Origin of the sequence: Chryseobacterium carnipullorum, assembly GCF_900142785.1 — a bacterium.
GTDB classification, from domain to species: domain Bacteria; phylum Bacteroidota; class Bacteroidia; order Flavobacteriales; family Weeksellaceae; genus Chryseobacterium; species Chryseobacterium carnipullorum.
The window spans coordinates 57,672-115,342 of the sequence record NZ_FRCD01000019.1; the positions used below are offsets into that span (position 1 = coordinate 57,672).

35 protein-coding genes (2 of these 35 cut by a window edge) are annotated in these 57,671 nt (G+C 36.1%); 14 read left to right on the top strand and 21 right to left on the bottom strand.

Going from position 1 to position 57,671, the window contains the following annotated elements; translation table 11 throughout:
• The 6 genes from BUC06_RS19305 to BUC06_RS19335 all read right to left on the bottom strand — a co-directional run.
• A protein-coding gene (locus tag BUC06_RS19305) for a hypothetical protein (RefSeq protein WP_073335637.1) crosses the window boundary here: on the bottom strand, positions 1 to 102 show its beginning. 252 nt of this gene lie to the left of the window's left edge; 102 of the gene's 354 nt are visible here — the first part of the coding sequence; the start codon lies at positions 100 to 102; its stop codon lies off the left edge, out of view.
• A 1,133-nt stretch (positions 103 to 1,235) separates the two neighbouring features.
• Positions 1,236 to 2,030: a hypothetical protein gene (locus tag BUC06_RS19315; protein ID WP_073335639.1), complete on the bottom strand. Its 795-nt coding sequence runs from the start codon at positions 2,028 to 2,030 to the stop codon at positions 1,236 to 1,238.
• A 2-nt stretch (positions 2,031 to 2,032) separates the two neighbouring features.
• Positions 2,033 to 2,836, bottom strand: a complete 804-nt coding sequence (locus BUC06_RS19320) for a hypothetical protein (protein ID WP_073335640.1) — start codon at positions 2,834 to 2,836, stop codon at positions 2,033 to 2,035.
• A 622-nt stretch (positions 2,837 to 3,458) separates the two neighbouring features.
• Positions 3,459 to 6,521, bottom strand: a complete 3,063-nt coding sequence (locus BUC06_RS19325) for a non-ribosomal peptide synthetase (protein WP_073335641.1) — start codon at positions 6,519 to 6,521, stop codon at positions 3,459 to 3,461.
• A 938-nt stretch (positions 6,522 to 7,459) separates the two neighbouring features.
• Positions 7,460 to 8,764: a hypothetical protein gene (locus tag BUC06_RS19330; RefSeq protein ID WP_073335642.1), complete on the bottom strand. Its 1,305-nt coding sequence runs from the start codon at positions 8,762 to 8,764 to the stop codon at positions 7,460 to 7,462.
• 133 nt (positions 8,765 to 8,897) lie between these two features.
• Positions 8,898 to 10,448, bottom strand: a complete 1,551-nt coding sequence (locus BUC06_RS19335; protein ID WP_073335643.1) for a helix-turn-helix domain-containing protein — start codon at positions 10,446 to 10,448, stop codon at positions 8,898 to 8,900.
• 1,087 nt (positions 10,449 to 11,535) lie between these two features.
• Between BUC06_RS19335 and BUC06_RS19340 the strand changes: the two genes are divergently transcribed.
• Together BUC06_RS19340 and BUC06_RS19345 are read left to right on the top strand one after the other, a co-directional pair.
• The gene (locus BUC06_RS19340; RefSeq protein ID WP_073335644.1) at positions 11,536 to 12,435 is read left to right on the top strand and encodes a hypothetical protein; all 900 of its coding nucleotides are present in this window, start codon (positions 11,536 to 11,538) and stop codon (positions 12,433 to 12,435) included.
• Positions 12,436 to 12,483: 48 nt separating this feature from the next.
• On the top strand, positions 12,484 to 13,395 hold the full coding sequence (locus tag BUC06_RS19345; RefSeq protein WP_139263401.1) for a hypothetical protein: 912 nt from the start codon (positions 12,484 to 12,486) through the stop codon (positions 13,393 to 13,395).
• Positions 13,396 to 13,727: 332 nt separating this feature from the next.
• Here the strand turns inward: BUC06_RS19345 and BUC06_RS19350 are convergent, their stop codons facing one another.
• A complete protein-coding gene (locus tag BUC06_RS19350) occupies positions 13,728 to 14,102 on the bottom strand; it encodes a winged helix-turn-helix transcriptional regulator (RefSeq protein WP_073335646.1) in 375 nt (124 codons plus the stop codon).
• 158 nt (positions 14,103 to 14,260) lie between these two features.
• Between BUC06_RS19350 and BUC06_RS19355 the strand changes: the two genes are divergently transcribed.
• From BUC06_RS19355 to BUC06_RS19365, 3 genes are all read left to right on the top strand, one after another.
• Positions 14,261 to 14,671 (top strand): nuclear transport factor 2 family protein, encoded by a 411-nt coding sequence (locus BUC06_RS19355; RefSeq protein ID WP_083564136.1) that lies wholly within the window; start codon positions 14,261 to 14,263, stop codon positions 14,669 to 14,671.
• Positions 14,672 to 14,747: 76 nt separating this feature from the next.
• Complete coding sequence (locus BUC06_RS19360; protein ID WP_073335648.1) at positions 14,748 to 15,608, top strand: SDR family oxidoreductase; 861 nt, start codon at positions 14,748 to 14,750, stop codon at positions 15,606 to 15,608.
• A 10-nt stretch (positions 15,609 to 15,618) separates the two neighbouring features.
• Positions 15,619 to 15,963 carry a YciI family protein gene (locus tag BUC06_RS19365; protein WP_073335649.1) on the top strand — a complete coding sequence of 115 codons (345 nt, stop codon included), beginning with the start codon at positions 15,619 to 15,621 and terminating at the stop codon, positions 15,961 to 15,963.
• Between the two features lie 303 nt (positions 15,964 to 16,266).
• Here BUC06_RS19365 and BUC06_RS19370 read toward each other — a convergent pair whose 3' ends face one another.
• Together BUC06_RS19370 and BUC06_RS19375 are read right to left on the bottom strand one after the other, a co-directional pair.
• On the bottom strand, positions 16,267 to 16,596 hold the full coding sequence (locus BUC06_RS19370; protein WP_073335650.1) for an EthD family reductase: 330 nt from the start codon (positions 16,594 to 16,596) through the stop codon (positions 16,267 to 16,269).
• A gap of 17 nt (positions 16,597 to 16,613) precedes the next feature.
• Entirely contained in the window at positions 16,614 to 17,639 is a 1,026-nt protein-coding gene (locus BUC06_RS19375) for a methyltransferase (RefSeq protein WP_073335651.1), read from the bottom strand.
• A gap of 104 nt (positions 17,640 to 17,743) precedes the next feature.
• On the opposite strand from BUC06_RS19375, the gene BUC06_RS19380 reads away from it, so the two are divergent.
• Entirely contained in the window at positions 17,744 to 23,815 is a 6,072-nt protein-coding gene (locus tag BUC06_RS19380) for a non-ribosomal peptide synthetase (RefSeq protein ID WP_073335652.1), read from the top strand.
• Positions 23,816 to 24,404: 589 nt separating this feature from the next.
• Here BUC06_RS19380 and BUC06_RS19385 read toward each other — a convergent pair.
• The 3 genes from BUC06_RS19385 to BUC06_RS19395 form a co-directional block, all read right to left on the bottom strand.
• Positions 24,405 to 25,037, bottom strand: a complete 633-nt coding sequence (locus BUC06_RS19385) for a nitroreductase family protein (protein WP_073335653.1) — start codon at positions 25,035 to 25,037, stop codon at positions 24,405 to 24,407.
• Between the two features lie 14 nt (positions 25,038 to 25,051).
• Complete coding sequence (locus BUC06_RS19390; RefSeq protein WP_073335654.1) at positions 25,052 to 25,915, bottom strand: SDR family oxidoreductase; 864 nt, start codon at positions 25,913 to 25,915, stop codon at positions 25,052 to 25,054.
• Between the two features lie 76 nt (positions 25,916 to 25,991).
• The gene (locus BUC06_RS19395; protein WP_073335655.1) at positions 25,992 to 26,399 is read right to left on the bottom strand and encodes a nuclear transport factor 2 family protein; all 408 of its coding nucleotides are present in this window, start codon (positions 26,397 to 26,399) and stop codon (positions 25,992 to 25,994) included.
• A 275-nt stretch (positions 26,400 to 26,674) separates the two neighbouring features.
• On the opposite strand from BUC06_RS19395, the gene BUC06_RS24200 reads away from it, so the two are divergent.
• Positions 26,675 to 26,791 carry a winged helix-turn-helix transcriptional regulator gene (locus BUC06_RS24200; RefSeq protein WP_228423847.1) on the top strand — a complete coding sequence of 39 codons (117 nt, stop codon included), beginning with the start codon at positions 26,675 to 26,677 and terminating at the stop codon, positions 26,789 to 26,791.
• A 283-nt stretch (positions 26,792 to 27,074) separates the two neighbouring features.
• Here the strand turns inward: BUC06_RS24200 and BUC06_RS19400 are convergent, their stop codons facing one another.
• The 4 genes from BUC06_RS19400 to BUC06_RS19420 all read right to left on the bottom strand — a co-directional run bounded on the left by BUC06_RS19400 (position 27,075) and on the right by BUC06_RS19420 (position 33,134).
• Positions 27,075 to 27,593, bottom strand: coding sequence for a DUF2911 domain-containing protein (locus tag BUC06_RS19400; protein WP_073335656.1), 519 nt, complete (start codon positions 27,591 to 27,593; stop codon positions 27,075 to 27,077).
• Positions 27,594 to 27,629: 36 nt separating this feature from the next.
• On the bottom strand, positions 27,630 to 29,321 hold the full coding sequence (locus tag BUC06_RS19405) for a sodium:solute symporter family protein (protein WP_073335657.1): 1,692 nt from the start codon (positions 29,319 to 29,321) through the stop codon (positions 27,630 to 27,632).
• Between the two features lie 100 nt (positions 29,322 to 29,421).
• Complete coding sequence (locus tag BUC06_RS19410) at positions 29,422 to 31,926, bottom strand: PIG-L family deacetylase (protein ID WP_073335658.1); 2,505 nt, start codon at positions 31,924 to 31,926, stop codon at positions 29,422 to 29,424.
• A 662-nt stretch (positions 31,927 to 32,588) separates the two neighbouring features.
• Positions 32,589 to 33,134 carry a hypothetical protein gene (locus tag BUC06_RS19420; RefSeq protein ID WP_073335660.1) on the bottom strand — a complete coding sequence of 182 codons (546 nt, stop codon included), beginning with the start codon at positions 33,132 to 33,134 and terminating at the stop codon, positions 32,589 to 32,591.
• A gap of 265 nt (positions 33,135 to 33,399) precedes the next feature.
• Here BUC06_RS19420 and BUC06_RS19425 point away from each other — a divergent pair, with 265 nt between their 5' ends.
• The 6 genes from BUC06_RS19425 (at position 33,400) to BUC06_RS19455 (ending at position 39,114) form a co-directional block, all read left to right on the top strand.
• Positions 33,400 to 33,633 carry a helix-turn-helix domain-containing protein gene (locus tag BUC06_RS19425; protein WP_047486272.1) on the top strand — a complete coding sequence of 78 codons (234 nt, stop codon included), beginning with the start codon at positions 33,400 to 33,402 and terminating at the stop codon, positions 33,631 to 33,633.
• Positions 33,634 to 33,836: 203 nt separating this feature from the next.
• Positions 33,837 to 34,418: a hypothetical protein gene (locus BUC06_RS19430; RefSeq protein ID WP_073335661.1), complete on the top strand. Its 582-nt coding sequence runs from the start codon at positions 33,837 to 33,839 to the stop codon at positions 34,416 to 34,418.
• Positions 34,419 to 34,919: 501 nt separating this feature from the next.
• Entirely contained in the window at positions 34,920 to 35,711 is a 792-nt protein-coding gene (locus tag BUC06_RS19435; protein ID WP_228423845.1) for a DUF488 domain-containing protein, read from the top strand.
• Positions 35,712 to 35,713: 2 nt separating this feature from the next.
• The gene (locus tag BUC06_RS19440; protein WP_073335663.1) at positions 35,714 to 36,538 is read left to right on the top strand and encodes a hypothetical protein; all 825 of its coding nucleotides are present in this window, start codon (positions 35,714 to 35,716) and stop codon (positions 36,536 to 36,538) included.
• Between the two features lie 249 nt (positions 36,539 to 36,787).
• Positions 36,788 to 37,912, top strand: a complete 1,125-nt coding sequence (locus BUC06_RS19450; protein WP_073335665.1) for a helix-turn-helix domain-containing protein — start codon at positions 36,788 to 36,790, stop codon at positions 37,910 to 37,912.
• Positions 37,913 to 38,067: 155 nt separating this feature from the next.
• Entirely contained in the window at positions 38,068 to 39,114 is a 1,047-nt protein-coding gene (locus tag BUC06_RS19455) for a serine hydrolase domain-containing protein (protein ID WP_073335666.1), read from the top strand.
• A gap of 255 nt (positions 39,115 to 39,369) precedes the next feature.
• Here the strand turns inward: BUC06_RS19455 and ccsA are convergent, their stop codons facing one another.
• From ccsA to BUC06_RS23915, 4 genes are all read right to left on the bottom strand, one after another.
• The gene (ccsA, locus tag BUC06_RS19460; protein ID WP_073335667.1) at positions 39,370 to 42,687 is read right to left on the bottom strand and encodes a cytochrome c biogenesis protein CcsA; all 3,318 of its coding nucleotides are present in this window, start codon (positions 42,685 to 42,687) and stop codon (positions 39,370 to 39,372) included.
• Positions 42,688 to 43,294: 607 nt separating this feature from the next.
• Positions 43,295 to 44,059 carry a thioesterase II family protein gene (locus BUC06_RS19465; RefSeq protein WP_073335668.1) on the bottom strand — a complete coding sequence of 255 codons (765 nt, stop codon included), beginning with the start codon at positions 44,057 to 44,059 and terminating at the stop codon, positions 43,295 to 43,297.
• A gap of 463 nt (positions 44,060 to 44,522) precedes the next feature.
• Positions 44,523 to 45,482, bottom strand: coding sequence for a TauD/TfdA family dioxygenase (locus BUC06_RS19470; protein ID WP_073335669.1), 960 nt, complete (start codon positions 45,480 to 45,482; stop codon positions 44,523 to 44,525).
• Between the two features lie 512 nt (positions 45,483 to 45,994).
• Positions 45,995 to 46,135, bottom strand: coding sequence for a hypothetical protein (locus BUC06_RS23915; RefSeq protein WP_167367439.1), 141 nt, complete (start codon positions 46,133 to 46,135; stop codon positions 45,995 to 45,997).
• 112 nt (positions 46,136 to 46,247) lie between these two features.
• On the opposite strand from BUC06_RS23915, the gene BUC06_RS19475 reads away from it, so the two are divergent.
• Positions 46,248 to 47,201 (top strand): aminoglycoside 6-adenylyltransferase, encoded by a 954-nt coding sequence (locus BUC06_RS19475; RefSeq protein WP_073335670.1) that lies wholly within the window; start codon positions 46,248 to 46,250, stop codon positions 47,199 to 47,201.
• Positions 47,202 to 47,729: 528 nt separating this feature from the next.
• Here the strand turns inward: BUC06_RS19475 and BUC06_RS19480 are convergent.
• A protein-coding gene (locus tag BUC06_RS19480; RefSeq protein ID WP_073335671.1) for a non-ribosomal peptide synthetase crosses the window boundary here: on the bottom strand, positions 47,730 to 57,671 show its 3' portion. It continues 615 nt past the right edge of the window; 9,942 of the gene's 10,557 nt are visible here — the last part of the coding sequence; its start codon lies off the right edge, out of view — the gene reads right to left on this strand; it ends in the stop codon at positions 47,730 to 47,732.

Genomic DNA, 57,671 nt, shown 5'->3' on the forward strand with positions numbered 1-57,671 from the left:
AAGCACTTTGTTCGGGTTGTTTACATACTCATGTGCAAAATCAGGGTTTGCCTGTGCTTTTGCTGTCACTTCGCTGATGACTCTTACGGCTTGGTTTTCCATTGTTTTAATTTTTTAGTTAATAAATTTTGTGATTGTGAAATTCCACGTATTAAAGGTACTTCGAATAGGGAGACAGCGATTATGTAGAAATACTGGTTTTATGCAATGGGTATTTATACTGTAAATATCACTTATTTAGGATTTATTGTATTTATGCAAATGACTTTTCCTTACCAAATGATTAATCAGGAACTTCTATAAATCCGGAAAAGGGTAAAAGGAAGCGTTCATTATTCGCAGCTTTTCAGCAGTGATGCGAAGGTAAAATTGCCTGTTTTTCAGATCAATTAAAATTATTAAATTTAGTTTGCTAAAACTTCTAAAAAAGAGCAACTTTTCAGAAGATCAGATTAGTAATATTCTGAAAGAATATCAATCTGGAAAGCTACAAAAGACATCTGTCGAGAACATGGGATTCCTTCCACTGCCTTCTATCAATGGAAAATATATTATTGTTGAAAAGAATTTGGATTCTGGTTCGGAAAAAATATCTGTTACCAGGTTCTTCATCAAAAAAACAAGACACCTAAATAGCAATATGCTTAAATAGGAGAAAATTTACTAAACAGAGGGATTAAAATTCGAAACACCAAAATTTTTTTGATTAAAAATCAAGAGGGATCGTCATTCTTTCTCATGACTTAAATACAACCTGCATCTTCAGGTGAGCAGCGAAGAAGATATGCTTAGAAGATGTATAAGAAACTAAAGATGAGGAGCCGTTTTTATCATTGGAAAAGAAAATCTACCCAGAACAAGAGCCAATCTATTTTTAGAAATCACCTTTATTTATCATTGGTATCGTGGCAAATATGCAAGTCCCCGAACAGCCAGGTGATCAGGAAAAAAGTGGGTGAAGGTCTCGCATCTTTTTTGCTGTAAGACTGACCGGAGAATTGTTGATGTATTAATCTGAAGAATTCACATAGTTTCTGCTACAGCACTATTTTATCCCCGGAACTGCTTCTTATACTCCGAAACCATTATTGGAGAAAGGCTCCGGCTTAAAGTATGTTCTACAACTTTATTATATTTGTCTCTGTACAGAAAAATTGCAGTATCTGGGTTCTGATTAACCGGCAAGTTAAAAAAAAGCTGCAATAAAGATTACAGATGTAGCTGAATATTAACTTCTATCTTGTTCTAAAGCTTTTTATGATATTAAATGATTCATTTCTCCCGGTTCCGGTACTTGAGTCAACCTCTCTGTAAACAAGATTTCCTCCGGTAACTTCAAAAATAAGATCATCACCTGTCTGAACATCAAAAGTGAGTATATTGGTCCCTGATCCTGTAATGTTTAATGAATTAGAGTTATTGTTCCCAAAGTCATGGCCTTTAGAACTTATTATAAATCCTGATCCTCTAGACCATGTAACCGTTGCATATTTAACTACGCCTACCCCATTTTGTCCTTGAACAAAACCTGTATAGACGGTAAATCCCAGGATACTACCGGAGTTCACAGAACATAATATCTTATTGGTTGCTCCGCTATTTGTATAGCTTCCGTCGAAAGTTATGGCATTGGAACTGGCCGTTTTCAAATCAAACTGCTTGATTACTTGTCCACTTTCATCCGAAATTAAAGGCGAAAATATATTATAATTGATGCCTGTATTTTGCTTACCGTTTGTTGTACTTAATGTATTAATCTTTAAAACAGATTTTGTATTAGATCCTGCATTAACAACTAATTCAGCAATTGGCGAAACCGAATTAATTCCAAAGTTACCATTGTTTAAAAGTGTCACTTCTTCCTTTAAGCCGGAATTAGAAACTCTCAAAGCTTTTGTAGAAGCTGAATTATCTTTAGAGACAATATCAACTTTTGAGGCAGGCGTATATGTATTGATTCCAAAATTGCCCATCTGTGCATTAATAAAACTTCCGGAAAGAAAGCAGCCAATGATAAAGATATCTTTCATAACTATCTTGATTTAAAGCTGTAATATACATTAAAAGGAACTGAAGTTGCCCCGGAGCCGGTAATGCTATAATTTAAAGTCCCCATATTGGAACCTGCTCCAACACTTCCGGTTAAATTTACAGAAAAGATTAAGTCTGTACCATTTAAAAAGTCGAATGTCAGATTATTCGTTCCTACTCCCATTATTGTCATGGGATTGACTGTTGCAGAAGAATTATCATATCCATAATTACTTACTACAAACCCCGTATTACGAGTCCATGTAATATCAGCATATACTACATCACCTGTTCCTAATGTAAATTCAGGAGTTAATATTTGAAACCGGATAACATTTCCTCCGGAAAGGTTAGTAAGGGTAGCAGCAGCTGACGTGGCAGTATACGATCCGTCAAATATTGAAGCTGCAGCATTGGTAGTTCTTATATCAAACTGCTTAAATACATTTCCATTATTATCCACAACCAAATTGCTGAACTGGTTATAACTTACGCCTGAGGATATCGTTTTATCTTTCGTATTGCTGAGATTTTCTAGTTTTAATACAGATTTTGTAAGAGCTCCGGAATTTATATTTAGCTGCGCAGTATTAGAAGCTGCCAAGGGGCTATTGATACCTACATTACCATCATTCTGTATGGTAAAAATTTCTGTAGAAGTTGAGTTCGAAACTCTCAATGCCTTTGTTGCATTCGTGCTTCCAGATGATATAATATCCAATGTTGCTGAAGGTGTGACATTATTGATTCCGACGTTTTGGGAAAAGACCATCGATGAAATAAAGAGAAAAATAATTTTTTGCATTATATTATTAATATTATTTAAAGTACCTGTTTTGTGTAATACCCCAACTTGATTTGACCATTTTTGATTTCCGTATCTATACCAACTTGTGCTGTAATGTAAATTAAAAAAATATCCAGATCCACAAATTCTTTTCAAATGTTATTTTCGTTAAAGATAAGTTAAAAAAATCAACAATAAGTGAGTTTTAACTTTATTTTTCACAAACAAATTTACAAAAAAACAGCAATTTTGGATTGCTCTTAAAAGAACTAATCGCTGTAACTCATAAGCAAATATAAACTGGAAAAATTTATTTTACCTCATCAGGTAGAGATAAAAGAGGATTTTCAACAAGATTTGACTCAAACGAACCCAATCTTTGATAAAAGTATTTGTAGATACGCTCATCTTGGTCATACAAAGTCAAACGGCGACAATTGTCGTAAAGTGGCGCCGTTTTTATAATTACTAAATCCTACATTTAATTTTATACAAATTAGTAAATTATTTTTAGTGAAAATCATTTCTCAATTCACCATATTATAGATGTGTTGACCTATCAATGTGGTTACTGATCATCAATTTCAAATCTCAAAACAGACCGATACGGAAACATAACCAACTTTAAGGCTACAATACATTAAATCATCTTCATAAAACGAAGATAAGCTTCTATTACTTTCTTGTTAAAAACGGCAGGCCGGATATCGGTATCTTTTAAAAAACGCTCTGTATTATCGCTTTTAAAGTAATAGGTGTTTTCATAGGATTCTACGAGAGATTTACCCTCATGAACATCATCGGTAAATAAATAAAGCAGGGAATAAATTGGCAGTTCCTGATTTCGTCTCCAATGCTCAAACCATTTTTGAAAATCTATACCTTTCATTTCCAAACCGCAGTAGTCGCTTATGCGTACACAAAAATCTGTAAGCGACAGATCGTGTTCCGGCAAAGGATTAAGGTTAAAATTCAATCCTATGGCATCCGGTTTCTGACTAATATGGGCAATGGCTTTACAAACGTAATCAACAGTAACAACCTCATCTTTCAGCCCCATCACCAGGGGAAATGCTTTTAACTCTATACAGGAACGCATTAAAGAGCTCCACCACTGATTCAAAGGTGTTGCACCGGTATCTCCGTGGCATACTACAAAGCCTAAACGGAAATTAATCACAGGAAGTCCTTTATCACGAGCTTTGGAAGCCATACTTTCCATTACCCATTTACTTCGTATATATCCCATATCGCGGCATACAGCAGGAAGATTCTGCTCTATTGGCTCATCTTCGGTCATCCACGTTTTTCCTGTAAAACTTCTGCCCCAGCTGTAAACCCCCATTGAAGATGAAATGATAAGAAACTTAATTTTACCACTTACTGCCAGATGCAGTATATTGGCCATGCCATCTACATTAGGCTTTTTGATATGCTCATACGGTTGAACATAGCTTACATCGCTGCCCATATGATAAATGACTTCCATTTCCTTTTGCAGCTCCTGGTATAAATTTTCCTCAACTCCAAGATTGGGCTTCGTAAGATCTCCCAATACAATTTTTATTTTGTCTTCGTACGTTGCTTTCCATACCAACCTGAACTTTGAGAATGTACTTTTGATGCGTTCCATGCCAAGCTTTTCATTTTCGGCGCGCACAAGGCAGTATATGATGGCATCAGGATTTTTGGGGATAAGTTCTTCTAAAAGATGTGAGCCAACAAATCCGGTAACGCCTGTAAGAAAGATCCTAGAAGGATTGGCCAGGACCTGAGGATTGGGTTGTTCTGTAATTTCGAAATCAAAAGGCAATTCAGAATCTTTTAATAATTGCTCTTCTACCAAGCGGGCCTTTTGCTGTTGCGTGACTTCACTCTGGATCAAACGGTTTTGGGCTTCTGTTACAAAGAGATTAATTGTTGGGAAACGATACAGTTCTGGTAATGAAACTTTTTTCCGGACATTTAATGGCAGACGATCGTGCATTTGGGCTAACATTAAAGAATGCCCTCCCAATTCAAAGAAGTTGTCATTTTCGTCAATTTCATTCAGATTAAGCAGATCCATCCAGATTTCGGTCATCTCCTGCTTAAGATCTGAAGCTTCAACCTTTTCCTTGGCCTTTTTAGCTGCTTGCTGTAGCGGAATATGGAGTTTGCTTTTATCAATCTTCCCTGTTAAAGTGAGTGGAAGTTTATCATAAAGAACAATTTTTTCGGGAAGCATATAAGTAGGAAGACTTTGTTTTAATCTTCCGCGTATGTCTTCTAACGTTATGTGTTCCTTATCAGTATCGTAAAGCTCAAGAAAAGCAACAAGCATGGGCATTCCATGCTCCGGACGGTGGACTTTTACGGCTGCATTGGCAACCTGTGCGAGCTGTCCGATATGGTGTTCAATTTCTTTCAGTTCAATTCTAAAGCCTCTTAACTTAACCTGGTCATCGAGTCTTCCTACAAACTCAATATTGCCGTCTTTTCTCCAAAATGCCCGGTCACCTGATTTATATAACCGGTAATCTGTTCCATAGGCAGATTTCATCCATTCCGGTCCTTCAATATAGACTTCAGAAGTTTCAAGAGGCCTATTGATATACCCTTTTGCCAATTGTTTTCCACCGATATATATTTCTCCGGTGATCCCCTGATCTACTTGTTCAAGATTTTTATCCAGTATGTATATCTGGGCGCTGCTTAGAGGCTTTCCTATAAGGTGAGGGTTTGTATCTTCTTCTTGAAACTGATGGCTCACAACACTTACTGTGGTTTCTGTAGGACCATAGACATTAATGAGCCGAACACGACTGCACCAGTTCTTCACCGTTTGTTCCGAAGGAGCCTCCCCTGCAATGGATAAAGTATGAAGAGATCCGATAGGGATATCCGTAGGAAGTGTACTTAATACCGCAGGAGGAAGATACGGAACAGTATCAATTTTATGATCAATAATAAAATCTAACAAAGGCTTTCCAATAATTTTATTATCAGGATACAAAACTATAGTGGCGCCGGTTAATAAAGGTATCCAGATATCAATGATGGACACATCAAAGCCTATGGAGCTGAATTGAAGAGTTTTGTCCTTACTGGAAAAACCCCAGAGCTCCGTAAAAGATTGCACAAAAGTACAGAAAGCTTCATGATGAATTTCAACGCCTTTTGGTACTCCTGTACTACCAGATGTATAAATGATATACGCAGTCTGCATTGGATTGATATCATCAGGATTCATAATCTCAGTACTCACTTCCATTGGCTTAGCTTTCCATTGATCTATGTTTAACAATCTGATGGCCGTTTCTGAAAACTTCTCAATATAGGTGTTTTCAGTGATGATAAGTTCCGCTTGGGAATCTTCAATCATCATTTTTATCCTGCTTTCCGGTAACTGCGCATCGATAGGAATATAGGCAGCACCTATTTTGAGTACCGCTAAAAAAGAGATAATTCTTTCCACAGACTGAGGCATACAGACTGCTATCGATGTCCCCTTTCTCAGCGGCAAGGAAAGAAGGTGCCCCGCTAGCTCATCAGACCGACGGTCCAGCTCCTGATACGAAAGAGATCCATTCTCTGAAATTAAAGCTAACTTCTTTGGAATAGATTGACTTACTGTCTTAAAAATAGACATCACATTTTTGAATTGACTTTGCTGAATGCGAAAATCATCATTAACATTTTCATGAATGGTTTGGTTTTTCATTGTTTTAGTTTTTGGATTAATATTATTGAACCTGGTATTCTGCTTACTAATACTAAATTTGTTACTGCTTTATTTACTGTTTTTCAGCTGTATCTTTCGATGGACAAGACATTATAGCTGATAAAATATCAATGGGAATATCTCTAATCATGGGAGCTTAAAACATCCAACAGCTGAATCCAGTTACTTATTTTAATTAAGGTAAGCAACGGATGCCTTTTCATAAGCTTTAATAAATTTAGGATGCCTGCATCTTGCCATAGAACATATCATAACAAATCAAAAAGTCAATGGCAAAAGTATCTCTGGCTAAAAAACATACTTACTTTGGTATCCAAAGCAAGTATATTTAATCTATCTGCAGCAGAAAGCTCAAAACTAAAGACGTCCATTTTTTCAATCAAATGTCATTTCTTAACTGATTTTGGAATCACCACAAAATCACGTTAGGTTGACCAACGCAGTACAATCTGTACCAGAGATTTTTTGTATTTTGCACCGATAGAGAAATCATTTTTATCTTCAGGAAACGAAGTATAATTGATTCAATAGAGCTGAGCAGATTAAAATTTTCTACTATATCCTGACCATTTACTTATCATTACTATATCTAAATTTTTGGATGTGTTAATTCCAAGCTATTAGTATTAAAAAAAAGTATGGGAAAAAGAAAGTTTCATCTTATTTGATTTTTAGAATCATCTACAAAATTATATAAGCAAATATTTCAGTTCTCAGTAGAATATAAATTTTAATTTTAATAAATCTCACTAATTTATTTTGTGTAATTCATTCATATTGTTAAAAAGCAACATGGATGTGAATATTTGGATCAATTGCATTAATTCATTACTAGACATTCATTTACATATAATACAATCGATTCTGCAACTCATATTTCATCTCAGGGAATTTTTATTATTTTATCCGGACTAAGATCAGTTAGCATTCACCCTAATCCATTCTCCAGAACCTAAATGAATATATTCTGCAGATGTATTAATCTGTATGGAAGTATTATTATCAGACATTATAGAACCGCCCACCGGAGGATCTGTACTTATATCTTGTGTACTTTTATTGACTATAAGAAGCGATTTACCTGCCGGATAGGAAGAAGTAAAAGTATAGGTAACAGGAACAGCGGCATCGTTTACAACAATTTCATCAGTATCTAAAATGGTACGGTTTTGAGTAGTTCTGACAATAGCACGGCTTTGAGATGCAGAAGTACCGGGCGTTCTCCACACTGCTTTTACCTTAGTTATGTCGCTGGGGTTTTGGATTAATGTTAAAACCTGACCTGCTGCTTCAGTTGATGGAGTTACATTTTCTAAATTAGTTAAATACAGGTCGGTATTATTTATTGTCACCGTTGATCTATAAACACCGGCGCTGATTTCTGTACCCGTTCCATTGATAACCATTGGTGTAGTTGAATTATCAAAGGCATAATTATTTAAATTCAGATCTGCATCAACTACGAAAGAAATAGTCCCGGGATTTGCAACAATTTTACTGTCGGGTATCCCTCCTATAAAAAGATCATTTGTTTCAGTCCCATTCGCCGCTCTCCCCGTCATCATCTGCCAAAGCCTTGCTACATCGCTAAAATTACTTGAGAAGAGGTAACTGTATTTAGGATAAAAGCCTACTGTGCTATTAGAAAATAAAGCCCCTGTCGATTCAAATTTATAATCAGCAGTACTTAACGATGATCCATTTTGAAATACCATATTGTTTACTTCCCCACCTAGAAATGAAAAAGTTGGCATACGTGTTTTTTGACTAGTACTGGTACCACTAAAACTAGCATTAAAACCAATTTTAGAAGCAGTACTGGTATACATTCTAACCGTTCGAAATGGATTCGCAATAGTACCATCATTGGAGTAGATATTTTGATTTGCGACTTTCTGCCATAATGCTCCGTCAAAATAATAATATCCTATAGTGTTGACATTAATACGCTGACCTAAAGCATCTCCACCAGTAATATCAGTAATGTATACCAATGCGCCGTTTTGATTGGTCCCATAAGGTGCAGTGAGAGAAGCTAGTTCTGCCCTGGTTAATCTGGGGGCCTGCAATCCATAAGTTTGAGCTGTGTCAGTTAAAACATTAGCTGAATTTCGTTTTGCAGAGACATCAAGTGTTGTATTAGGTTCTGCAATATTGACACCCACTTGAGCCGTAGTTAATCCTGAAATTAACAACGACAATAAAATCGCTTTTCTGGTCATTAATATTTTGTTTTTATGGTTATTGTTTACCGTAATATTATGTCATAAAATGAAAATAAAAAATGTTTCAGGTGTGAAAAGCTTATATTTGATGAACGTGAAAAAGTATTAACAAATTGATTTTCAGCATAATTTATTTGTAAATCATTGATTTTTCGGTTTCAGCTTTCCTTTGTTCGATAAACGTAGAAGGCGATATACCTGTAATTTTTTTGAAAACTAAAGCAAAAGTATTATGTGAATTGAACCCGGAAATATCTGCCAGGTGACTGATTTTATAATTAAGGAGTTTTGAATCACTGCAAATCTCTTTTATGATATAATCAATTCTTAGTTCATTGATATATGTATTAAAATTTTTATTCTTTGATCTGTTAATTATATCTGACAGATACGAGGCATTGGTATTTAATTCCACAGCCAATACAGCTAAGGTAAGATCTTTCTTCAAAAACCTTTTTTTCGCTTCAAACTTATCTAATCTTTCAATAATATCTAATTCGGTTTTAGTAAATTCCAACTTACACGCCCCTTCATTTTTTATCTTCTTACAAACTTCTACTGGCAGTTTATTATGTATTTGAGACTCTAAATTGGTGATGATCTCCTGATATCTTTCTCCTTCTTTTCTCAGCCTAACATTATACTTTCTGAATAGAAGATAGGTGATGATTAAAGATGATAAAACCCCAGCTACGGTGATAATCTGTAAAAAAGTATGTTGTTGTTCCTTTCGGTTTAATTCATTGTCAACTTTAACAAGTATATCTTTCAATGCCTGAGACTGCTGTGTGGACATTAAGGACCTGACCGAGACTATTGCCAGTTTTTCTCTCTCTGATTTTATATCATCCCTTATTTCTTTATAGGCATGATATAAGCTTTCATGAATATCAAGTTGAAAAGGAGGTTCTATATTTTTATCATCTTTTAAAGGTTCCAGTATTTTGATAGCTTCCTGTGGTCTATTTGTTCTGGAATAGATGGTCCCTAATCTTATATTATTTATCAGGGAAATATAATAATTAGTACTGGTTGTCATTAATTGATCAGCCTTATTAGCATAGATTTCGGCTTTCTTGAAGTCGTTAAGAAGCATGTAAACATTACTGGTCTCTGAGTTGAGTTGGGTAATGTAATTCATTTTAGTCTCCAGTTGTTTTGGATCATTTACTTTATTGAAATATTGTAAAGCTTTAGAATACTGTAAAAGTGTTTCTTTGTATTTTTTCTGATCTAATAAAATATTGGCATACACCGCATAAATCATTCCTTTCAAACTATTATTTTCCGGCTCTTTTTCTTCGATGAGCGCAATTGTTTTTTTAATTTCAGATACACTTCTATCGATCAGCCCTATCCGATAATACGTTTCGATAAGGCACATATTATTATAAACGATCTGATCCGTTGATATTTTATGTTTAGAAAGTTCTTCCTGAGCTTTCAGACAATTTCTGAAAGAATTGAGGTAGTCACCAATACTGTAATATGAAAGTCCTAATGTAGAATAGCTGTGAGCCTTTATACTGTCATTATTACAATTTTTGATAATATTCAAACCTATTGTAATGGATTTTTCTGCCTCACTTACACTTATCTCTTTTTGTCTGGCAATTTCAGTTTTCCAATTCGGAATTTTATTATTACAATCGAAAAAAGCTGATATGAAAAGAGCTATCATAAAACATTTGTGATGGGAAAAGGGCATAAATTAATTTTTCAGTTAAAATACATACTTAAATTAATATATTCACTAAATAATGATATATTCAATAGCAAAACTAAAAAATATTAAACACAATTAACAAACAATTAAAACAAATAATTATTTTATGTTGTTTTTTTTCAATACAACATAGAAGAATTTGCGTTCCGATTAACTATAAATTTTTGAATAAGATTCATAGTATCGATATACTTGAATGTACCATTGTATAGAGCGTTTTGGGTGTTGGTTCATTATAAATAATCTATGCGAAATTACGATACCACCTATTGTATAGTGAACTTAAAATTTTTAGCACATTCAAATCTACAGTCACTGTTATTTAATGAAAATAAAACATCAAAAACACTCATAAACAGTATTTATTTACGAAATTTTAAAAATGAAATAAAAAAAATCCATTTTTAAAAATTATCTATATATTTGCAATAATAAAAAATCCAACAGTAGTGAATAATTCAGATTTTTTATGAAAAAACCAAACCACAAAAACAAATATCTTGAGAAAAAAAATTTAGTAATTTTTATCTTGTATGAAAATTAGACTCATAAAGATTACTCTGAGCTTTTAGAGTTAAACTTTACACAATCTTTATATCGGCAAAACAAGTTCAGGAATTTTTTAAAAGAACATCCGTAAAAATGCATACCTTAAGATCTGTGAAGTTGTCTATTGAAGATTTTAAGTACTCCTTTTCTAAATGCTTCTTACTGCTTTACCATGAAATGAAAAACATGATTCTAACCACATCAAATGATTTTAATGAACCGGACAAAAGTTCCCTGCGCATCGGCTATTAAAATGTAAGAAAACTTAATTTTTTCCGATTCTTACACCTTGTAAAAGTTATCAGTGCAGCAGGTAAAGGATTTTATTATAACATCCTCCAGAAATGTCGGGGTTAATACTCTTCTACTCAAAAATTACAGGATGAATATGCACTAAGAATCTGTAATATCGTAAGGCAGATAACTACGACACAGCTAGTACTATAACATCTTATTTTGACATTAAATAATATTATACTATAAATATAGAAACATGAAAAAAATTATTATTATTTATGGGTTCTTATCTGCGGGTTCTATTTTCGCACAAATAGGCATAAATACTAAAAATCCAAATTCTACATTATCTGTCAACGGTTCTTTGGAAGGTAAGTATAATCAAATTACAAATTCTTATACTTTAACTCAAATGGATTTTTTAGTTTCCTATACGGGTGATTCTGATGCCATAATCACTTTACCGTCGGTCGGAAGTGGAAGTAGTTCTTTTGCCGGAAGATTTTACCGAATAAAAAACATTTCAACAAGCAACATTACTTTACAACCATCCGATGGAAATTTCATAAGATCAACAGATTTAACGGGAGTACCAAACTTTTTAATTCCACCAGGTAATTATGTTGAAGTGGTAAATAATAATAATCCTTCAGCAGCAGGGGTTGCAACATGGGATCTTACTTTTATTGCCAGTACAACAGTTATTAACTCATCTACCGATGCAACTCGATTTCTGGGAGGAACAGTCTATGTTAAATATGCCCAAAATACAGGCGGAACACTAACTGGAAAAACCATCAATGAAAATTATAATGTAGGAGCAAATAATACTAATATACCACCAACTATTGGAGGTATTAATTCTCTCCTAGGCTCTGGCTACACCGTATCCAATCCTTCTGCCGGAATATTTGATATTAAATTTGATACCCTCTTTACAGATATTTATGGTATCTCTGTAAACATTACAGATGCTTATGGTAATTCTGTTACAGCTGGTCAAAATCCGGATCCCACAAGAACAGGATCAAGTCTTAAATCCAATGATAACTCTCAAGTTTCGTTTATAAGTAATTCCATCATACGTATTAAAACAGGAGACTCAAACGGAGGTCTTAGCAACAGACCTTTCACTTTTCTGGTGACCGGGAAATAAATGCAATTCATAATCCAAAATAGATTCACTCATAACAATTTAAACAATATGAAAAGATTTTTTATTACTTTTTGTTTTTCTTTTACAACCTTAGTATTTGCTCAAGTTGGTATTAATACTTCAAATCCAAACTCTACATTATCCGTCAACGGCTCACTGGAAGCAAAATATAATGAAATCACAAGTTCGTATCTACTTACCAAAAATGACCATTTCATTTCCTACACAGGAAGCTCTGGTGCAATAATTACCTTACCACCAGTGGGAAATGGGGATACCTCATTTTCCGGAAGAATCTATAAAATAAAAAACATATCTGCCAGCAATCTTACCTTACAGCCTTCTGATGGTAATTTTATAAGATCAACAGACTTAACCGGAATGGCAAATTATACAATTCCACCAGGTAATTATGCTGAAATTGTAAATAATACCAATACTTCTGCAGGTGGAAATCCTACGTGGGACCTGACTTTTATAGGAAATACCACTATTATTAATTCTTCTGCAGATGCGACAAGATTTCTTGGAGGGACTATCTATGCAAGATTTGCCCAGAATTCCGGAGGAACACTTCCTGCGGGCAGCATAATTACAGGCAATTATTCGGTTGGACTTAACAATACCAACCTAACTCCCATCGCAGGTGGAATTAACTCCCTGATAGGTTCCGGATACAGAATTTCAAACCCTTCAAATGGAATATACGACATAAAGTTTGATACGACATTTACACAAATTTATGGTATTTCTGTCAATATTATTGATGCGTATGGAAGTTCAGGAAGTGGAGTAAGCAGCGGGCAAAATCCTGATCCCACCAGAGCAGGAGCACTACTTAGGACAACAGATAATGCTCAGGTATCTTTCATCAGCAATTCCATAATCCGAATCAAAACAGGTGATCAAAATGGAGCCTTGGCTAACAGGCCATTTACATTTTTAGTAACGGGTAAATAAATTTATCCTTTATATATTTAAGAAATTTCGAATATCATAATCAGAAACCGGTTCCATATAGATAAAATAATATTGCAGTATATTATCAAGACAAGAATATCTTCGTGACCCTTATCCGCAAGTCTTGGAGTAAGAATATCCAAACCTAACAGATTTTAGAAATCTGTTAGGTTTAATAATAATGCAAATGATATACTTGAATATACCATTGTTCAAATCATTTTTGGAATAGGATTATTATCTGATCATCAAAACAGCATTGTGACATATCATTTTTTTGTAGTGAAATTAAAATTTTGGTACATAAAAGTATATCATTGCCGGATTCATTTCTATTCACTGGATTGGTTAGATTTCTTTCTAAATAAGGTTTCTCTATAATCGATTCCCCATTGTGCAATAGCATCAATTACAGGCTCTAATGTTTTGCCGAATTCTGTCAATTCATATTCTACGGTTATCGGTTTGGTATTTTTTACGGTTCTGGTAACCAAATGATTCATTTCCATATCTTGCAATTCCTTGGATAACATTTTGGAACCGATACCGGCTACTTCACGCTGTAAATCCATAAATCGCATTTTTCCACCATACAATAATGTGCCTAATATATGTATTTTCCATTTTCCTGTAAAGATATCCATACTGTCTTTCACAGCATTAATTCTAAATCTGCAAAAGCCTATAAACTGTTCTGAATCATTCATATTTTACTATTATTAATAACAAATATAGGTCAATATCTGTTTTTTTGTATACCCGCTTCCCTGTTGGAAAGCACTTTCCTGTAAGGAAGTGATATTCTTTGTTATAGATATCCTTTATACTTTTGTGATCTGCTATTTAATCAATTAAAAAAAATAAAATGATGTCAACACCAGCAAGACAAATAATAGATGAAATGTTTGCCGCATTTGCGACTAAAAATGTAGATGCCGTAATAGAAACATTTTCAAATGATGCCGAACTAATTTATCACGGTACACAGATAATGCCAGCGGCGAAATTCAAAGGAAAAGAGGAGGCAAGAATGTTTTTTGAGTTTAACATTAATGCTCTGGATGTTGTTTATTTTAATATCAATCAGTTTGTAGAACAAGGAAATACAATAATGGTTTTAGGGAACGAACATTTTATTTCCAAACAGGATGGTACCCATCTTAAAAACCAATGGGTACAGGTGTATACTATAACCAACGGCCTGATTTCCAGAATGGAGGAATTTGCGACATCTGCACAGCCGGATCAATACGGTGGTAACGCAGGAGGGCAATGATTTTAAGTCAAATAACCAATATTTTCTGGTTCTGATATATTCAATAGTAAGATCAGGGATTTAATAGAAAAATAATATGATACTAATAACAGGAGCCAGCGGTAACCTGGGCTCGGCTGTAGTTGCTCAGCTTTTAAAAACTTTGTCACCGGAAGACTTTGTTACAACATCCAGCAATGCTGCAGGTGTTGAAAAACTGAAAGCTAAGGGATTGCAATCACGATTAGCAAATTTCAGCGATCCTATTACATTGAATGAAGCATTTAAAGGAATAGATAAATTGCTCTTGATTTCCACGATGGATCAAAACCGTTACGAGCAACACAAAAACGTAGTGGATGCGGCTAAGAAACAAGGAGTGAAACAAATCATTTATACCGGTTTGGCTATAAAAGACATTCATACCTCCGCTGTTCAAGATTTGATGATAAGTCATTTCCAAACTGAAGATTACATCAAAGAAAGCGGCTTAACCTATACTATCCTGAGAAATACAATGTATGCGGATGCATTAACGCAAATTTTAGGCTCCAATGCTTTACACCAAGACATCAATCTTCCCGGTGGAACCGGAAAAGTCCCCTATGCCTTGAGAAGAGAAATAGGAGAAGCTACAGCGAATCTGTTATTGCAAGATGGTCACGAAAATAATACATATAATATTACGGGTTCAAATAGTTTGGGTTATACAGAGTTAGCTGCAGCACTGTCTCATCTTACACGAGATACAATTAAATACAATGATATTTCAGAAGATGATCTGAAAGCATTTTTGAAGCAAATCGGTTTCGCTGACTTTGCAATCTATCTGCATTCAGGCACTATTCACGATATCAAAATGGCACAATACGAAATAGAAAGCCATACGATGGAAACCTTATTGGGCCGTCCTACAGCATCTATTGAAGACATTATCAAGGAATTATTTAAAAATTAAATCATGTACAATGAAAAATTTTGTTTTATTATTAAGAGCAAACACAATTATGGATCCTGGATCTTTCACAGACCCTAAAGAAGTAGCAGACAGAGCGCAATGGTTGGAAGATGTAAAAGCGCAAGGAGTTATCAAAAACCTGGGAGGAACAATGCCTCCGATACCTGCTATGGCAAGTTCAATTTTTGCTGACGGAACGATTAAGGAAGGACCTTTCATGGAAGTAACGCACTTTTTAACAGGTTTTTTGATTATAGAATCCGAAGATTTAGAATCCGCTCAAAAAATTGCCCGATCAAACCCGATTTTGAAAGCAGGCGGAAGTGTGGAAATTAGAGAAATAATGCTTCGATAACAATAAATTTAGATAATGATATATCATTATCTAAATTTATATGAACGTAGTAGAAGATCCACTGGAAGTGTCTATTTTTAAGAGTTTTTTTTAATTAAAACAAGTAAAAAGATGAACCTAAATAAACAAAAAAATTAAATTCTTTGTTTTGGACACCATTAGGTCATTCAGAATCCAAATCATCTTCAGTTTCTTAATCATCTTTTGCCAATTCACCCCCCGCAAACGATCCAAATTCTTACCAGATCAAACCCTCCAATCAAATACAGAAAACGAATCAATAAAAGCAGCAGTAAAAAATAATCACTCATAATGATCGCAGACAATTACTCTGCATATCTGTAAAATAGGATCTACGTTAGTATAGTTTTCACTATCCTTTCTAAGGAGTTCTTCGTTGGGCAAAAAATTAAGGTAGAAGTCTTCAACTTTCTCAAAAAAAAGATGCCCGATAACTTTGTAAAGATACTGATAGGTTTCATTTTTTTCATCATTATAAGCTTCTTCTATAGCCAATCCCTTTAACGATTTTCCGAAAACAGATCTGGATAATGGAACGTGCTTTTGGAGATAATACTCCATATCAAACCAGTCATTTTCTTTAACAGGATAAAAAATAGTGACTTTAAACATCGCTTTATTGGTACTTATTATACTTTTTCACATTCAACAATGCTTGAGACTTCAGTATCAGTCTGAATGAGTCTTTTAAAAGTCAGTCCTGCTTTTTCAATCAGAACTTTGAATTCGTTCAATGTTCTTTCTTTTCCTGTGGTCATCGCCATAATATTGATATCCAATAATTTTCCGGCATGCGGAGTGTTTCGTGAATCATCAGGGATAACAGAATCAATAATCAACAGTCTCCCGCCTGTGGGCATTGCTTTATAAACATTGCTTAAAATTTTGATTGCCTCCTCGTCATTCCAGTCATGGATTACCCATTTCGTGGTATAAAGATCAGCTCCTGCAGGAATTTCTTCAAAAAAACTTCCTCCGAAAACCGTACATCTTTTTTTCAAATCTTCCGGAATGAGCAGAGCGGTCTGCTGTATTACATAAGGCTCATCGAAAATGATCCCGGTACTTTCTGAAGATGCGTTCAAAACAGCAAACATCAAAGCTCCGTTTCCTCCTCCAATATCAACCAGCGTTTTATATGATGAAAAATCGTAGGTATCTATAATCGTTTTCAGAACAGCTCCAGACATCCCAGCCATTGCTTTGGCAAGATTCATCCCAGCTTCAGGATTCTGTTTATAGTATTCCCAGACAGGGATTCCATGGGCATGTTCAAAAGGAACTTTTCCAGTTTTCACTCCATAGGTTAATTCTCCAAAAGCCGGATAGTGCTCTCCGAGATTAGCCAGAGCCCATGGTTTTACTGATCCGGGAACGTCGCTTAGTAAAACAGCTCCCAAATCATTTAGTTCAAACGCTCCGTCTTCTTTTTCGTTAAAAATGCCTACACTCGTTATTGCCCTTAATAATCGATACAAAGACTTTTCATCACATTCTGTTTCGATCGCCAGCTGTGACAAAGTTTTAGGGCCGCTAAGTAATTTATCCGCGATATCAAGCTGTACCGCTGAACGGATACAGGAAGCCACCCAATACCCGCTTATCAATTCATACATTTTAAAGGTGAGCTCCGGTTTTTGAGGTAATTTTTCCATATGGTATTGTATTTTTGTATTTTTAATTACAATAATGTGAATTTAGTATTTTATTTATAATTTTATTACTTTTAAAAAAAACTTTAACCATAAAACTCAACAAAATGTTAAAATGCAAATCAATCCTATCGCATCTTGAGGATACAGTACATTTGTGCCCATCTAAACCGGCACTTATTTACGAAAACTCAACGCTTACATTTGAAAAACTAGACATTTTTTCGAATCAATTAGCACATTATTTAAAACAAAGAGGAAATTTTTCAAATATTCCTCTTTGTTTCTGTTTAGACCAGTCTCTGGAAAAAGTAATTGCTATGCTCGCTATATGGAAAGCTGAAGGCGCTTATGTTTCCCTCGATCCACTCTATCCGGAAGCAAGACTTCAGCATGTTCTAGAAGACACAGAAAGTCCTCTCCTTATCACAACACGATCTTATGCCGAAAAATTTTCTTTTTTTAAAGGACAGATCATACTCATCGATGAACAGAAAGAGGAAATCAAACAGATGCCTGAAAGCACTCCAAAATACAACATTGCAGAAGGTATGGCTTATTTAGCTTATACCTCAGGCAGCACAGGGGTACCTAAAGCTGTAATGGCTGAACACAAGGGGCTCAATAATTTTGTAGAGCAATTTGGCATTTTTCTGGATCCTCAAAAAGAAGATACAGCCCTTACCATCTCATCATCCAATTTTGATGGTATCGTAGTGGATCTCTGGGTTCCGCTTTCAAAAGGAATGACCGTATTCCTTTATCCCGATAACAGAATGGTAGGAGAACCTCTCCTTCATTATATTCGCGAAAGTGGGATCACTATGCTACCTTATCTTCCTGTGTCTATTCTGGCAACATTACCCACTGATCAACCTATTGGAAAGCTTAGAAAAATATGTACCGGCGGAGAAGCTCCGATACCGTCGGTAATAGAATCCTGGAAGAAAAGGACAGAGCTGATAAACATCTATGGCCCCACAGAAACGACAGTAGTCGTAAGCGGATTTAAATTTGATGAAAACCATCCGATAACTACAATCGGGAAGCCTCTTCCTAATGTAGATTTTTATGTGCTGGATGATGAAATGAATCCTCTTCCCGCAAATGAAACCGGAGAGCTTTATATTGGAGGAATCCAAGTAGCAAGAGGTTATTACAACCGCCCGGATTTAACTGCTGAGAGATTTTTAGAGTATAAAACCCCTGAAAACAAAACAGTAAGAGTCTATAAAACAGGAGATTTGGTACGCCGTTTAAAAGATGATACCATAGAGTTTGTGGGAAGAGCAGACCAGCAGGTGAAAGTAAGGGGATTTCGCGTAGAACCAGCCGAAATTGAAGAAAATATCCGGCAGTCTGGTCTTGTAGAAAACTGTATCATTATCGTAAAGCAAAAAAAGGATCTAAAACAGCTCATTTGCTTTTACAAAAACAAAAAAAATAAAAATTCATATCCTGAAGATATCAGAACCTATTTATTTGAACGTCTTCCCTCTTATATGATTCCGTTTAAATTTCTGGAAGTAGAAAGCTTTCCGCTGACTGCTAATGGAAAAATTGATAAATCCGTTTTAAGTACCGATAAAGTTACAGAAGAGAAAAGAAAATTTTTTGTTGCGCCTCAAAGCCCATTACAGAATCTTTTGGCTGATGCATGGAGTGCGATTTTAGGAATAAGATCAATAGGTATTTATGATAACTTTTTCCACTTTGGTGGTAATTCAATTTTAGCATACCGTTTAGTTTCTCTTCTTCGCAGAGAATTTAATCTTTCTTTACAGGCAGCAGATTTATTTTTATACCCAAGCATTCACGAACTGGAGAATTATATTACAGAACAAGACAATCGTAATCAGACGGATGAAATAGATATTCTGGATCAGTATGATCCTGTACCGCTGTCATCGCAGCAGCAAAACTTATGGTTTATTGACAAGTTATATGGCAGTACCCCCTATAACATCGGTGTACTTTATCCTATGCATAAAGACGTTTCTTTTTCAATATTAGAAAATGCCCTGCACAGGCTTGTCAAAAAGCACAGTATACTAAGAACCACTATAGAGGAAAAGGATAATCACCCATACGTTTCGGTAACTAATGCAGACCACTGGTTATTGCATACACAGCACAGTTCAGACAATATAAAAAACCTTGTCACTATACCTTTTGACCTTCAGAGGGACTATATGCTCAGAGCCTATATTATTTATGATTCAAACACGGCCGTTTCTTTATTATTGGTAATGCATCATATGGTTACAGATGGCTGGTCTATGCCGCTAATTGCTCAGGAAATTAATACATTATATCAAGAGATCATAAACAATAAAGCAGGGGAAAATTTTAATCCGATCATAGAATATAAACACTATGCAGTCTGGCAGTCTAAGCAGAATATAGGGGACGGAATTACTTTTTGGAAAGAATATCTCGAGGATGTTCCTGTACTGCAGACAGCTCATGATTTCAAAAAATTACATAATCATGTTGATTCGGGAGAACAGTATCAATTTGAAATTGATGAAGAACTTACTGAAAACCTTAAAAAAATTTCAGAAGAGCAGTCTGCTACTTTATATATGACACTGCTTTCTGCATTCAGCCTATTGATGCAGTATTACAGCGGGCAGCAGGACATCTGTATTGGAAGCCCGTCTGCCAACCGGCCGCATCCTTTTGATAAAACAATCGGCTATTTTGCGAATATGCTTCCCATCCGCATTAAAATCGATGGAAACCCTGCATTTGTCGATTTTTTACAACAAATCCGAAATATGATTCCACAGATTTTCAGGCATCAGGGAGTTCCTATAGACATTATAATAAGCCAAGTAATTAAAGACCGTTTTGCAGGGCACAATCCATTATTCCAGAATATTTTTGTCCTGCAGGATCCTGTAGAAACGTCCGAAAATTCATTTCCTGTACAGACTGAAAAAGTACAATGGATTCATAACAAACGTATAAAATTTGATCTGCAGTTTGAGGTTCTTCAGACTGATGGAAAATTAAAAGTAAACATTGATTATTCTGATGCTTTATTTAAAAAGCAGACGATCATGGAAATGGCAGCAAGATTCCGGTATCTGCTGCAATCGATAACTTTAGATCCTAATCAAAAAATTGGGGATATTGACTTGTATTCTGCTGTATCTGAAAAAAAAATCGAAACTCAAAAACAGATTGAAATTCCCAAAACACTCGTACAGATGTTTGAAGAACAGGTGCAAAAAACACCGGATAAAACAGCCTTGATAATATCTGGAATAAGTATTTCTTACCGCAGTTTAGATGAGAAATCAAGTTGTGTTGCAAACCATCTCATTCATCTAGGAATTAAAAGAGGTGATTTTGCGGCCTGTTATCATGAACAATCTATTGAGCGGATCATCAGCTTATTAGGAGTTTTGAAAGCCGGTGCAGCCTATGTTCCTTTAGACACCACCTATCCGATGGAGAGAATTAAGCTCCTTCTGGAAGATACTCAACCCAAAGTTATCATCGGATCAGCAAAATTCAGTCAGATAAAAAGGGAGGTCAACCAGCCGGTATATTTCATTGAAGATCTCCTCAAAAACCGATCTGAAACTATACTGCAGAGTTATTGCAGTACCCACACCCATACTGATCTCGCCTATGTCATTCACACTTCCGGAACTACGGGAATGCCTAAGGGAGTTCTTATTGAGCATCAGTCATTGGGAAATTTTATCACAGAATACGGTAATCTTCTTGACATTAGTGAAGAAGACAGAACGCTCCAGTTCTCGCCTTATAATTTTGACGGATCAGTCATAGATCTTTGGATTCCGCTTACTAAAGGAGCTACCGTTCATCTCTATCCCAATAACAAACTGCTTGGAGAGCATTTATCTGAATTTCTTTTCCTTCATGCAATTACAGTCATTCCATTCATCTCTCCTTCAGTACTTTCTACCCTATCTCAAACTTTTGATCTTCCTTCCATAAGAGTAATTGGCACCGGAGCAGAAACATGTCCTTCACAGGTGAGCCAACATTGGAAGCCGCTTGTAAAACTGGTGAATATGTACGGTCCTACAGAAACGACAGTAGCTGTCAATGAATTTGTATTTGATGATATTCATCCTGATCATACGATTGGTACAGCAATTAACAATATGCGTCTTTATGTTTTGGATCAATATCTCCGAAAGGTTCCTGCCGGGGTCACTGGTGAACTTTATATTTCGGGAATCCAGCTTTCGAGAGGATACCTGAATCAGCCGGAACTTACCGCAGAGAAATTTATTAAAAATCACTTTATAAACGAAGAAAGTAACATTTACAGCAGAATGTATAAAACTGGAGATCAGGTGAAAACATTATCTGACGGTATGCTTGAATACATTGGAAGAAGCGATCATCAGGTGAAGGTGAGAGGATACCGGATCGAACTTGCTGAAATCGAAAATGCACTGTTGCAGATCAAAGGAATAAAAAATGCAAAAGTACAGGTTCATAAAGCGTCAGAAACCATAAAATCATTAAGAGCATTTGTAACCGGGGACTCTCATATTTCCAATATTAGAAGTGAATTGAGCAGAAAAATCCCTACCTACATGGTTCCGAATGAAATTTTCACCGTCGATATAATCCCCCTAAAATCAAACGGAAAAATAGATATGGAAGCCCTTGCCTCTCTGGCACAACATAAGACCGCGGCACCATTAGAAATGGAAGATGAACCTTGCAATGAATACGAAAAAGTCATCAAAGAGATATGGACTGAGGTACTGGAATGTAGAATTCCAGGTATGGAAGACGATTTTTTCCATCTTGGCGGGCATTCTTTGTTACTGACCAAAATGTATAATAAGCTTTTCAAAAAATTTCCAAATACCATTACTCTCAGTGAATTGTATACCAACAGTACGATCAGAAAACAGGCTTTATTAATTGAAGAAAGAGAGAAGAATCCGCATACTCTACATTATGGGCTGGGAAAAGATCCTTTAAGTGATGAAATACGAAAAGACGCTGATGTAAAGCATGAAAAATTCAAATTCAATATTTCAATAAAAGGAAATTTTGAAAATCCTGAAGAAATTTTACTGACAGGAGTAACAGGGTTTGTAGGAGTAAATATGCTTGTGGAATTATTGAAATCCACCGCTGCAGATATTTATCTTTTAATTCGTGCAGATGATGAACGTGCTGCTGAAAAAAGATTATTAAAAGCGATGGAGGATCAACTCATTCCTTTAGAAATGTATGATAAGAAAAGAGTTATATTACTGCCAGGAGATCTTACAAAGCCATTTCTGGGCCTTACTCCTCAGAAATACGAGGATCTTACTAAAACCATCGATGTCGTACATTATGCCGGAAGCGCGGTAAACTTTATCCAGCCTTATTCCTACATGAGAGCTGCCAATGTAGATGCTTTACATACTATGATTCAGTTTGTAACAACGTACAAGTTGAAACAATTATCTCTTTTATCTACTGTAGGGGTTTTTAGCTGGGAACATTATTTTACCAAACCTGCAATGATCATGGAAAATACAGACAGCACATCTGCTTTTAAATATTTAAGCAGGGATATGGGCTATATACAGAGTAAATGGGTCATGGAACAGGTTGCTCAGGCAGCTATACGACAGGGTGTCCCCATAGTTATTTTCCGGTTAGGATATGTATTCTGCCACAGCTTAACAGGTGCTACAGCACGGTATCAATGGTGGGGACTTTTAGTAAAAACCTGTATCCAATTAAAAGCTTACCCCATATTAATTGACCAGAAAGAAGAATTGGTGATGGTCGATTTTGTAAGCAAAGCAATTGCTCATATTGCTAAAAATTCAGACTCTATAGGAGAGATATTTCATTTAAGTCCTGAAGCCGAAGATAATATGACGGTAATGGAATTTTTTGAACTCCTGCATACCGAATTGAACTTTGATCTGAAGCCCATTCCTTATCTTGAATGGAGGGCTCTTTGGGAGAATGATGAGAACAGCCCGCTCTACCCGCTTTTGAGTTTGTTTAAATTTCCTGCTTATGATCATAAATCCATTATTGAAATTCATCAGAATACCCCGGATTTTGATATCAGCAACACCAATAGATTCTTAAAAGGAAGTTCAATTGAGAATACAAAAATAAACCGTGCTACAGTAGAAGCATTCTGTAAATATTTAGGAGTTCTTTAATATCGGAATACTTGATATGAAAAGAGCTATCATAAAAGATTTGTGAGGAAAAAAGGGAATAAATTAACTTTTCAGTTAAAATACTTACTTTAATTAACGCATTCGCTACACAATGATATATTTAACAATAAAAACTAAAAAAAATTAACACAATTCACAAACAATTAAAACAAATAATGACTTATGTCACTTGTTCTGATCTATACAATTTTGTATAAAAATTATATAAATAAGGCTGATAATCTGGTCAAATTGGCCAGATTATTATGCATTACACCAAACAATACTTTCCGGTTCAAAATAACCATCTATCATCAGGTTCTAAAAATATAAGGGATAGATCCTGTAAAATAGATGAAATAATCCTGAAAAACGTTGATATAGCAAAACACACCTATTCAAAAGTATTTACATGGTCAACCAATGGTAAAAGAGAAATTACTTGAAAAACCTTCTGAAAAACAAAAAATCCTTACTTTTGGAAGTAAGGACTATATTGAGTAACTGACAATTTTTTTTAAAAACCCAGCTGTCAGATAAAGCTGTTACACTGAATTCAAACCGGAAATTTCATTTATTTTTTTTAACTTTATTTAATTTCCGTTACAAACTGTTCTATCGGTTGTCTTACTTTTTTCAATGGAAACAGCCAGTCTTCATCTGTTTTACGCCTTCCCAAAGCCAGCAATGTTACAGACCTTAATCCCTTTTCTCTCAGTTTCAAAAACTCATCCAAACCCTCTTTATTGAAACCTTCCATTGGAGTTGCATCCACCCCTAACTGAGCCGCCGCCACAATTGCGACCCCCATACCGATATGTGCTTGTTTTGCAGTATGGTGGTACTGTTCTTCTTCGGTGAAAGTAAGAAACAATTGTTTCAAACCAGCTACGGTATCTGCAGTGGCAGTATTGGACACCCCTCTTTCATTATTTGTGTAGTTGTACACGCTATCAATTTGTTCATCTGTAATCTTATCCCAAGACGTAAAAACAAGCAGATGCGAGCTTTCTATAATCTGTGGCTGTCCAAAAGCGATAGGCTGAATCTGTTTTTTGATTTCCGGATTACTTATTTTGACAATATGAAAAGGCTGCAGTCCTGCGGAAGTTGGCGCTAATCTCGCGGCTTCAATAATTTCGTTTACAAGAGCTTCGTCGAGTTTTTCTCCGGTCATTCTTTTGGTGGCATATCGCCAGTTCAATGCTTCTAAAATGTTCATTATGTATTGATATTTTATTTTAATTGATATACTTCTTTTAGAAATTCGTTAAGCGGAGCCGTAGGTCTTCCCAATAACTTTTCTAAAATATCGCTTTTTATTTCGTACTGATGATTTTTGATGTCAGCAACTGTTCCGCTCAAAAGATAAATTGGAAAATCAGGAACACCCGCTTCTTTCAAAATATCATGAAAAGCATCTGCATCTGCGTTTATATATTGAATTTCTTTACCCGTAATTGCCTGTAATCCATTGGCAATGTCATGATATGAATAAACATTACTCCCGGTAATGTCATAAGTTTTATTTTCGTGCCCGTCCTGAAATAATAAGTTTGCAGTTGCTTCGCCTATTTCTCTACGAAGCGCGTAGGGCACTTTCCCATCGCCACCAGGCAAAAATATCCCCTGTTCAACTATTTTTTCTCCGGCAATAAGAGGAATGGCATCTGCATACATGGTGTTTCGCAGAAAAGTATAAGTCAAACCTTTTTCTTTGATATAGTCTTCAGTTTGAAAATGGTCAATCATCAAATCTTTAACATGAGAAGTTTGAATATCCCTGATTCCAAGACCTGTGTAAACAATGTGTTTAATATCTGTTTTCAGAGCGGCATCTACTACATTTTTATGTTGTTCAAACCGGTTCTGTTCCATTGTAGAAATCAGTACCAACTTCTCAATACCTGCAAAAGCAGTTTCCAAACTAGCAGGATCATCAAAATTACCCATCCGAACTTCTACTCCTTTTATTTTTAGTGATGATGCTTTCTCTTCATTTCTTGCTAAGGCAACAAATTTATCTGGGGCCGTGATTTTCAACAATTGATCGATTACACAGGATCCCAGATTTCCTGTTGCGCCTGTAATTAGAACCATATATTAACTTGTTTTTTAATTGTAGTGAAGCATCTTATATAAATGCATAAAATAAATGTAAATTAAACTTTTATACTCACTGTCCTCCGGCATTTCCGCCGTATTGCTCGGGTTGTGCGGAAGTAGCAAACTCTTCCATACGGGAAATTAACCCATTCGTTACGGTGTAAACCTGTACCCAGCTATTTCTGATATGAGAGTTATCCTCATTGGAAATAAAATGCTCGTTTCCTAGAACTACGACCTTATTGCCTTCCTGAATAAATTGAGTTTTATTGAAGTACACCACTCGAAGCGCATTGATGTTAAATTCAAAAAACATACGAACACCTTCTTTTCCTTTAAATTTTGCTGCAGGCATTATTTGGGTACCATGATAGATACATACCGCATCATCACTGAATGTTTCAACGATTCCGTCTATGTTTTGACTGGCAAATTCCTCAAACATCTTATCGATAATTATTCTAACTTCTGTTGTCATATTTTGTTATTTATATTGTGGATCTCTGTATATAATTTTCAACAAATTTATAAAGATGAAAAGTTAAAAATAGCATCAGTTTCCATCTTGAAAGTAAGTGTGATATTAGAAAGAAACGTATTAATTTCACTTAATAAGAGATTCAAGTATGGAAAAACAAAATGATACATTCTGCAGATTCAGAATAAATGCTGTAAAGGATAGTATGGAAATATTAAAAGGCAAATGGAAAATACATATCATCTTATGACACGTGCCGTTTTAAATACAAGCCTATTACTGTTGAATATGATTTAACCAATTTTGGAAGGACTCCAGAACCTTTTATTGATACTATCGCACAATGGGGTATCGACTACAGAGAAACTCTTTTCGGTAAAAAAGAATTTTAATAATCCGGGGGCAATAATATATTTTAATGTACCAAATTATATTGCAGAAAGTTCGGCTGAATGAGACAACCTGTATATCGTTGTCTTTTTTTACAGCCATAAAAAAATCTTTATCAAAATTTTATAATCTGACATTCAGTATCCGATATGGTAAGCGTAACAAGCTTATTCTGAATGAAATAAGCAGTCTGAAATTTTCTCAATATTAATCTGTGATACCCTGTCAGAATTTTAAACAAAAAAAATCCCGCATTAACGGGATTTGAATTACTTATATTTAGATTTATTTGATCTCTACAGGAACTGAGATTTTATCCCAATCCATTGTGAATCCTTTACTGTTTATTTTATACACTAAAGTTTCCTGTGTTGCTGGTAAAGCTTTTGTTTTTACATCTACACGTAAAGCATCTTTTGCTTCTTCGTATTTATAAGCACCCCATTGTTTTGGCTCTTTGTTAAAAATCGCGGTCCAGGTTCCGCTTTTTTTAGGGATCAGGAAAAAGCTGTATTTACCTGCAGGCAGCGGTTTACCCTGAACGGTGATGTTTTTATCCGTTTCGAAAGTCGTTGCTTCATTGGCACCTGCACGCCAAACTTTATCATAAGCTTCCAAACCGCCCCAGATGGTACGTCCTTTTACAGAAGGACTGCTGTAGGCAATGGTAATGGTTGCATCTTTAATTTTCCCCGTTGCAGTAGCCGGAGGGCTGGCAGGTTTTTTAGTGTCCTGGGCAAATGCATTCACTGACATCGTCATTGCAGCAAAAAGTACAGTAACAGATTTGATCATTGTTTTCATAATATAATTGTTTGTTGTTTGTTGTTTGTTGTTTGTTTACGAATTTACTGCTTTCGGCTTATAAAACAATAACCCCATTGCCGAAAATATAATGACGGCCGCTGCCCCAATGACGTTGAGCCAAAGGAAAGAAACGATATCGAAGTTATAAACGGCAATAACCACGATTTCTGATAAAATGGCAGCAATAAATACATTTGAGCCGGTAATTTTTTTATAGTAAAATGCGACCAGAAAAATGCCCAATATCGGGCCGTAGAAAAGAGAACCCAATACATTCACCGCTTCAATAAGGGAACCCATCTGAGTAGCAAACATGGCTACACCGATTGAGAAAACACCCCAGGCTAAAGTATGCAGGCGGCTGTACTTCAGTTCCGTGGCATCATCAGGAATTTCTTTTTTAAATATCAAATGTACATCTTTTAATGAGCAGGCGGCAAGGGAATTCAGCGCTGCAGAAATGGAACCCCAGCTGGCCAGAAAAATGACGGCAAACAGTAAACCGATCATCCCTACAGGCAAGGTATTTTTCACGAAATACAGGAAAATATAATTGGTATCCGTTTTCTCCGCATTATAGTTTGAATGATTGATTGCTTCCTCTACCCTGCCGTGCAGTGCTTTTACCTGAGTTTGAGTGTTTTTAAAATCCTCAATTCTTTTGTTAAGCTGAGGAGAATGAGTTTCTTTCAGTTTTAGAATTTCTTTCGATTCTGCATTAAATTGTATTTGCAGATTCTGATGTTCTTTTTCAAAAACCGCAGCCTGTTCAGGTTGTGTTTCCTTTAAATGTTGATAAGAACGTTCATTAAAATAAATCGGAGCCGGTTTTAGGGAAAAGAATGCGAAAAGCAAAGCACCGATCAGGAGAATAGCAAACTGCATCGGAATTTTAACCAATCCGTTCAACAGCAAGCCCATTTTTGCATTGGTATTGTCTTTCGCAGTAATATATCGCCCAACCTGGCTCTGGTCTGTTCCAAAATAAGAAAGTGCCAGAAAAAAACCGCCAATCAGTCCGCTCCAGATATTGTATTTATCCTTCCAATCGAATTCTGTGGTGATGACATTGAGCTTTCCGGATTTCCCCGCCAGATAAAGCGCATCCTTAAAACCAATTCCATTCGGCATATTCTGAATAAGCAGATATCCTGCAAAAGCCATGGTTCCCAGAATAATAAGAAACTGTAGTTTTTGGGTGTGAGCGATCGCTTTTGCACCGCCAACATAGGTATAAATCAACAGAATACCTCCTGTTAAAACATTGGTTAAATAAATGTTCCAGTTTAAAACGCTTGACAAGATGATACTCGGAGCGTAAATGCTGATCCCTGTTGATAATCCTCTGGAAAAAAGAAAAAGCAGTGAAGTGAGTACCCTTGTTTTTTTATCAAAACGGTTTTCTAAATATTCATAAGCAGTATAAACATTTAAGCGCTGAAAAATCGGGATGAAAGTGATGCAGATCACAATCATCGCCAAAGGCAACCCAAAGTAATACTGAACGAAACGCATGCCGTCTGTATAAGCCTGCCCCGGTGCTGACAAAAATGTAATGGCACTTGCCTGCGTAGCCATAATCCCTATCAGCACAATGTACCAGGGCATTTTGTTATCTGCTTTCAGGTAGGATTCGTTGCTTTTTTGGCCACGACCGATGAATACGCCGTAAACCACCACTGCAACCAGTGTAACAATAAGAACGGTCCAATCTATACTACTCATGCCCAGGATTTAGTAAACCAATAATAAAATACGATCTGCAATACTAATGCAGCTGCTAATAATACGTACCAGGTATTCCAATTTTTAAGTTGATTGTTCATTAGTTTTTCTGTGCAGATAAAAAGTTAAAAAATAAACGTGCCGCCCCAATATTTCCCGCAGGCAGCTGTCTGAAAAATGCCAACGGTGTATAGATAAAATTACCCTTTCCGTATTGGGCATATAAAGTAGATCCCTGCAGAGGCTCTTCACCGGTATCGTGCATTTCAAAAAGCGGTTCATACGCTGCATCCCATTGAGCTGGGAAATAGGCGCCACGCTCCTGTACCCAATCTTTAAAATCGTCCGCAGTAATTTTGTTCGGGAAGTTCAGTAATTTATGATTTGGATTTAAAAAGGTAACCGCAGCATTTTCTTCGGTAACCCTCTTGTTGGCAATACTGAAATTGTACATTCCCAATTGGTCAACGGTTGTATCCTGGTTGGTGTTATACTGCATCACCAGATTACCTCCGGCTTTTGTATAAGACCATAAAAAAGGCATCCAGCGGCCCAGCTTTTTCTCTGTATTATTGGCACGAACACCCAATACGATGGCATCATATTGCGATAGCTTGTTTTGACTGCCGTTTCCAGCAGATTCATCTATGTTGCCATAAAAATCTTCGTCTTTCAGGACCTCTACCTGAATACCTGCCATGCGTAGGAACTCAGGAATGAAATCGCCCGCTCCTTCTATATATCCCACTTTTTTAAACTTCGCCTGAATATCGCCTTTCATTACGGTTACCGTTGCAGGCGCAAAATATTGTAAAGAAGGTAAATGCGGGTACTGAATTAATATTTGTTTTTTATTATACGTGACTCCATCTGCAACAAAATTGGCATCCAGTTGCAAGCGGGATGAATGTATTGCGGCAAGCTTGGTTTTTGGAATAACGTAATCGATAGTAGTATCTTTTCCATTGAGCGAGCTTACATCAGCGCCGCCTAAACGTTCTCCGTTATACATCAGGTTTAGTGTACCGTTACTGAACTTTTTGCTGGAATTCGCCTTAACATTTAAACTCAAATGTAAGTCTTCATTTTCTTTGACCACATAAAGGGGTTGCGTAAATTTCAGTTCCAATGCAGGAACAATACGCAAGCCTTCGACTACATCACCACGCACCGGATCCAATTTCTTGAAAGATAAAGGAAGTTTAACCTGAAACTTTTCCGAACCGATTTTTAAACCAACCCAAACATTCAGTGGTGATTCTGCCTCAGGCAAACCGATTAAAGTATCACTTGGAACAGAGAAAGTTGCTGCGTTCGTTGGAGATTTCGCCAGCCAGTAAGGTTCTGTGAGTGCGGCATCTGAAGGAATCTGAAGGTCATGCTGAATGGTAATTAAAGAATCTTTTGACAGTTTTCTGTTGAAACTTTCTGACTGATTTAACCATTGTACATTTTCTACAACAACAGGATCTGAAGCTCTTGAAATCAGATTTAACCTGAAATTGTAATGATCCCCCGCAACCGCTTCAGCCTGATTGGTCACTACCTCGCCCATAAATCCCGCACAGCTTAAAATGATTTTATCGAGTGCCGCAATTTTATCTTTTTTTAGATCTATATCTTTTAGCGCCATGACCTTTTTTCGCAAAGCAAGCAAAGCGCGCAAGCTGAGATCAGGATTGTTGAAATTGAAAGTTGAAATAATTTGATCTAATGATTGGTCAATATCAGCGCTTCCTTGTGAAGTCCAGGTTTTAGTTACTCCGTCAAAAAGTGTTGCTTTTGCAGGCTCGCCAAGAACGTGGGCAAAATATTCTGTTCTGATGCCGGCTACAGACTGTGTTCCCGCCCCCTGGCTTTTATGTAAACTTCTGCTTAATCCAGCCAGTTCACCATAGCCCATTCCCAGTTGTGCATCATATTGCCCAACGGTAACTTTCAGTTGATTTTCAGCGGTCGTATTGACCCCACCAAAGCGGAAAGTATTCCACAGTACACGTTTTGGCTGCCATGCATTAACATATTTGAGTTGATCCGGGAAAGCCGTTTTATCGCCTGCCAGCTTAAAAGCTTTTTCCGCCACCACAGCCGAAGCCGCATGTTGTCCGTGACCTGCCGCAGCAGTGGGAGGAAAACGACAAATGATCACATCCGGACGAAATTGACGGATCACCCAAACGACATCCGCTATAATGCTATTTTCATCCCATTGTTTAAAAGTATCAGTCGTATTTTTACAGAACCCGAAATCAATCGCCCGGGTAAAAAACTGTTGGGCGCCATCTAACTTTCTTGCTTCTAAAAGCTCATGCGTTCTGATTAAACCCAATGCAGCCCCTTGTTCTGTGCCCAATAAATTCTGACCACCATCACCTCTGGTTAAAGACAAATAGCCCGTTTCTACATTTTGGTCGTTGATTAACCAGGAGAGCAATCCTGTATTTTCATCATCAGGATGAGCCGCAAGGTATAAAACTTTAGGCAGCTGTTTAAGCGTTTTGAGTTCGCGGTAAATTTCAGATGATTTGGAAGGCCGAACCTGCTGGGCCGAACAAAAAACCGTATAAAAGCCAAGAATAAATACAGTGCTTACTTTTTTGAACATTTGAATTTGCTTTGCAGGGCAAATATAAGTAAATCATCTTTCTTTCAACCTTAAAAGATTTAAACTGTGAATTTCACAAAAAAAGCTGTTTAATTTTTTTATTAAACCAAAAAAGCCACAAAAGATTGAAACACATAAGTGAGCTTAAGAGAATATCCTGGCGCAAAATAAGTCCACATAAGTTTTAAAAAATCTTTGATTTTTTTCTTCAGTGTACTTTTATGCTGTATTATTTTAAGCTTTCTAAAGTGTACTAAAGTGTTCCAAATAATAGATTGTATGAATTTCATTGTGTTGGAAGAATTGGAAACCTGTAAAAGTGTAAACAGGTTTTTTATAAAAATGTTAATGCTACTTCTTATATCAATAAACCAGATTGATGATAAAACATACAGTACTCAATAGATCATGTTTGAAATTATTTTTTGATTAAAAAGATAAACGCAAAGTTCATTAATGATTCCGCTTTATTGTAAGTAGGCAAAGTGATGCGACTTTGTCGCTGATGAAGCGGTATGCGTGTACACCCACTTCGACGAATCAACGAAGTTGATTCTGTCCTTTGTTCTCTTACAATCAACAGTTTCAAAAATGAAAACTTTGCGTCAGAAAAACACATCATCATTATATTAATCACCTTTATCAACAACTCTCAATCTTTTTTATCCTGAATTGGTTTCAGCCATTTTCTTTTCTCTCCTTCTTTGAAGAATAAGATGGGCGGCGTCCAGCATTTTAACCGTATGAATGTAGGGCATCACGATATTTCTTTCCGGTAGATTTTCATAGACGCCCATTGAGAAATAGACGATTCCGGACATAAAATAATCAAATTCTTTGAGGGTGTATTCCCTGAATGCTTTTTTGAAAACCAGCAGAGGATTCCGGTATTCCTTCTCCGAAAGCAGGCCAAGAACCAACGGAGAAATCTTCTCCGGCTGGTTATTGACAGCCCATTTCCTTTCCTTCAGCATGATGAGATACCCTGCCCGGATCAGCGACCAAATCGACTGATGAAACTGAAAGATAACCGCCGGATCTTCATTGATCCAACTATTCCTCTTTACCGCATAATTAATCATTTTGCTTAGTATTTCTTTGGAAACATCCAGCTCATTGAACTGAAAGAAGGTTTCCATCAGCTGCAACCCGGAGTGCTTTTTATCTGCCCGAAACCGGGGAGCAAAATCTGTTTTTATCTTTTTCATTGTTTGTATTTTTTATTGTTGAAATTTTTCTGAATCATTAAGATTTTTTAAGGGTTTAAGAATTATTAAGGGCATAACTGAAGCTATTTTTAAGCGAGATGCTTTATCCATCTTTGATGGAACTTCACTTATCTTATCATCTTCATTCTTCTTAATGGTTTATATTTTTTCATGAGTTTGTATTTTTTTTATAAATGTAAGAAAAGAAATTTAATTACGGTCGATCGACCGTAATTTTTTATTATTTAATTATTTCATTTGCTCTATGACAGATATAAACGAAAAAATTTGTTTATACATTACAAAAAAATGGTTGATACCTTGGCTTCAAGAAGGCAAGTCACAAAATTCTTTTGCCAAAAATCATGGTGTAGAAGAAAGTACCATTAGAAAAATTAAAAGTGAAGAAACTTACAGAATACCCGTTGAAACACTTTTTAAAATATGTGAAGCAAGAAAAATTAGTTTATCTGATTTCTTTAAACTTATAAATGAATAATCCTGACGAGAGTTGGGATTTTTTTTGTGATGAAATTTTCAAAATCTTTAAGAAATTCCGTAAAAATACTGATTGAAAATTTCAACGTGGTTTTTATTTTTGTTGTTTACGGAAAACCGTAAGATAATATAAGTATTCATTTATAATTTTGACTTAGTTAACAATAAAACTTTAATATTCGTATAATTAATTTATTAAAAACCATGAAACCAAGAACATCCTTACATATAATCAATTATGATCTTCCTGGACATTTGTCAGACCTTCTTAATCAAGAAGTAAATAATATCAAATACCATGAAATCGATACCACAGAAAAAAGAGAAGCTAAGCTAAAACAGATTCAAGAAAAATTGCTATGGCAAGAAGTAGAAATCAGTGATTTCAAAGTTATAGATCATAGATCTGAAAAAATTAAAATTAACCAATCGTGGGAGAATCCTTTTCCTGTGAATACAGAAGAAGAAGTATTTTTTATAACACTTGAAGCAGAAACGACAGGAAGCTCTGAATTATTTAATTATTCTCCGGTATCTTTTCAAATTGATTCTTCTATGGATCCCAATATATATGATCCAACTGATAATAAAATTGTTCTGGAACTGAAGTCAAAAACATTGGATAAAAAAGAAATTATTAACCAAGCAAATAAAACTTTAAAATTAACAAAATCTTTTATAGAAAGCAATAATCACTGGATTAATGATTATAATAGATCATTTATAAACACAATAATAGAACGTTTTAATAAAAAAGCTGACGAAATAGAAAGATTATATTCATAAATAATAAAATTCCCACTATACACAAATTCTTTCTTGCGGTTTCAATATTATTCTGCTCTCCGAAATTTCCTGACTTTGGAGCAAGTTTAAAGCTAATGACCTTAATTTACCAGCCCAAAGTCAGGAAATTTTACAGTATAGAGGGAATTTATTTCTCGAATTTCACATATTTCAAAAATTAAGAATAAATATTATTTATATAAGAACTAAATATCATTTTAATTTCATGTTTTTTGTCAAACAAAACTGAATAGGCTAATAAGAATAAGGAACATTAAAACTATAAGTCTTAGAATTATATTATTCGAAAAACCAGTTATCATCAAATAGTATTTTCGATTAATTTACATTATACGAATTAACATTGGGGTCAGAAAGTAACGGTGGTAATTTTTGTACCTTTGCAAAATGTTTTACAGAAGAAAGATACTATTATCGTTGATCCAAGTTTTTGGAAATGAGTTGGAAAAAATTAGTTTACAAAAACTTTTATTTCTCTTCATGCAACATAAGCAAAATCCAGAATATGATTTCGTACCTTATAAATACGGATGTTTTTCTTTTTCAGCAAATGCGGATTTAAATGCTTTGTGTAAAAAAGATCTTTTAGAAGATTTAGATTCATTATATAGAATAACCGAGGATATTGACTATTTAAATGTTTTAAAGCCCTTAGATAAGAAAAGAATGTTAGAATTAAAAGAAACTTATGGAATGATGAGTAATAATTCTTTAATGAAACATACGTATATTAATTATCCTTTGTGGGCTATTAAAAGTATTGTTGCCAAAAAAATACTTGATGAAAAATTCTATCAGAGGGTTCTAAATGCTATTCCTAATAATGATAAAACCATATTATATACAATTGGATATGAAGGTATTTCTCTTGAAGAATATTTAATTCGATTAATTAAAAATGATGTTAAAATTTTGGTTGATGTCAGACGAAATCCATTAAGCATGAAATACGGGTTTAGTAAAACATCACTTTCAAAATTTTGTAATGCTCTGGATATCGAATATGTTCATTTTCCAGAAGTTGGTATTGAATCTGAAGACAGACAGGAATTAAACACTCAAGAAGATTATAATAAATTATTCGAAAAATATAAACAAAATAATCTAACTAAGACTATTGATATTCAAAATAAAATACTAAATTTATTAATAGAGAAAAAAAGAATTGCATTAACTTGCTTTGAGGCAGACATTTGTCAATGCCATAGAACTCATTTAGCAGAAGCTCTTTCTTTAAATCCTATTTTTTCTTATGAAGTAAAACATATTTAATAATGGCCAAAACAAAAGTTCTAATTGCAGTAAAGACATATCCTGCAATTTCTGTAAAATATGATGAACTTGTATGTACAGCTGGATTTTTAGAAGATGGAACTTGGATCAGAATATTTCCCATTCAATTTAGAAAAAAATCATTTGGAGAACAATATAAAAAATATGATTGGATCGAAATAGATCTAGTTAAAAACACAAGTGATTTCAGAAATGAAAGTTATAGACCTGTATCATACGATACAGAAATAAAAATACTTGAGCATGTAGACACCAAAAGTAATTGGCTTTTGCGTAAAGAAATTGTTTTCAAAAATAAAATCTATTATGATATAGATGAATTAATAGCTGAAGCAAAAGATAGAGATACTATGACATCATTAGCTGTATTTAAACCAACAGAAATTATAGATTTCACAATAGAAGAAGTTGAAAGAGATTGGGATAAAAAAAAGCTTGAGAAACTTAAACAAGAGAGAAGTAGTAATCTATTTGCACAAGAAGATGAAGACTTATTTGAAGTTGTAAGAAAACTCCCTTATAAATTTTCTTACATTTTACGAGATTCTAAAGGAAAACAAAGTAAAATGATGATAGAAGACTGGGAAATTGGTCAACTTTTTTGGAATTGCCTCGCAAGGCATGAAGGAAGTGAGTCAAAGGCTGTTGAAGATGTTAAAAATAAATATCTTAATGATTTTGCTAAAACTAAAGACTTACATCTTTTTCTTGGAACATCACAGCTCCATCATCTTACAGGGAGAAATCCATTTATGATTATTGGAACTTTTCATCCAAAATTTGAACAACAATTAAGATTATTTTAAATAAAACAGACAATATTTGAAAAATTTACTCAATCTAGTAGATCTGTTAACTTCAGAGTTTTCGTTTCAATCAAACAAAGGAAAAAACTACTCTCCGAAGTATCTTGACTTTGAAACAAGTTTAAAGAAATAACCTTATTTACCACCTCAAAGCCAGAAGACTTTCCACACCACAGCACAATATTTGAAAAATGATTACTACCAATCATTTCTCTTTATCACTTATATCCTATTTTTGTAAAAAAACTAATGGACAAATTAAGTTTTCTGGAAGTTATTGCTGCGATGGCTGTTTTTGTATCGCTGCTGCTTGCCGTATTTTTATTAACGGTAAAAACAGAAAGAAAACTGGAAAACAGATTATTTGCAGCATTCCTTATCATTAATGCCATTGATATCAGCGGAATTTTTATGCATCTTTTTGTGGATAGCTATAATCTGAAGGCTTTCAAAATATCTGCGTATTTATTGGTCATGCCTCTTTTCTATCTGTATGTGAATGCCGTTTGTTATTCAGATTTCACCTTAAAAAGAAAGCATTTACTGCATCTTATTCCTTTCATTGTGGTCAACTTAATTTTAGTTCCAAGGCTTTATCTGGCAGAAGGTGCCGCTAAAGAACAGTTCTTTACAACGATGTGGAACTCTCCTGAAATGTTTGTGTATCAGCTCATCGGAGAACTGCAGTTTTTCTTTTATATCATTGCCGTATTCATGATACTCAAAAGATACAAGAAGATTTATCTTGAAAACTATACGAATCCCAACACTTTGCTGTACAAATGGCTGTTTCAGCTTACCCTCATTTTCTTATTCATCCATGTCTGTATTATTTTTAAAAATATCATACGATATACCGCATACAACGATCTGTTTATCTGGCTGCATATTCTGGCAGGCACTTCCTTTTTATTGGCGGCCTGCTGGTTTATCTTAAAGGCATTACATTATCCTGAGCTTTTTCGCAGAATTGATTCTACCTTACAACCGACAAAAGATTTTGCCGAAACGCTGGAAACTGAAAATACAACCGACGAAACAAAAAGTTTTCAGATCGAACAGCTTAAAAAATTCATGGTTGAAAAAGAACCTTTCTTAGAACCTTCATTAACGATTCAGGAACTGGCAGATCAGGTGAATATTCCTGTTCGTGAGTTGTCTGTCTTAATTAACCATCACCTCAATCAGCATTTTTTTGATTTTGTGAATGAATACCGCGTTAAAAAAGCAATGACTATGCTGAAAGATCCCACGAAAAAAGAATATACAGTATTAGAAATATTATATGAAGTGGGTTTCAATTCAAAATCTTCTTTTCATACCTCTTTTAAAAAATACACGAACACAACGCCAACAGCATTCAGAAATAACTGACAATTAACCCATTGTAAATAATCGAACTTTGGTTTTCAGATAATCGGACTCATTTTAATCCAAAAAATGAGTCCGACTTTTTTATACGGACTTTTTTCAGGATTCTCCACAGCATATTTGCATCAGATTATCAATATCAAATTAAAATTCTGACCATGAAATATGTAACTCCTATTTTATTTTTTGCCTTACTTGGGTGTAAAAGTATTCACCCAATCCATACACAAAATGTTGAAGATGCCATTACAAAAAATGCGCTTCAGTTATTAGAGGACAAAAGATTTCATTCGGTTTCCATTGCCGTGCTTAAAGATGGAACATCCACCATCAAACATTTTGGAGAATTAACGATTGGAAAAGGAAACAAACCCAACGATTCTACCCTTTATGAACTAGCTTCTGTCACGAAAACCTTTACCGGTTACATCGCTGCTAAAGCCGTACTTGATCAAAAAATACATTTAGAGGATGATATCAGAATCTATCTTGACGAATCTTATCCCAATTTAGCATTTAAAGGTGAACCGATAAAAATCAAACACCTCATCACCCATACCAGTGGATTTCCGAACTTCCCTATAAAAAGTGAAAATAAAAAGGCATTTTTGGAAGGATTAAAACTCATCAACATTGAAACGAAGCCCGGAGAAGTCTATTCCTATTCAAATACGGCTCCGGAGCTGACCGCGTACATCCTTGAAAAAGTGTATCAAAAATCTTTTGAGGAATTGGTCATTGAATTTGTGTTGAAACCCAATACTATGAATCAAACTAAGTTCACCCTCAATGAACATGACAGAACAAGACTGGTAAAAGGCTATAATGATAAAAATGAGGTAATGCCCAACTTCAACAGAAGGTTATGGGGTGGCATTTCAGGATTGCACTCTACCACTACGGATCTGGTGAAATATATGAAACTGCAACTAGACAAGTCGAATCCTATTGTCAATGAATCTCATACAAAATTATACAAAGAAGGTTCTGATTTTTGGGAAGGGTATCATTGGTACATCATAGAAAAGGATAATGAATTACTATACAGACATCACGGAGGGATCTACGGAATGCAGAACTGGTTTGTAATTTATCCTGAACAAAATATAGGAATATCCATATTGACCAACACCAGCTTTCATGAAACAGGAGAAATTTTAGAAAAAGTAGTGGATCAATTGTATGATGACATCAATGGAAACTAAAATTAAACAGCTCATAATAGCAGTTTGTAAAGTTTCATCATCTTCTTTTCCCTTTCACATAAAGGATCTGTAACCTCTGTTGATCTGTTAATAATTTGACTTAAACGAACGAAATCCTCAGTAAAAGAGTTTGAAGATCAATGTGGTAATAGAATCTAAATAAAAGAATCCGTCTCACAAATTGGTTGTGAGACGGATTCTTTTTTATCTGTTGATCCATCCAATTCGGATGATCTGTGAATTTTTGTAATTAAATTAATTTGTAATTTTTGCGGTTTTTTTTAAAAATTTAAACTTAAAGTAAGATACCGCGGAAAGTATGAACATAAAAGCCAAACCAAGATAAACCCATAGCGGAACCGGAACCGGATCTCCTGCTGCATAAGAATGTAAACCACTTAAGTAATAGTTGACCCCAAAATAAGTCATTACAATACTAGAAATAGCCAACATGGAAGCTACGTGAAATGCCCATCGGCTTCTTAATCCCGGAACCAAACGCATATGCAGTACAAAGGCATAAACCATTACCGAAATAAAAGCCCAGGTTTCCTTTGGATCCCAGCTCCAATATCTTCCCCAAGATTCGTTAGCCCAAATACCCCCCATAAACATTCCTATAGTCAGAGCGTAAAGCCCTATCGTTAATGCCATTTCCGAAACGATGGTAAGTTCTTTTAAGGTATGATCGTTGTGCAGTTTGAAAGATTTTTTCCCTGCAACAATGTAAAATAGCAAACAAATAATGGCAATGACAAAAGATAATCCCAAGATTCCATAACTGGAAGCGATGATGGCAACGTGAATAATCAACCAATATGATTTCAGAACCGGAACCAGCGGTGTAATTTGCGGATCTAGCGCAGAACCCCCGTGAGCAAATCCCATCATCATCACTGCCACCGTAAATCCTGCTGCAGGAATCAGTGCATTAGAATTTCTGTAAAGTGCCAAACCTGCTGTAATTCCTACCCAGGATATAAAGATGATCGCTTCATAACCATTACTCCAAGGTGCATGGCCGGAGATATACCATCTTCCAATTAATCCTAAAAACTGGAAAAAATATCCAACGCAGCCAATAACGATCAGTACCTTGATGATTTTATTTAATATTTTATTGGGTTTGAAAAGCTCGATGAAGCCAAACAATAGAATTAAACCACCTACTAAGGTATAGAAAATCAAAAGTTTAAAATTGATATTTACTTTATTCATAAATACCTCCAGTTCCACTTTTGTTTTCGATGGAACTACATTTTTTCCCCATTTTTGCTGATAGTCTGACAGCTTTTGAAGTTCTGCATCTGCTTTAGCCCAATTTCCATCTTTCTGGGCTTCCAAAACTGCTGAAAAATACGGTCCCATAACGGCCTGACTTTCCGGATCCGGTTCAAAATTCTGACCCAGCCAAGAGTGCCAAGTAGAATTCGGATCGTTTTTAACAGGGACAATCCTCATAAACTGACCGCTAAAGAATTCGTTAAAGGCCTGAACACGATCGTTCAGATCGATTACTGCCAAATCATATTTTGACTGTTCTGCAGGTTTTTTACGGAAAGCTATATTGTAATCTTCTTCCAAAACGTAATGTAGCTGTCCATTTTCATCTACAGGGAACATATTCATTAAAGAAGTGTAGTCATCTTCGTTCGCTTTTACTTTTTTCTTCAGTATATCGCCACCATTAATAATTTTGATCATCGGAACCATTGTCCAGCTAGGCGTATCCGTGTTTATAGATAGAAACCACTGGTCTGCCGTTAAATATTTTCCGTCCGAGCCTTTGAAGGTATCGCTTTTATAAAGTTTTCTTAAAACATCAAGCGCTTGCGTACTCATAGGAACAATTCTTCCTTCATAATTCTGAACCAACAAATAAGAAAACTTCTCGGCATGCTCCTTAGAAATTTTGGTTTTTGCAATGGCTTCATCAGCAGAAATCGTTCGTATTTTATTGAAAGATTTTGCCACCGAATTCTGTTCAGAACCTGAATTTGCACTTTGCATTGCTTTTTCGTGCTCTGCCGTGGTGTGCACGGTTCCATCAGCATGACGATGTTGGTTTTGATCTCCTGCTGTTGTACTGATTGGTGTTTTCGACGATCCGTCGGAAGTACCGTGGGTTTCAATTTTTTGAGCATTCAATCCCAAAGAAAGAAGTAATGCTACGATAACAACCATTTTCTTTTGGCTCATTTTTTTCAGTTGCTGGTTAAGTTTCCAGAAATGAGTTCCTTTCCAGAAGAAGATCACAAACATTCCTGAGAACAGAAATGCGTATCCGATATAAGTAATAAGCGTTCCCCAGAAATCGTGGTTTACAGAAAGTACAGTCCCCATTCTGTCCGGATCAAAACTTGACTGGAAGAAACGGTAGCCTTTATGGTTAAGAACGTGGTTCATGTAAATTTTATATGGAGTTTCTTTTCCTTCTTCAATGATTTTCACGTGGCTTTCATAAGCACTTGGAGAGTTACTTCCCGGATAGGTTTCCATAACGAAATCATGAAGTTTCAAAGCGAAAGGCGTATTATAGACTTTAGGCCCGAAACCCACCATAATGTTCAGTCCGTCCATGGTTACCTGCTTGAATGCGTTTGGATTTCCTTTTTCTACGGAAAGATCAACCAATTGCTTCGTTTTAGGTCCCTGAAGCTCGATTCTAAGCATGTCAGGTACCATAGCATCTTTCTTTCTGTCTCCCTCATACGCCATCAGTCTTCCTTTTTTAAGGCCTTCAGGAACAACCAGTTTCAATTCATTAATTGTATATAAGCTTCTCAGTACCAAAGGCTGGAATTCATCTTTCTTGGTACTTCCTGTAGCCTGGGTTGCCATGGTCATAAAGGCTGCATCAACAGGTGTTTTGATCAATATTTTCCCGTCTTCTTTTTTAAATTCTACAGCACCGTCAATGGCTCTGTTGAATGTTACCAAAGTTCCGTTAATAGATTTTGTTTCTCCCGGTTTGATGTAGATATTCTGTCTTCCTGTACTTCCTGTAGAAACCAGATGAAGATATTCAGCCCCATTGGGCTCAGCAATTAAGCTGTCTTTTTTTCTCTGGATGTAGTCTTTTGTAAACACCTTTACTTCCTTTCCGTGGAAATCATAGGTTGCTTTAAAATCTTTATGCAGTGGAGACATCAGATAAGGAACATCCTGATAATTGAGAACGTCTCCTTTCTCTTCGACCTGGATCTTAAAGAAATTCTTGTCGGTCACAATTTCATTGGAAGTTTCGCCTTCTCTGATGTGCATTGTTCCTTCAAAGCTGATATATCTTGTAATAGCCCCTCCTACAAAAATAAGGATAAAAGAAAGGTGAAATACCAGAACAGGCCATTTTTCTCTTTTCCAAAGACGATACCTTGCGATATTTCCTACGAAGTTGAGAATAAGCAGAACCATGACTAATTCAAACCATTTTGCTTCATAAATTAAAGCTTTGGCGGTAGGGGTTCCGTAATCGTTTTCTAAAAAAGTGGCATAGGCCATGGAAAATGCGTAGACCAAAAGCAAAACCGCCATTGTCCTTGTAGAAATTAATATATTCTGGAGTTTTTTCATAATCAAATAGGAGTTTGATAAATTACTTATATATATTTGATTTTAAAGAGTTATAGAGGGAAGTTTTACCATGGAATCAAACGACTGCAAATATAAATATAATTTTCCAAAGCCGCTAGTGAAGTGATTACTTATTCTTCACGAAAATTTATCTTTTTCATCGTATGGGTTTTGAAGGTGCAAAAGTCTTTTATTCTTCAACAATCTTTCATGAAACAACCCTGGAAAGATGTGTGAACGTCATTTTACTCCTATTTAAACCCATCAGGTAAAAAACTTTCACGGCTTAGTTTTTGATTAGATTTTCGCGGATCTTTACAATACATTTTTGAATGAAGAGCCAGTCTTTAGATGTGCTATTCTTATACTCTATCCCCAGAGTTCTATTGCAGGAGTTTTCAGCGTATCTATTTGTCCCGGTTTCTGTTCATGATATTCACAATCTGCCCTGTCAATCAGTAATATCCAACTGTGCATGATTGAAGACAAAGATGATCGTTACAAAATTCTCTGATTTGATTTGTTTAGGTCGTTATCAAAGTAAAAATTCTAAAAAGGACATCCCGGAAAAACGACAAAAGAAAAATTTTCAGAATAATTTTTCAGCTTACACAATTTGAGAGATACTTTGCATCATTTTTTGTGCAATAATCTTTGATTTTTCATGGATGAAAAAATGATTTCCTTCCAGGATTTCAAAAGTGCAATCAGCATCTGTTTCATTCCCCCAATCTTTCATCTCTTTTATTGAAGTCTTTTCTGCTTGTTCTCCTATTTCTTCGTTTCCCATTATTATATTCATGGGAATTGAAAAAGGTTTATCCATTTTAAAATAATTATAATTCTCAATCGCTCTAAAATCGTTCTTTAAAATGGGATAGAAGATTTCCAATAAGTCTTTTTGGTCAAAAAAATCATTGGGCATACCTCCCATTTTTTTTATCTCGTCCCAAAATAACTCTTGAGGAAGAGCTGATTTCTTATTCTTAAAACGATTATGCTCCGGCGCCCCTCTTCCAAGAAAAAATGTACATAATGGTAATTTCAAATTATTTTCGCGAAGCTTTTTCATAAGTTCATAACCAAGAAGACATCCCATACTATGACCCAAAAGCAGATATTCCCCTTTAATGATATGTTGACGTATCTTCACAAATAGATTGTCGACCATGTCAGGGAGATTGTCCAGTAAGGGTTCTGTAAACCGATCCCCTCTTCCTGGCAGCTCTAATGTAATCCATTCAAAACCAGGAGACATCTCTTTTTCTATTTTATTAAAACTGTATTTATTACCGCCAGCAAAAGGAATGGCGATAATTTTCGGCTTAGCCGTCGTAGTACTGTTCATATATTTTCCCTGGAATGTATTCATAAATAGGCGATGGTTTTAGTCTTAGAAAACAGGTGCAAATATAAGAATTTTAAGCATGTTTATTTTCGTAGGGCCCATTAATAGACCAATTTTAGTTTGCTTATAATGATGGACTCCCATAGTAACAAAGGGTATAGTTTTATAGATATTCTTTCAACTCTGTAGCGGTTGATAACTAAACGTTATTAATTATTCTTATGTCGATTTCAGCTTATCATGTTTTATGTAATATCCCAACTCAATGGAAAACTTTTACTATTTGGTATTTGTATTGATTTTCATTACAAATGAAAATCAATATTGGTCTATTCAAAAGGTACAGATTGACCATCTGTGCCTTTTGAATAGACCAATATAGTGCTCGTAAAGAAGTTGCTGGTCTTTATCAATCTAAATTCTTCCGGTCATCAACATTTTCGCTTTCTGATACAAGTGAATTCTATCTATTGCCCGGTTGAAATCCTTAGTTTAAAGGCAGACTGTATTCTTTTGCCATCCCGACAAGTACTTTTCTTTTTCCTTCAAACGGTTCTCTACCGTGAGTGTATAACATATTGTCCAGCAATAACAAATCGTTTTCCTGCCAATCAAAACTTATCTTAGTTTTATCATAGACTTCTCTTATTACGTCTAATACTTTAGGATCGATCGGGCTTCCATCACCAAAGTAGGTATTTCTAGGTAAATTATCTTCCCCTAATATTGCGATTAAGTCTTCCCTCAATTCACTATCTAAATTGCTTACATGAAAAAGATGTGCCTGATTAAACCATAATTTATCATTGGTAACAGGGTGAACAAGAGTAGCCTGATTTATTTGTTTTGTTCTGAGTCCATTGGGAGTCCATTCCGCTAAAATGTTATTGGCTTTACAATAAGCTTCTACTTCATTTTTATCATGAGTCTGAAATACTTCTTCCCAAGGCAGGTCAATATTAGAGTAGTTTCTAACATACATAATTTTTTTTCTTTCAAATTCCTCTCTGATTTCTGCCGGGATTTCGTTGTAGGCAATTCTACTGTCAGAAATAGGAGTATTCCCCATCTTATCTGCCTTTACTTTACATAAAAACCCTATTTTAGATGGCCATTTATTGGAGTAAGAATTCTCATTATGCTGTGGAATCCATTCGGTTTGATGGTATTCGGTAGCTGTGAAAATTTTATTTCCCAATTCTGTACGTGGGGTGGATCTGAAGGTATAATCAATAAGCTCCGCTCCCAGCAATAAGGAAAGAATTCCCCCAAAATCATTTTCATTCACCTCATTAAAACCTCTGATAAGAAGAATTCCGGTCTTTTCTAAAATGGTTTTTACTTCTTCCTGATTTTCCTTTGCCCAATCCAATGGTGATACTCCCTTGTTTTCAACATGATACACCATATCAATCCCATTAAAGGATTCTAATTTCTCTGCGTCCATTTTTCGTTTATTTTCAGTTATTAATTTTATATTACTACTTTTTAAGGGGTTCCACTATGAGTTTTTAAATGTACACCTTGTTACAAAGTCTGTCTTTTTGGGTGGATTTAAATTTCACAATAACAGATTCCTGAAAGAATGCTCATCAGTAGGTGATTCTTCCCGATAATTTTGATTTATTGTAAAAATCTCCGGCATTGGCTATTTTTAATTAGACTAATTATTTGCCAATATGCTGTCAATACTCATTGTGTATTGTAACAGAAGTTGTTTAGCTCAACACAAACTGACGTATCCTGCTGACTATCAAACAAATACAGTTACAAACAACCGAAAAGCAATTTACAAATTTATTTTGAAAAAATTAATTAAAACACTAAAAACTGTGTTATTTTCAATCTGAATCTGTATAAGCAATTAACAAACAATTTATTACATAAATCATCTCAGCCAATTTAAGTCTACGCTATAGAGAAATAAGGTTTGGATGATGTAACTTTTTAAAAAGGTTTTTATGCCTGAAATGATCTGGAGCAACCGATAGCAGAAACCACCATTCCATACATTCTTTTCATCACTTCGTGAAATAGTACATTTTCTCCAAATGAAACCCAAATAAAGAAAAAATATTCCGGATATTTCTGAGTCTCCAAACGGTATAAGTTTTACAAAAATATTTTTTTTCTTATCTTTGAAGATTAAACGAAAAAGTATGCTTTCCTTGAAAAACAGGCATATTTATACACTCCAATAATTCTATGTACCATGAATAATTTAGATGAAATATTAAAAAAATTTGGTGAGTCCAATACCGACATCTGCTCTATTGTTACTTTTGGATCATTTTTCCATTTAGACCGTAAAAAATCTTCAGATTCTTTATCAGATTTAGATGTTTTTGTATTCACAGATGACGTTAAAAAATACAATAACCAAAATAAGACTGAATGGCTATCCAGTTTTCCAAATTCAGTCTTGTCAGTTTATCTTCAACAAGGTGAGGCTACGGTACGCCCACGCGTTTTGTTTGACAATCTTTTTTGCATGGATTTAACAATAATTGATAAAAAATTATTGGTGTTAGCAAAAAGATACATTCAATTGAAAAAATTCAAGGCTTTTCGTTTTTTATTTAAAGCACTGCGAGTAGACAACTATATTGCCTCGTTTTCATACAACTTGTCTTCAGGATACAAAATTGCTTACAGTCGTGATGAATTTTATCCGGTAATCAATCAGCTTGTTAAAGAGTATCAGTTTGAGACTATCGAATTTAATGAAGAAAATTTTAAGGTTAATTACAATGGATTTTGGCAAATGTGTTATAAAGTTTACATTGGAATTAAAAGAGATGATATGCTGTATGGTGTTCTGGCCAATGACAATGTTTTAAAAAAAATAATCATAGAACTTCTGGTCTGGAAAGAACAGCTAAATCCTCACAGAGAGTCTGCAATTTTTAAAGGAAAGCATATTAAAAAATGGGGAAATGATTACTACAAAGAGATCATGAATGATTTAATGTTTAATCATAAAAAAGAAGAAGCCTACGCAACGCTGTTAAAAAATATTTCATTTTACAAATCTGCTTGTAAAGGGGTAAGCGATTGGCATTTACCTGATCTTGAAAAAAGCATCATTTCTTTACTAGAAAGCGAAATCAAGACATTATCTATTCAAAATGAGCGTAATGATGCTCCCGTGCTCACAACAATATAATTTACCTTTTATTAAATAAATTTTTACTGGTCCTGCTGAGAAACAACCCACCAGTACCAAGAATAATTTTTAAAGAACAAAAAAGGGCGATTTTTTTAAATCGTCCTTTTTTATATTCTTTGGTAAGCAAAACAGATAAAAAAACTACTTTTTATTTGAAAAATGAATATCCCATTCAATAAAATATATGCTGTTCTTAATGGTTAAACCGAACATTAATCTCTAAACTTTTTGTAGGACCAGCACCGCATTTTCCAGCCTTTTAAGGCAAAGAAAAAGTTTTATGAAATGTGTTTCATAAAACTTCCTCATCTGAATTTATTCATAATGATTACAAAATCATTTTTCAGTTTTATGCCCCCTTTTTGAGAGGGGCTTAAAATCTGTTTTCTTCTTTTCTGTTCTCACTGCAATCCTGACTGAATATCAATTCATTAAATTATTTTTAGTCAAAACCTTAGTATACAAACTTTTATTGTTTAATGTTTAAACAGGCTCTATCACGTCACTGAGACAGAGCCTGTCATATTATCCTTTTAATAATTCTGTAATCTGTTTTATATTATTCTTACTTGTTAAAATGTTATGGTGATTTGCAGGAATTGGATATACCGTTACTTGTTGGTGAGTATATTGATTCCAGTTATAATTAAATCCGATATTATCCACAATTACTGGTTCTCCGTTGATTTCTTCAGTCTTATGAATCGCTTTAAATAGTGAAATATCTGTATTTAATTTCTCTTTATTTATACATTGGTATGAGCGACTAAACTGGTAGTTATTAAATCTTACTTTCAATCTTCCTTTAAATTCCTTTTCATTCTTTGGTCGTAATTTTTCACATATATGATTAATTTGCTCATCTACACTACCTTCAATAAATAAATCATTTGAATTGAAACTTTCACTATCAAAATCAAAGTCAAAACCAATCCCATCACCATCTTTAAAAAATTCAACTAAGGTCTCCAGCAAGTTTTTAAAAGCCTTGTCTTCTTCTTCGATGTTACCGTTTATTTCAGATTCAGGTTTTCCGTCAAAAAAGATTAACTCATCAACTTCAAATCCTTTTTCTTTCAGTTGTAATGCCATTTGATAAGCTATTATTGCTCCAAATGAATAACCTCCGAGTCGGTAAGGCCCATGCGGATCTACTTTTTGCATTTCATCAACAAACCGTGTTACCATTTCCTCAAGCGACTCTGCCAGCTTTGATTCTCCGTCTAAACCAGGACTATGAAACCCGTATACAGGTTGATTACTTCCCAGAGATTCAGTTAGTCCCCCATAGACATGACATGTTCCTGATCCGTCTGGTGCTAAAAACAGCGCTTTTTTATTTCCGGATTTCTGTAGGGGAATCAGAATATCATTATCAAATAAGCTTTTTGCATTCATGTTAGCTGCTAGCTGGGAAATGGTTGGAAATTCAAAAAGTAAGGCGATCCTCATATCTGTATCAAATATTGTATTTATATGAGTAACTATTTTAAATGCCAATAAACTATGCCCTCCTAACTCGAAGAAGTTATCATGGATGCCGACCTTTTCAATTTTTAACAGTTCCTGCCAAATCTCAACCAATCTCTTTTCTTTTTCTGTTCTTGGCGCAACATAGTCTTTCGCAGATAATGCAGAAGAGTCTATATCCGGCAATGCTTTTCTATCCAGCTTGCCATTGGAGGTCAACGGCATCTCGTCCAGTTTTACCCATAATCGGGGAATCATATACTCTGGCAGGATTTCCCCTAATTGTAATTGCAGCAATTCCTTATCCAGTTCTGTCTCCATGACTACATAAGCAACCAATCGGCTGTTCCCTTCATTGTCCTGCTTTGCCAAAACACAGGACTGTGTTACTCCCTGTAATCGGGACAATGTGTTCTCGATCTCACCAAGCTCGATACGGTAACCTCTTATTTTTACCTGATTGTCCTTCCTGCCTAAAAACTCAATATTCCCGTCAGGGAGCCATTTGGCTAAATCACCCGTCTTATACAAACGATCACCTTCTTTGAAAGGATTGGCAATGAATCTTTCATGGGTCAGCTCCTCATTGTTCCAATAGCCTCTTGCTACTCCTGAACCTCCTATGTACAATTCTCCGGCAACTCCTACAGGTAAAATATGATCGTTTTTATCCAATACATACAGATGGATGTTATTGATACCATTACCAATAGTTACTCTTTGTGAACTTCTTAGTTTCTGAGCAGTAACCCAAATAGTGGCTTCAGTAGGCCCGTATAAATTCCATACTGTTGTACTTATATCGGTAAGGTTATTTTTTAAGGATTCATTGATGGCTTCTCCCCCTGTTAAAATGCATACATTCTCCTTGTTTTCCCAACCATTATCTATCAACATTTGCCATGTAGATGGTGTCGCTTGCATAAAATCAGGCTGATAAGCTTCTATCGCTCCTTGAAGTTTATTCCCATCTCTAATGCTTAGTTTATCCAGTATTACCACTTTTGCTCCCAGTAATAATGGAGTGAACAATTCAAGATAGAAAATATCAAATGTATAGGTTGTTACCGAAAGAAAAACCTGTAAGTCTTTCATTTCTAAACGATCAACCATTCCCGAAAGGAAATTTGACAGATTATAATGAGTGACAGCAACTCCTTTAGGTTTTCCAGTACTTCCAGAGGTATAGATCACGTAGGCCAGGTTGGATGGAGAAGCCACCCTTTCTATTTTAGCCTTGGATACTTTATCAAAACGATCCCATTCACTATTCAACAGAATAACATCCAGGTTGTCTTTATATTGATCTGAATCGCTATCGCTAAGCAATATCTTAACCCCTGAATCTTCCAACATATACTCCTTACGGGATTGTGGATAATCAGGATCTATAGGAACATAGGCTCCGCCTGACTTCAGAATTCCCAGGATACCGATAATCATCTCCAGGCTGCGGTTCATGCAGATACCCACCAGATTTTCTGCAGAAACTCCTTTATTGATAAGGTCATGAGCCAGCTGATTGGAACGCTCGTCCAATTCCCTGTATGTAAGACTCTCACCTTCATAAACCACTGCTATAGCGTCAGGAGTTTTTACCGCCTGCGCTTCAAAAAGGTCAACAACGGTCTTGTCTTTCGGGTAGTCTACAGCGGTATCGTTGAACACCTCTAGTAACTGGTGTCTTTCTTGTCCGGTGAGCATCGATAAATTGCCTACCTGAATGGCTGGAGATGCAACAATGGATTGTAAGATTTCCTGATAATGGAAGAACATTCTTTGGATTGTTTCTTCTTTAAACAGATCCGTACAGTAGTTCATATTCACAGAAAAACCAGCCTCACTCTCCTCTATGGTTATTGTTATGTCAAATTTTGCAGTGACCTGCCCTTGTGATTCATAATTGCTCAAGGTAAGCCCATCCATCTCTATCTGCACTGCATCCGGTGTGTTCTGTAAAACAAACATCACCTGGAACAGAGGAGTTATACTCATATCCCGTGTCCTTGTAACACGTTCTACGACCTTCTCAAAAGGAACCTGTTGATGGTCGTAGCCATCCAAAGTCGTTTTCCTGACCTCTTTCAGTAACTCCAGGAAAGATGCATCCCCTTTAATCCGGGTACGGAGAGCCAAAGTATTGACAAAGAAACCGATCATCCCTTCCAGTTCCTTTCGGGTACGGTTGGCTACTGAAGTGCCTACACAAATATCCTCCTGTCCACTGTATTTATTCAATACGACGTTGAAAGCAGCTAACAAAGTCATGAAAGAAGTAACACCTTCCTCGCGGCTCAAAGAGTTAATTCCTGTACTCAAGCTCCTGTCCAGCGCAAAAGAAAGAGTCGCTCCCGAGACACTCTGCAATGCAGGACGTCTGTAATCGGTGGGCAACTGTAATGTACCTACACCCTCTAATTGGTCCTGCCAATAAGATAACTGATCTTCGATGATAGCGCCTTCCAGATTCTTCCGCTGCCACAGTGCATAATCAATGTACTGCAAAGGCAGTGGTAATAAGGCTAATTGACTGCCAGAAACATAAGAGCGGTACAGTTCCACAAACTCACCGATCAATATTCCCTGGGACCAGCCATCACTGGCGATATGATGGAACACCCCCGCAAGGACGTACTCATTATTCCCCAAGTCAAACAGGCACGAACGGAACATGTAATCTGAATCGAGATCAAAAGGAGCTGATAAAAACGCTTTTAATTCTTCCGTTAATGCGGAAGCGCCATGAGCGATCTTTTTAAAAGAAAGTTCCCATTCATCCGGTGAAAGGACCTCCTGATAACCCACTCCTTCTTCTGAATAGATAATTGTGCGAAGTACTTCATGACGGGTAACGATTTCTTTAAGGCTCAGGAAAAGAGCGTTCTTGTCCAAATCACCCGAAAGTCTCAGCGCAAAGGGTATATGGTATTCCACACTCCCCTGCAATCGGTCTAAAAACCATAAACGTTCCTGACTAAAGGATAAGGGTATCCTGGCTGGTCTTTCCTCAACTTTGATAATCTCAGGCAGCAAAATACCTTTTTCCTGTTGTAGCAGGTAAGCTCCCAAGGTCCCTATAGTAGTATAGGCAAAGACGTCGCGGATCGTCACTTCTACATCCATCTCCTTTCGTATCATGGATACCAAACGAGTGGCCAATAAACTATGGCCACCTAGTTCGAAGAAGTTATCATGGATCCCCACCTTTTCAATTTTTAACAGCTCGTGCCATATCGCTGCCAATTGTTCTTCTATTTCTGTTCTTGGGGCAACGTAGGCTTTGGTGGACAAAGCAGAAGAGTCTATATCCGGTAATGCCTTCCTGTCCAGCTTACCATTGGAGGTTAACGGCATCTCGTCCAGTTCTACCCATAATCGGGGAACCATATACTCTGGCAGTCTTTCCTCTAACTGGGATTGCAGCACTTCCTTGTCCAGGCCGTTCTCTCTGGCCACATAAGCCACCAATCGACTGTTCCCATCACTGTCTTGCTTTGCTAAAACACAGGATTGGGTTACTCCCGGTAATCCTGACAATATGTTTTCGATCTCGCCCAGCTCAATACGGTATCCCCTTATCTTTACCTGGTTGTCTTTCCTTCCTAAAAACTCAATATTTCCATCAGGCAGCCAACGGGCAAGATCACCTGTTTTGTACATACGCTCTCCATCTTTGAAGGGATTGGAAATGAACCTATCATTGGTTAACTCCTCGTTGTTCAAATAGCCTCTTGCCACTCCGGAACCAGAGATAAACAATTCTCCTGTAGCTCCCACAGGTAACAATCTCCCTTCTTCGCTCAAGATATACATCTGTGTGTTGGCTACTGGCCGGCCAATATCAGATGGCATAGTACCTTCGTCCAGCTCGTGTTCACTTGATGTTATCGTTGTTTCTGTAGGACCAAATTCATTGATAATTCTTATGCCTTTATTTCCCCATTTCTTATATATTTCTCTGTCAAATACATCTCCTCCACTGATTATTCTTTTCAAATAATTTCCTTCTACATACGGTAGCTCTCTTAAAAACGACGGCACTGCGTGTAAATGCGTAATCTTTTTTTCTACAAGTAATTGAACAACTTCTTCTACATTGAGCAATTTAACTTTGGGTACAATATGTAAAGTAGCGCCATTGAGCAATGGAACAAAAATTTGTTCTACTGACGGATCGAAAGAAAAACTAAAAAATAACAAAAACTGGTCTTCAGCAGTAACCTGATAAAAATCTTTTTGACAGTAAAGAAAGTTCGATATATTTTTATTCTCTACCATAACACCTTTTGGCCTTCCTGTACTTCCAGAGGTATAAATAACATAGGCCAGGTTATTTGGTGAAGCTATTCTTTCCGGCTTTTCTACCGCATACTTCCCCGTTATATTATCCCATTCATTATCCAAAGATATAATATGCAGATGATCAGTATTTGTGAATAGGTTTGCACAATTATGAGCACTAAGTAAAACTTTAACTTTTGAATCCTCTATCATGTAATTGATGCGGGATTGTGGATAATCGGGGTCTATAGGCACGTAAGCTGCTCCTGATTTCAAGATTCCCAGGATACTGATGATCACCTCCAGACTGCGCTCCATAGAGATTCCTACCAGATCTTCTACAGATACTCCTTTATCCATCAGGTAATGAGCCAACTGATTCGAACGCTCGTCTAATTCTCTGTAGGTCAGACTCTCGCCCTCATAAACTACGGCTACAGATTCCGGGGTGTTTTTCGCCTGCTCTTCAAACAGGTCAACCAGCGTTCTGTCTTGCGGATAGTCTACAGCGGTATTATTGAATACTTCTAATAATTGATGGGTTTCCTGTTTCGTTAGAATTGACAATTCCTCAACTGTTATTTGCGATGGCTTATCCATATGATTAAGCAATTCATTCAATGCTTCTTCCATGTAGAATACCATAGCAGAAGGATCAATTCCTACAGAAGATATATCGAATGTTAAACCAAAACCATTGCCGTAGTCTTCTACTGCTAGATTAATTGGATAATTTGTTCTTTCTGTAGCTAGTAAAGATTTTATCCCTGTATCAAAAGGAGTATCCAAACTATAGGCTGATTTATCTTTTGTCTGATGGCGATAATTAAACAAGGCGCTGAACATCGGGATATCATTGGGAATCCCGCTCCAATTATGAACGTTTGATAAAGGAGTATGTTCATGATCCAAGAGCGATTGTAAACGGCTATTTGTTTGGGCAATGTATGAAGGGATATCTCCTTTGAGATCCAATAACACAGGCAGGGTATTCAGAAACAAGCCCATAGAAGATTCCGAACTTTTGGATCCTTGCAACCTTCCCATAAGTACCGAACCGAAAAGAGCATAAGCTGCACCACTGCATCTTCCCACAACAAGGCCAAAGGCCGCATGGAACACTACAGCCGGGCTCATCTGCAGGTCTTTTGATATTTTTCTAATACCATCACATAATTCAGAGGACAATATCGTTCTTGATGAAACAACATTGGTACTGCCATCCATCTTAATGCTTGATAAATTAAAAGGATAAGTGGGTGATTCAATCTTTCCGAATAGTTCACCAAAGTACTTTTTGCTTTCCTCCAATTTCTCCTTGTTCAAGGTATGCCCTATAAAATCTCGGTATAAAGCGGGAGTCGGGAGTAAATCTGCACGTCCTGACAGATAAAGCTCAATCTCCTCTATCATTTTAACTCTGCCTATACGGTCGGTCATCAAATGGTGATAATAGATCACCGCGTAATATGAATCATTAGCTACATCATCGGCTATTTTTGTTTGTAATATTGGTGCTTTTGATAGATCTATCCATAAATTTTTATGTTCAACTGCCTGTTCTACCTGTGGTAAAATTTCTTGAGTGGTATCTATAGTCAACTCCTCTACATTCAATTTCACCTCCCGCAATACGACCTGCACCGTTTTAGAAAGTCCATCGCTTAAAACACAGGTACGCAACACATCATGACGATTAATAACAAACCTCAAGGCATCGAAAAATTCTGAACGATTGTCTGATGATGGGAAAGATAATAAAATAGGTAATACATAAGGATCACCATTATTTCTATCACTCATCAGATGGTGAAAATAAATACCTTCCTGTAAAGGTGACAGTGGATAAATATCCTGAATATTGGCAGCGCCTCCCGGAACATGGTCCATGATGGTATCCAGTTCATTCTGGCTCAAATCTACCAGGGTTACCATCGAAGGAGTGATATACTCACAATCTTTTACAATACCATTCTCAGGAACCTTATATCCTTCTTCAGTAGAAGTTAATTTCGTACTCAACTGAGCGATTGTAGGATCTGTGTAAAAATCTCCAATATTCACCGTGTAGCCTAGCTTTCTTATCCTTGCTATCAAACGGATCGATAATAAGCTTTGCCCTCCCAGTTCGAAGAAGTTGTCATAGATACCTACCTTTTCAACTCCCAACAATTCCTGCCAGATCTCAGCTAATTTTTCTTCGATTGCTGTTCGTGGAGAAACATAGGCTTTCGCGGACAAGACAGAGGAGTCTATATCCGATAATGCTTTTCTATCGATCTTGCCATTGACAGTAAGTGGCATTTCGTCTAGTCGTACCCACAACCTCGGAACCATATATTCAGGTAAACTTTCCTGTAATTGTGATTGTAATGCCTCTTTGTCAAGATCTCCATCCAGTACCACATAGCCAATCAGTCTTTTGTCGTCATGTTCGTCCTCTTTGGCCAAAACACAGGATTGGATGACTCCCGGTACTCCTGACAATACATTCTCGATCTCGCCCAACTCAATACGGTATCCGTTGATCTTGACCTGGTCATCCTTTCTGCCTAAAAACTCAATATTCCCATCAGGCAGCCATTTGGCTAAATCACCCGTCTTATACAAACGATCACCTTCTTTGAAAGGATTGGGAACGAATCTCTCAGCGGTTAATTCTTTCCGGTTCAAGTACCCTCTTGTCACTTGAGCACCGCCTATGCATAATTCACCAACCGCACCTACGGTCACTAAATTTCCATGGGTATTGACTATATAAATCTGAGTGTTTGAGATGGGATGACCTATGGTGATATTTTCAATTGATTCGTAGTTGGTCACGTCAGAAACAACACATCCTATCGTAGCTTCAGTAGGACCATATTCATTGAATACTCTTGCTGACGGATGCAGGGCTCCTAAATTTTTTAAATCTGAATGTGTTAACTGTTCACCCCCTATAATGTAAGACTGTATCTTTGAGTTATCTAATTCCTTGAAAAAGGACAAATGAGCTGGAGTTAATTTGATAGAATTGATCAACTCGTTTGAAACTACATCTGCAAAAACATCACTCACATTATTATCCTTGTAAATATATAATGCCCCTCCTGTAAGCAAAGTTAAGTAGATACTTGTCTGTGTTAAATCAAAGGATAGAGAACTAAATAGAGGAAAGCTGTAACGATCATTACCGGTTCTGTAACGATCAATAGAATATAATACGTAATTGAGCAGATTCTTGTGCTCCACCATAACACCTTTAGGCTGTCCTGTACTACCGGAAGTATAAATGATATAAGTTAAATCATCTGGCGACGGGCTGTACTCAGCATTAGCGGTACCATTTGCCAAATGATCGAATTGAGTGTCAATAGCAAATACAGGCACTTCGTAATCCGATACATCAGATAAATTTTCGGATTCGATGATTAAGAGTTTAACCCGGGCATCTTCTACAATAAATTTTTTCCTAGCGGATGGATATGCCTTATCAATAGGTAAATAACATGCTCCTGATTTTAGAATTCCCAATATTGAAATAATTGACCAGGTGCTGCGATCTAATAAAATACCAATAATATCTTCCGATACGACTTCACATTCTGTCCTGAGATAATAGGCTAGCTGATTCGATTTTTCATCCAATTCTTTGTAAGTCAAGCTCTCTCTATCACAAACTACGGCTATGGCCTCGGGGGTTTTTGCCACCTGTGCTTGAAAAAGATCTACTACGGTCTTGTTTTTCGGGTAGTCTGCAGCGGTATCGTTGAACACCTTCAAAAGACGGTGTTTTTCCTCTCCGGTGAGCATCGATAGATTACCAGTCTGTGAAGATGGGGAGCTAACAATCGATTGTAATAGCTCTTGATAATCAGCGAACATCCTTTGGATCGTTTCTGCCTTGAATAAATCTGTACAGTAGTTTATACCCACATTAAATCCTTGAGCAGTTTCACTTACCGTTAGCGTCAAATCGAATTGTGAGGTATGCAGTTGTCGTTCTCCGTAACCAGATAACTTCAGTCCTTCTATTTTTTTAATTTCTGTATTTTCAGAATCTAACACATTCTGCAACAAAAACATCACCTGAAACAGAGGGTTTACACGGGTATCACGTGTTTTAACGACACGATTTACAATCTTCTCAAAGGGAACGTGCTGGTGAACGTAGGCATCCAAGGTCGTTTGCTTAACCGCTTGTAAAAGCTCGCGGAAAGATGAATCCTCTTTTACCTGGGTACGGAGAGGCAAGGTATTCACGAAGAAACCAATCATATTTTCCAGCTCCTTCTGGTTACGGTTGGCTACTGAAGTACCCACACAAATATCCTCCTGGCCGCTATATCTGCTCAACAGGACTTTAAAGGCAGTCAACAGGGTGATGAAAACGGTAACGCCCTCCTCCCGGCTCAAAGAGTTGACCTCCGCACTCAGGGCACTGTCCAGTGCAAAAGAAAGGGTCGCTCCAGAGACACTCCTCACGGCCGGACGTGCATAATCCTTCGTTAGTTCCAAGACACTTACCTCTTGTAGTTGCTGTTCCCAGTAGGATAATTGCTTGTCGATAACAGCACCTTCTATATGTTCTCTCTGCCACAGCGCGTAATCTGCATACTGTAGGGATAATGGCTGTAAATTGAATTCTTTACCAGAGACATAGGAGCGATAAAGCTGAATGAACTCACCAATTAATATATTTTGGGACCAACCATCACTGGCAATATGATGAAA

Excerpts from the sequence above, each read along its gene's own strand:
- BUC06_RS19430 (WP_073335661.1), top strand. The coding sequence starts at position 33,837 with ATGAAACCAAGAACATCCTTACATATAATCAATTATGATCTTCCTGGA.
- BUC06_RS19380 (WP_073335652.1), top strand. The coding sequence starts at position 17,744 with ATGTTAAAATGCAAATCAATCCTATCGCATCTTGAGGATACAGTACAT.
- BUC06_RS19330 (WP_073335642.1), bottom strand. The coding sequence starts at position 8,764 with ATGACCAGAAAAGCGATTTTATTGTCGTTGTTAATTTCAGGATTAACT.
- BUC06_RS19345 (WP_139263401.1), top strand. The coding sequence starts at position 12,484 with ATGAAAAGATTTTTTATTACTTTTTGTTTTTCTTTTACAACCTTAGTA.
- BUC06_RS19385 (WP_073335653.1), bottom strand. The coding sequence starts at position 25,037 with ATGAACATTTTAGAAGCATTGAACTGGCGATATGCCACCAAAAGAATG.
- BUC06_RS19350 (WP_073335646.1), bottom strand. The coding sequence starts at position 14,102 with ATGAATGATTCAGAACAGTTTATAGGCTTTTGCAGATTTAGAATTAAT.
- BUC06_RS19360 (WP_073335648.1), top strand. The coding sequence starts at position 14,748 with ATGATACTAATAACAGGAGCCAGCGGTAACCTGGGCTCGGCTGTAGTT.
- BUC06_RS19440 (WP_073335663.1), top strand. The coding sequence starts at position 35,714 with ATGGCCAAAACAAAAGTTCTAATTGCAGTAAAGACATATCCTGCAATT.
- BUC06_RS19355 (WP_083564136.1), top strand. The coding sequence starts at position 14,261 with ATGATGTCAACACCAGCAAGACAAATAATAGATGAAATGTTTGCCGCA.
- BUC06_RS19420 (WP_073335660.1), bottom strand. The coding sequence starts at position 33,134 with ATGAAAAAGATAAAAACAGATTTTGCTCCCCGGTTTCGGGCAGATAAA.
- BUC06_RS19395 (WP_073335655.1), bottom strand. The coding sequence starts at position 26,399 with ATGACAACAGAAGTTAGAATAATTATCGATAAGATGTTTGAGGAATTT.
- BUC06_RS19390 (WP_073335654.1), bottom strand. The coding sequence starts at position 25,915 with ATGGTTCTAATTACAGGCGCAACAGGAAATCTGGGATCCTGTGTAATC.
- BUC06_RS19320 (WP_073335640.1), bottom strand. The coding sequence starts at position 2,836 with ATGCAAAAAATTATTTTTCTCTTTATTTCATCGATGGTCTTTTCCCAA.
- BUC06_RS19470 (WP_073335669.1), bottom strand. The coding sequence starts at position 45,482 with ATGGACGCAGAGAAATTAGAATCCTTTAATGGGATTGATATGGTGTAT.
- BUC06_RS19405 (WP_073335657.1), bottom strand. The coding sequence starts at position 29,321 with ATGAGTAGTATAGATTGGACCGTTCTTATTGTTACACTGGTTGCAGTG.
- BUC06_RS19325 (WP_073335641.1), bottom strand. The coding sequence starts at position 6,521 with ATGAAAAACCAAACCATTCATGAAAATGTTAATGATGATTTTCGCATT.
- BUC06_RS19450 (WP_073335665.1), top strand. The coding sequence starts at position 36,788 with ATGGACAAATTAAGTTTTCTGGAAGTTATTGCTGCGATGGCTGTTTTT.
- BUC06_RS19315 (WP_073335639.1), bottom strand. The coding sequence starts at position 2,030 with ATGAAAGATATCTTTATCATTGGCTGCTTTCTTTCCGGAAGTTTTATT.
- ccsA (WP_073335667.1), bottom strand. The coding sequence starts at position 42,687 with ATGAAAAAACTCCAGAATATATTAATTTCTACAAGGACAATGGCGGTT.
- BUC06_RS19365 (WP_073335649.1), top strand. The coding sequence starts at position 15,619 with ATGAAAAATTTTGTTTTATTATTAAGAGCAAACACAATTATGGATCCT.
- BUC06_RS19400 (WP_073335656.1), bottom strand. The coding sequence starts at position 27,593 with ATGAAAACAATGATCAAATCTGTTACTGTACTTTTTGCTGCAATGACG.
- BUC06_RS19435 (WP_228423845.1), top strand. The coding sequence starts at position 34,920 with ATGCAACATAAGCAAAATCCAGAATATGATTTCGTACCTTATAAATAC.
- BUC06_RS19475 (WP_073335670.1), top strand. The coding sequence starts at position 46,248 with ATGAATAATTTAGATGAAATATTAAAAAAATTTGGTGAGTCCAATACC.
- BUC06_RS19340 (WP_073335644.1), top strand. The coding sequence starts at position 11,536 with ATGAAAAAAATTATTATTATTTATGGGTTCTTATCTGCGGGTTCTATT.
- BUC06_RS19410 (WP_073335658.1), bottom strand. The coding sequence starts at position 31,926 with ATGTTCAAAAAAGTAAGCACTGTATTTATTCTTGGCTTTTATACGGTT.
- BUC06_RS19370 (WP_073335650.1), bottom strand. The coding sequence starts at position 16,596 with ATGTTTAAAGTCACTATTTTTTATCCTGTTAAAGAAAATGACTGGTTT.
- BUC06_RS19465 (WP_073335668.1), bottom strand. The coding sequence starts at position 44,059 with ATGAATACATTCCAGGGAAAATATATGAACAGTACTACGACGGCTAAG.
- BUC06_RS19425 (WP_047486272.1), top strand. The coding sequence starts at position 33,400 with ATGACAGATATAAACGAAAAAATTTGTTTATACATTACAAAAAAATGG.
- BUC06_RS19375 (WP_073335651.1), bottom strand. The coding sequence starts at position 17,639 with ATGGAAAAATTACCTCAAAAACCGGAGCTCACCTTTAAAATGTATGAA.
- BUC06_RS19335 (WP_073335643.1), bottom strand. The coding sequence starts at position 10,448 with ATGATAGCTCTTTTCATATCAGCTTTTTTCGATTGTAATAATAAAATT.
- BUC06_RS19455 (WP_073335666.1), top strand. The coding sequence starts at position 38,068 with ATGAAATATGTAACTCCTATTTTATTTTTTGCCTTACTTGGGTGTAAA.